The sequence below is a fragment of the Streptomyces sp. NBC_00986 genome, from assembly GCF_045162565.1.
In the GTDB taxonomy this organism is placed as follows: domain Bacteria; phylum Actinomycetota; class Actinomycetes; order Streptomycetales; family Streptomycetaceae; genus Streptomyces.
This window is the reverse complement of sequence record NZ_CP108733.1, coordinates 7,574,330-7,631,649: the sequence shown is the minus strand read 5'-3', so window position 1 is coordinate 7,631,649 and position 57,320 is coordinate 7,574,330. Positions and strand designations below refer to the sequence as shown.

51 protein-coding genes, 1 tRNA gene and 1 pseudogene (2 of these 53 running past the window's edge) are annotated in these 57,320 nt (G+C 71.0%); 21 read left to right on the top strand and 32 right to left on the bottom strand.

The genetic code is table 11. The features are described from left to right. Together OG504_RS34145 and OG504_RS34140 are read left to right on the top strand one after the other, a co-directional pair. On the top strand, positions 1–104 hold the final stretch of the coding sequence (locus OG504_RS34145; protein ID WP_405993242.1) for an FtsX-like permease family protein. It extends 2,629 nt beyond the left edge of the window; the window shows 104 of its 2,733 coding nt (coding positions 2,630–2,733); its start codon lies off the left edge, out of view; the stop codon is at positions 102–104. A gap of 82 nt (positions 105–186) precedes the next feature. Further along, positions 187–1,143, top strand: coding sequence for an ABC transporter ATP-binding protein (locus OG504_RS34140; protein ID WP_405993241.1), 957 nt, complete (start codon positions 187–189; stop codon positions 1,141–1,143). Between the two features lie 6 nt (positions 1,144–1,149). Here OG504_RS34140 and OG504_RS34135 read toward each other — a convergent pair whose 3' ends face one another. The 8 genes from OG504_RS34135 to OG504_RS34100 form a co-directional block, all read right to left on the bottom strand. Continuing rightward, positions 1,150–1,818: a hypothetical protein gene (locus OG504_RS34135; RefSeq protein ID WP_405993240.1), complete on the bottom strand. Its 669-nt coding sequence runs from the start codon at positions 1,816–1,818 to the stop codon at positions 1,150–1,152. Further along, complete coding sequence (locus OG504_RS34130) at positions 1,815–2,228, bottom strand: acyl-CoA thioesterase (RefSeq protein ID WP_405993239.1); 414 nt, start codon at positions 2,226–2,228, stop codon at positions 1,815–1,817. The genes OG504_RS34135 and OG504_RS34130 overlap by 4 nt, the downstream gene beginning before the upstream one ends. Positions 2,229–2,233: 5 nt before the next feature. Beyond that, positions 2,234–3,898: an energy-dependent translational throttle protein EttA gene (ettA, locus tag OG504_RS34125; RefSeq protein ID WP_405993238.1), complete on the bottom strand. Its 1,665-nt coding sequence runs from the start codon at positions 3,896–3,898 to the stop codon at positions 2,234–2,236. A gap of 126 nt (positions 3,899–4,024) precedes the next feature. Continuing rightward, the gene (locus OG504_RS34120; protein WP_405993237.1) at positions 4,025–4,636 is read right to left on the bottom strand and encodes a hypothetical protein; all 612 of its coding nucleotides are present in this window, start codon (positions 4,634–4,636) and stop codon (positions 4,025–4,027) included. 74 nt (positions 4,637–4,710) lie between these two features. Next, the gene (locus OG504_RS34115) at positions 4,711–6,126 is read right to left on the bottom strand and encodes a Cys-Gln thioester bond-forming surface protein (protein ID WP_405993236.1); all 1,416 of its coding nucleotides are present in this window, start codon (positions 6,124–6,126) and stop codon (positions 4,711–4,713) included. A gap of 270 nt (positions 6,127–6,396) precedes the next feature. Then, positions 6,397–6,912 (bottom strand): single-stranded DNA-binding protein, encoded by a 516-nt coding sequence (locus OG504_RS34110; protein ID WP_405993235.1) that lies wholly within the window; start codon positions 6,910–6,912, stop codon positions 6,397–6,399. A gap of 225 nt (positions 6,913–7,137) precedes the next feature. Further along, complete coding sequence (locus OG504_RS34105) at positions 7,138–9,156, bottom strand: GTPase (protein WP_405993234.1); 2,019 nt, start codon at positions 9,154–9,156, stop codon at positions 7,138–7,140. 3 nt (positions 9,157–9,159) lie between these two features. After that, positions 9,160–10,767 (bottom strand): dynamin family protein, encoded by a 1,608-nt coding sequence (locus OG504_RS34100; RefSeq protein ID WP_405993233.1) that lies wholly within the window; start codon positions 10,765–10,767, stop codon positions 9,160–9,162. A 322-nt stretch (positions 10,768–11,089) separates the two neighbouring features. On the opposite strand from OG504_RS34100, the gene OG504_RS34095 reads away from it, so the two are divergent. Beyond that, positions 11,090–11,162, top strand: a tRNA-Arg gene (locus OG504_RS34095). 121 nt (positions 11,163–11,283) lie between these two features. Next, positions 11,284–12,964 (top strand): annotated as a pseudogene (locus OG504_RS34090) (exonuclease domain-containing protein); the annotation flags it as partial. 125 nt (positions 12,965–13,089) lie between these two features. On the opposite strand, the gene OG504_RS34085 reads toward OG504_RS34090, so the two are convergent. Beyond that, positions 13,090–13,542, bottom strand: coding sequence for a nuclear transport factor 2 family protein (locus OG504_RS34085; RefSeq protein ID WP_405993232.1), 453 nt, complete (start codon positions 13,540–13,542; stop codon positions 13,090–13,092). 115 nt (positions 13,543–13,657) lie between these two features. Further along, positions 13,658–14,104: an Rrf2 family transcriptional regulator gene (locus OG504_RS34080; protein WP_405993231.1), complete on the bottom strand. Its 447-nt coding sequence runs from the start codon at positions 14,102–14,104 to the stop codon at positions 13,658–13,660. A 300-nt stretch (positions 14,105–14,404) separates the two neighbouring features. On the opposite strand from OG504_RS34080, the gene OG504_RS34075 reads away from it, so the two are divergent. Both OG504_RS34075 and OG504_RS34070 read left to right on the top strand, forming a co-directional pair. Continuing rightward, complete coding sequence (locus tag OG504_RS34075) at positions 14,405–15,949, top strand: APC family permease (RefSeq protein WP_405993230.1); 1,545 nt, start codon at positions 14,405–14,407, stop codon at positions 15,947–15,949. Between the two features lie 297 nt (positions 15,950–16,246). Next, complete coding sequence (locus tag OG504_RS34070) at positions 16,247–17,206, top strand: D-2-hydroxyacid dehydrogenase family protein (RefSeq protein WP_405993229.1); 960 nt, start codon at positions 16,247–16,249, stop codon at positions 17,204–17,206. Positions 17,207–17,246: 40 nt separating this feature from the next. Here the strand turns inward: OG504_RS34070 and OG504_RS34065 are convergent, their stop codons facing one another. After that, the gene (locus OG504_RS34065; RefSeq protein ID WP_405993228.1) at positions 17,247–17,792 is read right to left on the bottom strand and encodes a DUF2087 domain-containing protein; all 546 of its coding nucleotides are present in this window, start codon (positions 17,790–17,792) and stop codon (positions 17,247–17,249) included. Between the two features lie 197 nt (positions 17,793–17,989). Between OG504_RS34065 and OG504_RS34060 the strand changes: the two genes are divergently transcribed. Then, positions 17,990–18,289, top strand: a complete 300-nt coding sequence (locus tag OG504_RS34060; RefSeq protein ID WP_033284549.1) for a chaplin — start codon at positions 17,990–17,992, stop codon at positions 18,287–18,289. A gap of 117 nt (positions 18,290–18,406) precedes the next feature. On the opposite strand, the gene OG504_RS34055 is transcribed toward OG504_RS34060, so the two are convergent. The 7 genes from OG504_RS34055 to chpG form a co-directional block, all read right to left on the bottom strand. Beyond that, positions 18,407–19,273, bottom strand: a complete 867-nt coding sequence (locus OG504_RS34055; RefSeq protein WP_405993227.1) for a tyrosinase family protein — start codon at positions 19,271–19,273, stop codon at positions 18,407–18,409. Then, the gene (locus tag OG504_RS34050) at positions 19,257–19,691 is read right to left on the bottom strand and encodes a tyrosinase family oxidase copper chaperone (RefSeq protein ID WP_405993226.1); all 435 of its coding nucleotides are present in this window, start codon (positions 19,689–19,691) and stop codon (positions 19,257–19,259) included. Before OG504_RS34050 ends, OG504_RS34055 begins: the two co-directional genes overlap by 17 nt. A gap of 166 nt (positions 19,692–19,857) precedes the next feature. Continuing rightward, complete coding sequence (locus tag OG504_RS34045; RefSeq protein WP_405993225.1) at positions 19,858–20,376, bottom strand: hypothetical protein; 519 nt, start codon at positions 20,374–20,376, stop codon at positions 19,858–19,860. 189 nt (positions 20,377–20,565) lie between these two features. Beyond that, on the bottom strand, positions 20,566–21,063 hold the full coding sequence (locus OG504_RS34040) for a DUF5949 family protein (RefSeq protein ID WP_328683267.1): 498 nt from the start codon (positions 21,061–21,063) through the stop codon (positions 20,566–20,568). Positions 21,064–21,190: 127 nt separating this feature from the next. After that, entirely contained in the window at positions 21,191–21,481 is a 291-nt protein-coding gene (locus tag OG504_RS34035; protein WP_033284544.1) for a hypothetical protein, read from the bottom strand. A gap of 267 nt (positions 21,482–21,748) precedes the next feature. Beyond that, positions 21,749–22,447 carry a hypothetical protein gene (locus OG504_RS34030; RefSeq protein WP_405993224.1) on the bottom strand — a complete coding sequence of 233 codons (699 nt, stop codon included), beginning with the start codon at positions 22,445–22,447 and terminating at the stop codon, positions 21,749–21,751. Positions 22,448–22,706: 259 nt separating this feature from the next. Then, positions 22,707–22,946, bottom strand: a complete 240-nt coding sequence (gene chpG / locus OG504_RS34025; protein ID WP_019065678.1) for a chaplin ChpG — start codon at positions 22,944–22,946, stop codon at positions 22,707–22,709. A gap of 253 nt (positions 22,947–23,199) precedes the next feature. Between chpG and OG504_RS34020 the strand changes: the two genes are divergently transcribed. From OG504_RS34020 to OG504_RS33980, 9 genes are all read left to right on the top strand, one after another. Continuing rightward, positions 23,200–24,285 (top strand): DUF3344 domain-containing protein, encoded by a 1,086-nt coding sequence (locus tag OG504_RS34020; RefSeq protein ID WP_405993223.1) that lies wholly within the window; start codon positions 23,200–23,202, stop codon positions 24,283–24,285. 54 nt (positions 24,286–24,339) lie between these two features. Further along, positions 24,340–25,515 carry a glycosyltransferase gene (locus OG504_RS34015; RefSeq protein ID WP_405993222.1) on the top strand — a complete coding sequence of 392 codons (1,176 nt, stop codon included), beginning with the start codon at positions 24,340–24,342 and terminating at the stop codon, positions 25,513–25,515. Next, positions 25,512–26,933 carry a sugar transferase gene (locus tag OG504_RS34010; RefSeq protein ID WP_405993221.1) on the top strand — a complete coding sequence of 474 codons (1,422 nt, stop codon included), beginning with the start codon at positions 25,512–25,514 and terminating at the stop codon, positions 26,931–26,933. Before OG504_RS34015 ends, OG504_RS34010 begins: the two co-directional genes overlap by 4 nt. A gap of 66 nt (positions 26,934–26,999) precedes the next feature. Further along, positions 27,000–28,334, top strand: coding sequence for an O-antigen ligase family protein (locus tag OG504_RS34005; RefSeq protein WP_405993220.1), 1,335 nt, complete (start codon positions 27,000–27,002; stop codon positions 28,332–28,334). Continuing rightward, on the top strand, positions 28,331–30,046 hold the full coding sequence (gene murJ, locus OG504_RS34000; protein WP_405993219.1) for a murein biosynthesis integral membrane protein MurJ: 1,716 nt from the start codon (positions 28,331–28,333) through the stop codon (positions 30,044–30,046). Before OG504_RS34005 ends, murJ begins: the two co-directional genes overlap by 4 nt. After that, entirely contained in the window at positions 30,030–30,788 is a 759-nt protein-coding gene (locus OG504_RS33995) for a polysaccharide deacetylase family protein (protein WP_405993218.1), read from the top strand. The genes murJ and OG504_RS33995 overlap by 17 nt, the downstream gene beginning before the upstream one ends. Then, positions 30,785–31,939 (top strand): glycosyltransferase, encoded by a 1,155-nt coding sequence (locus tag OG504_RS33990; protein WP_405993217.1) that lies wholly within the window; start codon positions 30,785–30,787, stop codon positions 31,937–31,939. The genes OG504_RS33995 and OG504_RS33990 overlap by 4 nt, the downstream gene beginning before the upstream one ends. Beyond that, complete coding sequence (locus tag OG504_RS33985; RefSeq protein ID WP_405993216.1) at positions 31,936–32,568, top strand: lipopolysaccharide biosynthesis protein; 633 nt, start codon at positions 31,936–31,938, stop codon at positions 32,566–32,568. Before OG504_RS33990 ends, OG504_RS33985 begins: the two co-directional genes overlap by 4 nt. Before the next feature lie 5 nt (positions 32,569–32,573). Further along, positions 32,574–33,668, top strand: a complete 1,095-nt coding sequence (locus OG504_RS33980; protein WP_405993215.1) for a GNAT family N-acetyltransferase — start codon at positions 32,574–32,576, stop codon at positions 33,666–33,668. 22 nt (positions 33,669–33,690) lie between these two features. Here the strand turns inward: OG504_RS33980 and OG504_RS33975 are convergent, their stop codons facing one another. Beyond that, positions 33,691–34,968: a glycoside hydrolase family 26 protein gene (locus OG504_RS33975; RefSeq protein ID WP_405993214.1), complete on the bottom strand. Its 1,278-nt coding sequence runs from the start codon at positions 34,966–34,968 to the stop codon at positions 33,691–33,693. Positions 34,969–35,121: 153 nt separating this feature from the next. On the opposite strand from OG504_RS33975, the gene OG504_RS33970 reads away from it, so the two are divergent. Together OG504_RS33970 and OG504_RS33965 are read left to right on the top strand one after the other, a co-directional pair. After that, entirely contained in the window at positions 35,122–36,432 is a 1,311-nt protein-coding gene (locus OG504_RS33970) for an ATP-grasp domain-containing protein (RefSeq protein ID WP_405993213.1), read from the top strand. Then, positions 36,432–37,688, top strand: a complete 1,257-nt coding sequence (locus OG504_RS33965) for an NAD(P)-binding domain-containing protein (protein ID WP_405993212.1) — start codon at positions 36,432–36,434, stop codon at positions 37,686–37,688. The genes OG504_RS33970 and OG504_RS33965 overlap by 1 nt, the downstream gene beginning before the upstream one ends. A 44-nt stretch (positions 37,689–37,732) precedes the next feature. Here OG504_RS33965 and OG504_RS33960 read toward each other — a convergent pair whose 3' ends face one another. The 3 genes from OG504_RS33960 to OG504_RS33950 form a co-directional block, all read right to left on the bottom strand. Continuing rightward, positions 37,733–38,767, bottom strand: a complete 1,035-nt coding sequence (locus tag OG504_RS33960; protein WP_405993211.1) for a chaplin — start codon at positions 38,765–38,767, stop codon at positions 37,733–37,735. Positions 38,768–38,863: 96 nt separating this feature from the next. Further along, positions 38,864–39,091 (bottom strand): chaplin ChpD, encoded by a 228-nt coding sequence (gene chpD, locus OG504_RS33955; RefSeq protein WP_033284615.1) that lies wholly within the window; start codon positions 39,089–39,091, stop codon positions 38,864–38,866. A 248-nt stretch (positions 39,092–39,339) separates the two neighbouring features. After that, complete coding sequence (locus tag OG504_RS33950; protein WP_019056497.1) at positions 39,340–39,756, bottom strand: rodlin; 417 nt, start codon at positions 39,754–39,756, stop codon at positions 39,340–39,342. A gap of 191 nt (positions 39,757–39,947) precedes the next feature. Between OG504_RS33950 and OG504_RS33945 the strand changes: the two genes are divergently transcribed. Further along, entirely contained in the window at positions 39,948–40,361 is a 414-nt protein-coding gene (locus OG504_RS33945; protein ID WP_033284531.1) for a rodlin, read from the top strand. 315 nt (positions 40,362–40,676) lie between these two features. After that, entirely contained in the window at positions 40,677–41,087 is a 411-nt protein-coding gene (locus OG504_RS33940; RefSeq protein WP_200711930.1) for a rodlin, read from the top strand. Between the two features lie 60 nt (positions 41,088–41,147). Here OG504_RS33940 and OG504_RS33935 read toward each other — a convergent pair whose 3' ends face one another. The 10 genes from OG504_RS33935 to iolC form a co-directional block, all read right to left on the bottom strand. Further along, positions 41,148–43,079 (bottom strand): AMP-dependent synthetase/ligase, encoded by a 1,932-nt coding sequence (locus tag OG504_RS33935; RefSeq protein WP_405993210.1) that lies wholly within the window; start codon positions 43,077–43,079, stop codon positions 41,148–41,150. Positions 43,080–43,164: 85 nt separating this feature from the next. After that, the gene (locus OG504_RS33930) at positions 43,165–44,754 is read right to left on the bottom strand and encodes a von Willebrand factor type A domain-containing protein (protein WP_405993209.1); all 1,590 of its coding nucleotides are present in this window, start codon (positions 44,752–44,754) and stop codon (positions 43,165–43,167) included. A 148-nt stretch (positions 44,755–44,902) separates the two neighbouring features. Continuing rightward, positions 44,903–45,766, bottom strand: a complete 864-nt coding sequence (locus OG504_RS33925) for an ABC transporter permease (RefSeq protein ID WP_405993208.1) — start codon at positions 45,764–45,766, stop codon at positions 44,903–44,905. Continuing rightward, positions 45,763–48,600 (bottom strand): CocE/NonD family hydrolase, encoded by a 2,838-nt coding sequence (locus OG504_RS33920; protein ID WP_405993207.1) that lies wholly within the window; start codon positions 48,598–48,600, stop codon positions 45,763–45,765. Before OG504_RS33920 ends, OG504_RS33925 begins: the two co-directional genes overlap by 4 nt. A gap of 159 nt (positions 48,601–48,759) precedes the next feature. After that, positions 48,760–50,193 (bottom strand): APC family permease, encoded by a 1,434-nt coding sequence (locus OG504_RS33915; protein ID WP_405993206.1) that lies wholly within the window; start codon positions 50,191–50,193, stop codon positions 48,760–48,762. A 208-nt stretch (positions 50,194–50,401) separates the two neighbouring features. Continuing rightward, positions 50,402–51,904 (bottom strand): CoA-acylating methylmalonate-semialdehyde dehydrogenase, encoded by a 1,503-nt coding sequence (gene mmsA / locus OG504_RS33910; RefSeq protein WP_329250120.1) that lies wholly within the window; start codon positions 51,902–51,904, stop codon positions 50,402–50,404. A gap of 14 nt (positions 51,905–51,918) precedes the next feature. Continuing rightward, the gene (gene iolD / locus OG504_RS33905; protein WP_405993205.1) at positions 51,919–53,826 is read right to left on the bottom strand and encodes a 3D-(3,5/4)-trihydroxycyclohexane-1,2-dione acylhydrolase (decyclizing); all 1,908 of its coding nucleotides are present in this window, start codon (positions 53,824–53,826) and stop codon (positions 51,919–51,921) included. Next, positions 53,823–54,662: a 5-deoxy-glucuronate isomerase gene (gene iolB, locus OG504_RS33900; protein WP_405993204.1), complete on the bottom strand. Its 840-nt coding sequence runs from the start codon at positions 54,660–54,662 to the stop codon at positions 53,823–53,825. Before iolB ends, iolD begins: the two co-directional genes overlap by 4 nt. 10 nt (positions 54,663–54,672) lie before the next feature. Further along, positions 54,673–55,677: a deoxyribose-phosphate aldolase gene (locus OG504_RS33895; protein WP_405993203.1), complete on the bottom strand. Its 1,005-nt coding sequence runs from the start codon at positions 55,675–55,677 to the stop codon at positions 54,673–54,675. Next, positions 55,674–56,624: a 5-dehydro-2-deoxygluconokinase gene (gene iolC, locus OG504_RS33890; RefSeq protein ID WP_405993202.1), complete on the bottom strand. Its 951-nt coding sequence runs from the start codon at positions 56,622–56,624 to the stop codon at positions 55,674–55,676. Before iolC ends, OG504_RS33895 begins: the two co-directional genes overlap by 4 nt. A 509-nt stretch (positions 56,625–57,133) precedes the next feature. Here iolC and OG504_RS33885 point away from each other — a divergent pair. Beyond that, positions 57,134–57,320, top strand: the 5' portion of a protein-coding gene (locus tag OG504_RS33885; protein WP_019065707.1) for an AlpA family transcriptional regulator. The gene runs 14 nt beyond the window's last position; 187 of the gene's 201 nt are visible here — the first part of the coding sequence; the start codon lies at positions 57,134–57,136; its stop codon lies beyond the right edge, outside the window.

Below are 57,320 nucleotides of genomic sequence, written 5' to 3'. Positions count from 1 at the left end.
CGATCGGGGTGCTGCTGGTGGCGGTGGGGGTCGCGGGGGTGCAGGCGTGGTGGTCCGGACGGCGGGGATCCGTACGGGAGTTGAGAGCGGGGGACGCGCGGTGAGTCGTAGAGAAGACGTTCATGGGCACGGTGTTCGTGAAGCAGGCTTTCGCCGAGCAGTCGGCTGTGACCGAGGAGAGCGTCGATGACCACGAACCCCACCCTCGCCGACCTGGCCACCCGCGCGGCCGAGAGCCGCAACCGGCCCGCCTACGGTCATGACGCGCTGATCACCTGCGACCGGCTGGTCCGTATCTTCACCGCGGACGGGGTCGAGGTGCAGGCGTTGCAGGGGCTCGATCTCCTGGTCCGGGAGGGCGAGTTGATGGCCCTGGTGGGGGCCTCGGGCAGCGGCAAGTCGACGCTCATGAACATCCTGGCCGGGCTGGACACGCCCACCGCCGGTGCGGCCCGGGTGGCCGGCCGGGATCTGCTCACGATGACCGCCAAGGACCGGCTCGCCTACCGTCGTGAGGTCGTCGGGTTCGTCTGGCAGCAGACCTCCCGCAATCTGCTCCCTTATCTGACGGCGGCTCAGAACATCGCCCTGCCCATGCAGTTGTCCGGTGTCCGCTCCGGGCGCCGGGCGAAGGCCGAACGCGCCCTGGAACTGCTGGAGTTGCTGGAGGTCGCCGACTGCCGTGACCGGCGGCCGCGGGAGATGTCGGGTGGTCAGCAGCAGCGGGTGGCGATCGGGGTGGCCCTCGCCAACGCCCCGGCCGTGCTGCTCGCCGACGAACCCACCGGCGAACTCGACTCCCACACCGCCGAACAGGTCTTCGCCGCGTTCCGCACCGTGAACGAGCAGTTGAGCAGCACCATCGTGATCGTCACCCACGACCAGGCCGTGGCGAGCGAGGTCCGCCGCACGGTCGCGATCCGCGACGGCCGCACCTCCACGGAGGTCCTGCGGCGCAGCGAGGTCGACTCGACAACGGGCCACGAGACGGTCGTGGCGCGGGAGTACGCGATGCTGGACCGGGCGGGGCGGCTCCAACTCCCCGCCGAATACACGGAATCGCTGGACATGCGGGACCGGGTGGCCCTGGAGCTGGAGGCGGACCACATCGGCGTGTGGCCCGACGACAGCGAGCAGCGGTGACCGCGCTCAGCGCACGCTGACGCCGAGCGTCCCAAGTCCCGCCCTGCGGACGGCGATCGAGCCGTACGGGGTGCGGAGCCGCAGCCACGCGCCCGACGAGAACAGGCCCGACTCCCCGCCGGGGCGCAGGAATCCGAGCGACTGCGCCGCGTGTACGGCGCGCACCGGGAGCGAGGTCTCGCCGACCGTGCGGGACCAGATCTCCCGTCCTATGCGGTCGAGTTCGGTGCGCGTGCGGGTCTCGGGGGTCAACTCCTGGGTACGGGAGCGGAATTCGGCGACTCCGGCCGCGATCATCCCGCTCAGTGCCTGCGGGCCGGGCAGGCCGGACTCGGGGGTCCAGCCGCGCCGGGGCGGCAGGACGCCGGCCCAGGGCGGGCCGGTCACCGCGGCCGGCACCCCGGCCGTGGCCGCCGACTCGTCGAGCAGTTCCAGGAGTTCACCGGCGGAGACGGTCACGTCGAGGGTGACGTCGAGGCCGTTCTCGTAGGGCTTGGCGAGGCGTACCGCGCGGATGGCGAGGACCTCGAAGGACGGCGGCCGGCCGAAGACGGCGAGTGCCGTGCCGGCCGCCTGGAGGCGGACCGCGGCGCCGCGGTCGTAGTGGAGCAGCCGGGTGAGGAAGGCCGCGAGATCCGCCGCCTCCCCTTCGTCGGCGAGGTGGAGGAGGGTCATGCGGCGACGGCCTCGTCCTCGGCGTCGTCCCGGTATTCCTCCAGGAACTCCCGTTCCGCGTCGGTGATCCGGCGCGGGCGCTGCGCCTCGAAGTCGAACGGGACGACGACCGTGGAGGCCCGGACGTAGACCAGGTCGCCGTCCTTCACCTCGTAGGCGATGGTGAAGGACGCCGCCCTGATCTCCGTGATCCACAGTTCGATGTCCACGGGCGCGTGGCGGTGGACGAGCTGGCGTTTGTAGTCGATCTCGTGGCGCGACACCACCGACCCCTGCTGGAAATCCTTGTCCGGGCGGAACAGGAAGTCGATACGGGCTTCCTCCAGGTAGCGGAGGAAGACCACGTTGTTCACGTGGCCGTACGCGTCCATGTCCGCCCAGCGCAGCGGGCAACGGTAGATGTGGCGCAAGAAGATCAGCCCCGGGTCAGCTTCTTGTAGGTGGCGCGGTGCGGACGCGCCGCGTCCGCACCGAGTCGCTCGACCTTGTTCTTCTCGTACGACTCGAAGTTGCCCTCGAACCAGTACCACTTCGACTCGCCCTCGTACGCGAGGATGTGCGTCGCGACCCGGTCCAGGAACCAGCGGTCGTGGGAGATGACCACGGCCGCACCGGGGAACTCGAGCAGCGCGTTCTCCAGCGACGACAGGGTCTCCACGTCGAGGTCGTTGGTGGGCTCGTCGAGGAGCAGCAGGTTGCCGCCCTCCTTGAGGGTCAGCGCCAGGTTCAGGCGGTTGCGCTCACCACCGGAGAGGACACCGGCCGGCTTCTGCTGGTCCGGGCCCTTGAAGCCGAAGGCGGACACGTAGGCCCGCGACGGCATCTCGACCTGGCCGACGTTGATGTAGTCGAGCTCGTCGGAGACGACGGCCCACAGCGTCTTCTTCGGGTCGATGTTGGCGCGGCTCTGGTCGACGTAGCTGATCTTGACGGTGTCGCCGACCTTGATGGAGCCGGAGTCCGGGGTCTCAAGGCCCTGGATCATCTTGAACAGCGTGGTCTTGCCCGCGCCGTTGGGACCGATGACCCCGACGATGCCGTTGCGCGGGAGCGTGAAGCTCAGGTCGTCGATGAGGACCTTGTCGCCGAACGCCTTGGAAAGGCTCTGGACCTCGACGACGATCGAGCCCAGACGCGGGCCCGGCGGGATCTGGATCTCCTCGAAGTCCAGCTTCCGCATCTTGTCGGCCTCGGCCGCCATCTCCTCGTAACGGGCGAGGCGCGCCTTGGACTTGGTCTGACGGCCCTTGGCGTTGGAGCGAACCCACTCCAACTCCTCCTTGAGCCGCTTCTGGCGCTTCTCGTCCTTGCGGCCCTCGACCTTGAGGCGGGTGGACTTCTTGTCGAGGTACGTGGAGTAGTTGCCCTCGTAGGGAATCGCGCGGCCGCGGTCCAGTTCGAGGATCCACTCGGCGACGTTGTTCAGGAAGTACCGGTCGTGAGTCACGGCGACGACGGCGCCCGCGTACTTCGTGAGGTGCTGCTCCAGCCAGTTCACCGACTCGGCGTCGAGGTGGTTGGTGGGCTCGTCGAGGAGGAGCAGGTCCGGGGCCTCGATCAGCAGCTTGCAGAGCGCGACGCGGCGCTTCTCACCGCCGGAGAGGTTGACGACCGGCCAGTCGCCGGGCGGGCAGCCCAGCGCGTCCATGGCCTGCTCCAGCTGCCCGTCGAGGTCCCAGGCGTTGGCGTGGTCCAGGTCTTCCTGGAGCTTGCCCATCTCGTCCATCAGGGCGTCCGAGTAGTCGGTCGCCATCAGCTCGGCGACCTCGTTGAAGCGGTTGAGCTTGCCCATGATCTCGGCGGCGCCGTCCTGGACGTTCTCCAGGACCGTCTTGGTCTCGTCCAGCTCCGGCTCCTGCATGAGGATGCCGACGCTGAAACCGGGCGTCAGGAACGCGTCGCCGTTCGAGGGCTGCTCGAGCCCCGCCATGATCTTGAGAACGGTGGACTTACCGGCACCGTTAGGCCCGACCACACCGATCTTCGCGCCGGGCAGGAAGCTCAGCGTCACGTCGTCAAGGATGACCTTGTCGCCGTGCGCCTTGCGCGTCTTGCGCATGGTGTAGATGTACTCAGCCAAGAGAAACCGTCCGGCAGCTTGAAATCTGGAGTGGGCAGACGTATCCATCTTGCCTGAGGTCCCGGCTTGGGTGGTAACCCGTTTGGTCGGGAGGCTGTGAGCTGGGGGTTCGGCCGGTGCCCCGTCTCACCATCCGCAGTCGATGTCGGTCATACCTCCTCGGAGCACCGGATCGGTACTCGTACCGCTGATCAGCAGCAGACCGCCGTCCCGCCCCCAGTCCAACTCGTACGTGCCACCGGCGACGGGACGGTACCCGTCGTCGACCACCCAGGCGCCCGCCTCGCCCAGCGCCAGACCGGTGCGCCCCACCGCGTACGCCTCGCCGTTGCCGATCATGAGGAACGACGTCTCCCGTACTACGGCCGTACAGCCGCCGGGGCCCGTGGGGCGCAGCACGTAGTACCGGGCGCCCAGGTCGCCCACCGCTCCCCAGGCGATGCCGAGTGTCCCCACGCCGATCAGCACGGCGCTCACCGGCGACACCCACTTCGCTCGCGTCCCCACGAGCCGCGCGGCCTCCGCCCGTCCGGCGGCCCGGAGGAAGGTCCACCACAGGACGAGGGCGAGCACGAAGAGACCACCGCTCACCTCCCAGCCGGGGACCACGTGCCCCCGCACCAGCAGCAGGAGGTCGCTCCAGCTGGCCCAGGCGGCGAGAGCCAGGCTCCCGACGCCCGCCGCCGCGAAGGCGCCGGGCGACAATCCCTCGCCGTGCCGTATTCCTGTTCCGGTCATGGCGGGTACGACTCCCCGGACGCGGCGACAGTTGCGCCAAGGAGCCGGAACACCGCCGGGCGGCCGGTGCTTCCTCAGCCCTGCCCGGGCTTCCGGTCCCGCAGCAGCATCAGGGTCGTGGCGCCGATGCCGACCAGGCCGAGGGCGAGGACCGTGATCATCGGGGTGATGCCGGAGCCGCCCGTCTCGGCGAGGTTCGTGTCGACGCTGGTGCCGCCGACCGTCGCGGGGCTCGGTTCGCTGAGCGTCTGTGTCACGGCACCGCCCGCGTCGCTCTGCGTCCGGCAGTCGAGGACCCCGGTGAACCGCTTCTCGTAGCCGTTCGGTCCTGTGATCGTGAAGTCGTACGCCTGGTCCTCCTGGAGCGGGACCGTCACCGTCGCGGACTTCCCGGCGTCGATGGCGTGCTCGATGCCCATCAGCTCGAAGGTGAACGTCGCGTCGCCCTGGTTGGTGGCGGTGATGTCCAGGGCGCCCTCGGCACAGTTCTTCTGCGCCGACAGTGCCGGTACGGCACCGGTCTCCGCCCAGTTCGCGCTCGCGGCCGCGGCGACCGTCGACTCGCTGGAACCGGCGAGGATCTGCGTCTGGCTTCTGCTCTCGGAGGTGAAGGCCCGGCCGACGGGCACGGTGGTGGAGGCCTGCACGGTCAGGTCGGCCGACCCGGCCCCCGCGTCCTCGGGCACGTCGAAGAACACCTGGCTGCCGTCCGCCGCGGACGTGACGACCTTGCCGTCCTTGTCGACGATCCGCACGCCGGTCGTGGCCGCGTCGGCGGGCGGTGTCACCGTCACCCCGGTCGCGTTCGTGTGCACGGTCACCGGGCCGAGCCGCTCACCGGGGTGCCCGGAGACCGCGGGCGGGTCGAGGGTCAGCGAGGCCTTCGGCTCCGCCACGTTCCGCGCGCTCTTCTCCAGATAGTCCGCGAGCTTCTCCGCCTGCGGGTCGACCGCGTCGACGTCCGCGTTGTCCGAGTAGCGCCAGATGGCCACCTGGGTGCCGGCCGCCGCGTCGCTCTCGGTCAGGCCCTTGGTGCCGGCCTTCGCGGAGAGCGCCGCGAGGTCGTTCACCTGCGGGTAGGAGTGCTGCAGGATCCAACTGATCCTGCCCGCGCTCTTGTTGGCGCCCAGTGACGTGCCGCTCCACGCGGTCTCGTGGTATTTGGCGTCCCGCTGGGTGGGGTTGCGGAGATCCACGCAGTACGTCTGCAGGGTTCCGCCGCCGTCCACGGACATCTCGAACAGACCCGCGGAGACCTGCACATCGGCGGCGCCGTCCTCGTGGATCACGGCGGACCCGTAGGTCTTGAGCCCGCCTATCGTCGCCGTCGCCCCGCCCTGGGTCTGCGGTGTCTCGTCGGCGACGGCCGGGCCGGCACCGGCCAGCACTCCGGCGGCGACGAGTCCGCACGCCCAGGTCGCGGCGACGAAGCGCACGGCGCCTCGGCCGCGCAGGGACAGCGCGGAGAACACAGACAACGCAGGTGACACGGAATTCCCCTTCGAGCAGGACCCGTCGACGTGGGAGTGCGGTCCCACCAGCAGAATCAAAGCGCCGGGAACTGTGCCCGAGCTATGCCCGGCATCCTAGGGACGCGGGCGCACCGCCTTCTCCAGTCGGGTCATCCGATAACCGATCCGACTCGGAATCGTTATCCCCAAGATCGCCTGCGAGCAGGGCTTATCGACAAATCCACCGGGTCTTTCGGAGCGCATTCATCGATAAGCCGCAGTTCGATCAGCTCGGGGCATTCACTGACATCACGTCATCGCGAGGCTTTCCGCGAGCTGTTGGTCGGAATGCTGCCCGCCAGCGGAAACAGCGCCGTCGGCGGAATCGGCGGTCGAGTCGGCCGAATCCCCCGCCGGTGTCTCCCAGTTGGGCTCGGGCCGGGGTGGAGAGGCCGCCGGCTCCTGCTTGTTGGCCCGGCGGAAGGCCGAGGTACCGCGTGCCAGGTCGTGGCCGATCGCCACCGCGTCGATGTCCGCCGAGGACCAGTTCGGCTGTCCCTCGCGCACTTCCGCCCGCACCTTCAGCCGGCCCTGGACGACGACGGGGTCGCCGACCGACAGCGACGCCGCCACGTTCGTGGCCAGTTGACGGTTGGCCCACACCGTGAAGAAGCTGGTGTGGCCGTCCGTCCACACGCTCTTCTCGCGGTCGAAGTACCGCGCGGTCACCGCCAGCCGGAAGCGGGCCGACGGTCCCGTCGCCAGGTCCCGGTACATCGGCTGGGTCGCCACATTGCCGACCGCGCAGATCGTGGTGTCGTTCATCGCTCGTCCCTCCCTGACCCGGCCCCGCGGGGGCCGGGCGGAAACGCGTACGGGCCCGTCCCGTACGGCTGCAGTCAGACTGCCTCCGCCGAGCCGGGCCCGCCGAGCGCTGTGGACCACCGCCCACCTGTGGAAAACCTCATCACCCGCACGAGGGAATCGCGTCCGGGGTCAACCTGCCGTTCCCGCGACCCCGTTCCCGCGACCCCGTTCACGCAACCCGATTCACCCGACCCCCGCCCCCGTGACCCGCGCGTACTGCTCCCGCACCTCCCGGTACCGCAGCAGCTCCGCGGCCAGCGGATCGAGCACCCGCGCCCGTCCGCATCCCGCCGCGGCCTCCCGCAAGCGGCGTTCCGCGTCGAGGCCGTAGCGCCGAGCGGGCCCGCGGGCCGCCAGGCGGCAGCTCCACTCGACGAGGGGGCCGCCGATGATGCCGGCCACCATCAGCAGCACCGGCACGCCCAGGTTCGGTGCCATGAAGCCGATGATCTGGCCCACCAGCCAGAGCCCGCCGACGACTTGGAGGATCGTCATGGACGCCTGCGCCAGGACGGCAGCGGGCCACCAGCCCGGCCGCGGTGGCCGCCCCACCGGCAGCCCGGCCCGCGCCGCCAGCTCGTCCAGCGCCTCGGGCAGCCCCTGCGACCCGCGTACAGCCGCCTCGCGCACCGCCTGCGCCCACGGCGCCGGGAGCCCCCCGGAGGCCCGGTCGGCGACGGTACGGACCGCCTGCTCGACGCGCTGGCGTGCCGTGGCCTCCTCGTCGGCCTGCGCGCGGATCGGCAGTCGGCCGGTGACGGGTTCGCGCCGGTCGTTGTACCAGCGCCACAGCCGCAGCCAGGGTGTGCCGCAGGCGCGGTTGGCGTTGCGCAGCCAGGCGCGTTCGGCGGCCTCGCCCGCCGCGGTGGCGCCCACCGAGTCCGCGAGCCGCGCGGCGAACTCGTCCCGCGCCTCCTCGCTGAGCCCGGTGCGCCGTCCGGTGGCGTAGACGGGCCGCAGTCGCCACGCGGCGGCGTCCACATCGGCCGAGATTCGCCGTGCCGCCGCTCCACGATCCGCCACGAACTGGCCCAGAACCTCGCGCAGTTCGGGGATGCCGTCCCCGGTGAGCGCGGACAGGGAGAGCACGGTGGCGCCGGGTTCGCCGTACTCCCCGAGGGCGATGCCGTCCTCGTCGAGGAGCCTGCGCAGGTCGTCGAGGACCTGGTCGGCGGCCTCTCCGGGGAGGCGGTCGATCTGGTTGAGGACGACGAACATGACCTCCGCGTGGCCTGCCATCGGCCGCAGATAGCGCTCGTGGAGGATCGCGTCGGCGTACTTCTCCGGGTCGACGACCCAGATGACCGCGTCCACGAGGGCCAGCACCCGATCCACCTGTTCGCGGTGCGCGACGGCCGCCGAGTCGTGGTCGGGCAGGTCCACCAGGACGAGCCCGCGCAACTGGGCCTCCATCTCGGCGCTCTGCAGGGGGCGTCGGCGCAACCGTCCCGGGATGCCGAGCCGGTCGATGAGGGTGGCCGCGCCGTCGCTCCAGCTGCACGCGATGGGCGCGGCGGTGGTGGGCCGTCGTACGCCCGTCTCCGAAATGGCCACTCCGGCCAGCGCGTTGAAGAGCTGCGACTTGCCGCTGCCGGTGGCGCCCGCGATGGCGACGACGGTGTGCTGCCCGGAGAGCCTGCGCCGCGCGGCCGCCTCGTCGAGCACCCGCCCCGCCTCCGCGAGGGTCCCGCTGTCGAGCCGGGTGCGGGAGAGCCCCACGAGTTCGCGCAGCGCGTCGAGACGGGACCGTAGCGGCCCGTCGTACGCCAACGGGGCCGGGACGTGGGCGGCTTGTGCGGCGTGCGCGCTGTGCGCGGCCTGCGCGCGGGACGCCCTGATCTCCACGGCGGCGGCCTGCTGCGCCGCGGTGGTCTCGTTGACCCGCCGCGCGATCAGCCCGTCGTCCCAGGAACCGGTCGATTCCTCGGGGTCCGCCGGGTCCGTCGTGTCCGCGGACGCCTTGGATTCCGTACGACCCGAGGTGTCGGCGTCGGCCCGCACACGCGCGTGGTCGTCGGCGTCCTCCGGGGCGCTCGCCTTCTCCGCGTCCTCCACGGGAAGGCCGTTCGCGGGAGCCGCCTCGGAATCGCCCTCTACGGAGGCGGTGTTCTCGGGGTGCTCGTCCTGGGCGGCGACCGCGTCCCCGGTGTGCGTGGCGTGGTCCATCTCGTCCGTGTGGTCCTGGTCAGTGACGGCAGTCACCGGTCACCTCTCCTTCTGCAGTACGGACAGCGCGGCGATGAGTTCGGCCTGGGGTTCGGGGTGCACGTCGAGGGCGTCGAGCGGGGCGAGCCGCCGTTCGCGCTCGGTGTGCACGACCCGGTCCAGATGTTCGTTGAGGAGCCGCCCGGCCCGGTCGCGCAGCCGCAACGCGCCGTGGGCGCCGATCCGTTCGGCGAGCCCCTCGCCCGCGGACCGCGCCCTGCGGCCGCCCAGGAGCGCGGTGGCGACCAGGGCGGCGACCACCTCGGGATCGGGCGCGATGCTCCGGTCGAGGTCGGCCACCTCCTCCTCGGCGTACTCCTCCAGCTCGCGCCGCCACCGCCGTACGGCCATCCCGATGCGGTGCTCGGCGCTCTCCAGCGACGGATCGCGCTCGGTGAGCTCTGGGGCGCCCGCGGCCGGTTCGCGGCGCCAGGCGTCGTCGACGCGCTCGTCGGCGGCCGTGACGGCGCACAGCAGCAGTGCGGCGAGGCTCTCCGCGAGGGCGTCGAGCAGTTCACCCGCGGAGCAGTCGAGCGGGAAGGCGCGCCAGCGCTTCAGCGCGTCCCCGGCGAGCACGGCCCCGGCCTGCAACCGCCCCCGCACACGCGCGTGCTCGCTGTCGTAGGCCCCGTCGACGGCGGCCGTGAGCCGGAGCGCGGCCGCGTACTGGGCGGCGGCGGCACTGGCCAGTTCGGGCATCCGCGACTTGAGCGAGTCGAGGACGCCGTAGGCCGTGCGGGCCATGGACTGGTGCCGGGCGCCCGGGTCCTGGGCCTGCTGGACTAGCCAACTCCGCAGTGTCGCCACGGCGCTGGCCGGGAGCAGCCCGCCGCCCCAGGCGGATTCGGGGAGTTCGGGCACCGTGAAGCGGGGGACGTCGCCGAGGCCGGCCTTGGCGAGCAGGGCGCCGTACTGCCGCGACACCTCGGACACCACCTGGTGGGGCACCCGGTCGAGGACGGTGACCAGGGTCGCGTTGTGCTCCTTGGCCGTGCGCAGCAGATGCCAGGGCACGGCGTCGGCGTAGCGGGCGGCGGTGGTGACCATGACCCAGATGTCGGCCGCGCAGATCAGTTCGGCGGCCAGCACCCGGTTGTCGGCCACCAGGGAGTCGATGTCGGGCGCGTCCAGGAGGGCGACCCCGCGCGGGAGGGTGTCGGCGGTCTCGATCCGCAGCACACGCATACCGTCCTCACCGGGGAGGAGCAACTCGTCCCCCGGGTCCTGATGAGGCACCCACACGCGCGTGAGGTCGGGCAGCACCCGCATGCCGCTGAACCAGTGATGGTCCTCCGGGTGGCAGACGAGCACCGGTGTACGGGTCGTCGGCCGCAGCACGCCGGCCTCGCTGACCCGGCGCCCGACAAGGGAGTTGACGAGCGTCGACTTCCCCGCACCGGTGGAACCGCCGACCACAGCCAGCAGGGGTGCTTCGGGTTCTTTCAGGCGGGGCACCAGATAGTCGTCGAGCTGGGCGAGCAGTTCATCGCGATTGGCACGCGCGCGTGGAGCCCCCGCCAGGGGCAGCGGGAAGCGTGCGGCGGCGACACGGTCGCGCAGGGCGGAGAGTGCGTCGAGCAGCTGAGGCCGTACGTCCAAGGTCACCACATGTGAAGAATGCCCAATTTTGGGGGAATTCTGAAGCATATGAGCATGTCTGCGCGCCGACGGAACACAACGGACGGAAGGGATGACTGGGGCATGGGCACAGTCCAGGCATAACGAGTGCACAACACCCGTGGCCCGGGGCACCAAAAGCGATGCACGATTCGTACCTGCCTGCGATTATCAGGACCGCTTCACTGAACCTCCACATCGAGCCACGGAGGTGAAGCAACAGGGACAAGGACCCGGGAGCCCTATCCTTGTCCCCGGCAACGTCACGGACCGGCCCACACCCGGGCACACCACGACCGAGGCCACACACCCGGCCCCCGTAGCTCAGTGGATAGAGCAGGCGCCTTCTAAGCGCTTGGCCGCAGGTTCGAGTCCTGCCGGGGGCGCTTCGCGTACATCCCGTGTCCGCCCTCCCTCCGGGAGGGCGTTTTTGCTGGTCAGGCGCATGATAGCGAGCGCGGGGTAGCGGTGACGTAAGGCCGGACCGACGCCCTGGTGACGAGGTCGGCAGTCCTGACGATCGGGCCCGACCGCGAGCGGACCGGGGAGTTCTCCACCCTGCTCGCCCCGGGATACGACCCGGGACCCGTGGAGGTGCACGGGCCGACCGCCGAGCGGTTGCGGGGCGCTCCGACCCTCGGCCAGGTCGCCGGGCGGATCGGGGCGACGCTCCAGGACCGGATCCTCGTCGCCCACAACGCCCAGTTCGACTACGACTTCCTGGCCCACGCGTTCGCCCGTGCGCGGATGCGGCCGCCGGTGCCCCGGCGGCTCTGCACATTGGCTTTAAATCGTCAGGCGGACCCGCCCACGGACGACATGAAACCGGGCACACCGGCCGACCGCTACGGCGTACCGCAACAGCACGCCCACGACGCCCTGGACGACACCCGGGTGCTCGCCGGCATCCCGCGGGCCTCACTGCGCGAGGCGGCACGGCTCGATCTGCCGTTACCGCTGGCGAGTTGCCCGCCACGCGCGGAATCGCCGTTCACGCCGAAGCCGCCCAAGACACCGTGCGCGTACCGCAATCCGGGGCGGATGCCCCCGGCGGCCCGCTGCTGCAGGGCATGAAGATCGCGATCATCGGTGAACCCACTTACGCCCGGGCGGAGTTGGCCGGACGGGCCGTCGCCGCCGGACTCAACATGATGACCTCCGTCAGCCGTCACACCAGCGTGCTCGTCACCAACGAGCCGACGTCCGGGTCCACGAAGCCGCGACGCGCGGCCGCCGAGGGCGTACCGGTCATCGACGAGCCCACGTTTCTACGGCTGTTGACCGACGTACGGGGCGGGACGGCGCATGAAGCGACAACCGCTTCCGCCTCAACCGCGCCGCCGACGACAGGAGTTCAGGCCACCGAGCCCGAACCATCCACCCCGGCACCCGTCCCGTCACCGCCCTCCCCCGACACGACGACCGCCCCCGCACCCCGCCAACTCGGCGCTCCAGCCCGCGACTTGGCCAAACCTCTGACCGGCCGCCGCGTGCTGATACCTGGCGGCGACCACACCGACGCCGCCGCGCCCCGTACCCGCGTCGTGGAACTGGGCGGTTCCGCGGCGGTCAACCTGTCCGCCGGCGTCACCGACGTCGTCGTCCTGGCCGACGGCGAGCAGAACCGCCGTAGGAGCCGCGTCGTCGCCCTCGAACTCCCCCTGCACGAAGCGAGTTGGCCCACTTCCCCGACCGCGACCGCTGCGGACGCGGCGGACACGACAGCCGTCCCGGCCGAAGGAACCACATGTGATGCCGAGGGGCGGCGTCATCGACCGCCCATGCCGTCCGGCACACCCGCACCAAGGCCCGCGCCCGAGTGGCACCTCACCGTCAGCTGGGCTCCGCGGTCCGCCTGCGAGATCGACATCGTCGCGTTCATCCTCGACGAGGACGAACAGGTCACCTTCGACGAGCACTTCATCTTCTACGGCGCCCCGGAGAGCCCGGCCCGGCGCGGTGCGGCTCCTCACCGGCGGGCCCGCCGAACAGACCATCGCCCTCGACCTCGCGGCCCTGCCGCCCGCGACCCGCGACCCGCGACCCGCGACCCGCAAGGTCGTAGTCGCCGCGGCCGTCGACAGCCCGGCCACCTTCGGAACGGTCGACCCACGGCCCGCGCCAGATCAACGCGGCTCCCGGCACCAGCGGTCCGCCCCTCACCCGGGCCACCCCGGACGCCGCGACGGCACACGGGCCGCAAGACCGAGCGGGCCAAGAAATCCTCTCCAGTCACTTGCTTGCCGGAGCAATGAAAAGCTCAATAAATTGCCCCGGCAAGCAACAAACACAACCGGCCGGGCGAACGAACCCTCAGAACCCGCCCCCGCCGAGCGCCTCCAGGAAGACCTTCGGGTTCCAGTACTCCCGATAGTTGACGACAAGGCCGTCGCGGAAGGTCACGAAGGTCGCGTAACTCATGTTGTAGGGATTGCCGTTGGAGACCACGCTGCCGACCACGTTCCACTCCGCGATCGCCACGTTCTCGTCGGCGGTCGCGTAGACGCTCACCGAGGGGATCTCCCGTACGTCGATGACGTCAGGGTAGCCGCGCAGGTACTCGTACAGCGCCTCGCGCCCCTCGATCCGGGCCGGTGCCCCCTCCGGGGCGAACGGGAATTCGGCGACGACGTCGTCGGCGCACAGGTCCGTCCAGGCCTTCATGTCCTTGGCGAGAAAGACGTCGAGGCTGCGTCGCAGCAGGTCGACGGCCGAGGGGGTGCCGCCGCCGAGGTCGCCGGCGATGCCGCTGGGGATGTCGCTCATCTTGCGCTCCTGTCGTGGGTGATGCCCGAACGAGCGGACGTCCCGACACTAGCACTGTGTAAGCGACACAGCGACACTTAATCCAGAGAGGCGTCACGGACCACCCCTCGGACGGTCACCATTCGAGCGGCATCGTGAACTTCCCGAGGCGGGCGACCTCGTCGGCGATCTCCGCGATCGTGGTGTGGTCCAGCTCCGCCTCGAACGCCTCGCGCGCACGGATCAACGCGGGCTGGAGGGCGTCCACGAGGTTGCTGCCGACCGCGCAGTCGGGCGGCGGCGGGGTGCGGTGCAGGGTGAACAGCTTGGTGTCCTCCACCGCCCGGTACACCTCCAGCAGCCGTACCCCTTCAGCCGGCCTGGCAAGCAACGCGCCGCCACCCGCCCCGAGTTGGGACCTGGTCAGCCCCGCGGCGCTCAGCCGGGACAGCAGGCCGCGGATCACGACGGGGCTCGTGTTGGCCGAGTGGGCGAGGTCCTCGGAGCGCAGGGGTTTGTCACCACTGACCGCGAGGGCGACCAGGGCATGGACGGCGACGACGAAGCGACTGCTGGTGGGCATTGCGGTCCCGGAGTGCGAAGGGTGCGTAAGAGTGACGGTTACACGTCCCACTATGCCGCAGCCGCCACCCGTACGACCTGCGCCGCTCACCACGCCCGGACGCACACCGGCCGCCGACCGCCGACCGCCGAACCGCCCCCGTGTTTCGGCACGGTTTCCGCTACGTCCGGATGGATACGTAATGGTGAAGAATTAGCCCCGAACGCTTGTGGGATTTCGCGAGGACGGCGGATCATTGGCCGAATCCCGCCCCCGTCCCCGTTAGTGTCCCCTCCTCCCCCCGAACCCGCAGGAGCCCCGGTGGCCGCTGGTCAGATCGCCTCAGAGCCGGCCGGCGCGCCGGCCGCAGCGCAGGTGGAGCGGCAGAAGCTGCGCAAGCACTTCGGCCGTTTCGACATCCTCTTCTTCCTCCTCTGCACGATCGTCGGCGTGGACACGATCGGCACGGTCGCCTCGTCCGGCGCCGAGGCGTTCACCTGGCTCATCGTGCTGGCCGCGGTGTTCTTCATCCCCTCCGCCCTGCTGATCGCGGAGCTCGGCGCCGCGTTCCCCGAGGAGGGCGGCCCCTACATCTGGACCAGCCGGGCCTTCGGCCGCCTCGCGGGCGCCGTCAACAACTTCCTGTACTGGATCACCAACCCGGTCTGGCTCGGCGGCACCCTCGCCGTCTCCGCCGTCACGGCGTACACCACCTTCTTCAACGACGGCAAAGACCTGAGCACCCCCGCCTTCTACGTCTTCGCCCTCGTCTTCATCTGGGTCGGCGTCCTCGCCGCGATCCTCTCCTTCGACGTCGGCAAGTGGATCCCCACCATCGGCGCCTGGAGCCGTTTCGTCCTCCTGGGCCTGTTCACGATCACGGTCGTCATCTACGGCATCCAGCATGGCCTGCACGGTTTCGGCCCCGGCGACTTCTCCCCGACGTACGCGGGCTTCGTCGGCCTGGTCCCCGTCCTGATGTTCAACTACGTCGGCTTCGAACTGCCCAACACCGCCGGCGACGAGATGACCGACGCCCAGAAGGACGTCCCCTTCGCGATCTTCCGCAGCGCAGGACTCGCCGTACTCCTCTACGCCCTCCCCATCCTCGGCATCCTGCTCGTCCTCCCGGTCAAGGCCATCACCGGCCTCGGCGGCTTCCTCGACGCGATCCGCCAGGTCTTCACCGTCTACGGCGGTGACGTGGCCGCCGACGGCACCGTCACCAGCAGCGGGGCGGGCACGGTCCTCGGGGACATCGCCGCGGTCCTGTTCATCCTCACGGTGCTGTCCTCCGGCGTCACCTGGGTCATGGGCTCCGACCGCGCCCTCGCCGTCTCCGGCTACGACGGCGCCGCGCCGCGCTTCCTCGGCGTCATCTCCAGCCGCTTCGGCACCCCGGTCCGGGTCAACATCCTCAGCGGCCTGGTCTCCACCCTGGTCCTGGTCCTGGCCCACCAGCTCACGAACGGCAGCGCGGCGAAACTCTTCGGCGCCGTCCTCGGTCTCGCCGTGTCCACCACGCTGGTCAGCTACCTGGGCATCTTCCCTGCCCTCGCGGTACTGCGCTACAAGGCCCCGGACGTCCCCCGCCCCTACAAGGCGCCCGTCCCCATCGTGCTCAGCGTGGTGCTCACCGCGCTCATCGTGTTCGCGAGTGTGCAGTTGGTCGCGCCCGGTGCGGGCGACCACTGGTTCGGCGCCGACTACGCCCCGGACGGCTGGACCCAGGGCGAGCGTGGGCAGTACCTGCTGACGGAGCTCGTCCCGCTCCTCGGCTTCATGCTCCTCGGCGTCCTCTTCTGGGCCCTGGGCAAGCCGACCCGCACGGCGGCCGCGGACGGCCCGTCCCTCGCCGAGAAGTAACCCGCCCGAGAGGCACCCTCACAGGTCGACCGGCGGGCCGTCCCCACCGTCCGCCGGTCGCACCCGGGTCAGCGACCGCTCCTCCAGAACCGTCGCGTAGATCTCGGCACGGGTGGCGGCGGGATGGCCCGGCGGCCAGATGCCGCTTCATCGTGACGGGACCGGAGCATCCCCCCTGCCGCCCGATAGGGGGCATGACAAACCATCGGCACCGGGCGGCGTGTCACGACGTAAGGTCGATCCCCTCCGCCGGGCAGGGCCAGGCAAGCCCCCCGGCAGACACCGGAAGGAACTCCCGTGCCCCTGCGCTGCGTTGTCCTCGACGACTACCAGAACGCGGCGACCGCCCTCGCCGACTGGTCACCGCTCAAGGACACCGTGGAGGTCGTCAGCCTGCGCGAACACCTCGACGACGAGGCCGAGTTGGCCGCCGCCCTCGCCACCGCCGACATCGTCGTCACCCTCCGCGAACGCGTCCCCTTCCCCGCCTCGCTCCTCGCCCGGCTCCCCCGCCTGAAGCTGCTCATCGCCTCCGGCATGCGCAACACGGTCATCGACTACGCCGCCGCGAAGGCCCACGGCGTCACCGTGTGCGGTACGGCCAGCTCCTCGACCCCGCCCGTCGAACTGACCTGGGCGCTGCTGCTGGGCCTGGCCCGCGGGATCGTCGAGGAGGCCAACTCCCTGCGCGGCGGCGGGCCTTGGCAGCAGACGGTCGGCGCCGACCTGCACGGCCGTACCCTCGGGCTGCTCGGGCTCGGCAAGATCGGCAGCCGTGTCGCGCAGGTGGGCCTGGCCTTCGGCATGCGCGTCACGGCGTGGAGCCAGCACCTCACCGAGGAGCGCGCGGACGAGGTCGGCGTACAACGCGCCGCGTCCAAGGAGGAGTTGCTCGCGGAGAGCGACTTCGTCTCGGTCCATCTCGCCCTCGGCGACCGCACCCGCGGTCTCCTCGGCCCCGCCGAACTCGCCCTGCTCAAGCCCACCGCGTACCTGATCAACACCTCACGCGCGGCGATCGTCGACCAGGACGCCCTGCTCGCCGCGCTGCGCGAGGGCCGGATCGCCGGCGCCGGGATCGACGTCTTCGACAGCGAGCCCCTCCCCGCCGACCACCCGATGCGCACGGCCCCGCGCCTGCTCGCGACACCCCACCTCGGCTATGTGTCGCGGGCCAACTACACGACGTACTACGGCCAGGCGGTCGAGAACATCCAGGCCTACCTGGCGGGTTCGCCCGTACGACAACTGCCGTAGAACCCGAGGCCCGTACGACAGTTGACGCCGAACCCACGCGTCACGCTGCCGCTGCCGGCCGCCGGTAGACGCCCTCGCTCCGGCGCAGGTGGTGGAGGTCCACCAGGTAGCGCCGGAGCGTCACATGGTCGACCTCGCCCTCGTCGCACCAGGCGCGCAGCTTCTCGTTGACCGTGCGCTCGGGGTACTCGACGCCGGGCGTGAAGGTCTGCTCGGCGATGTACTGGAGCACCACCTGCTTGCGGGTCCACTGGGCGGGGAGGCGGATGAGCGTGCCGCGCCGGACGAAGGTCCGCAGGATCATGTCGGTGTGCTCGTCGCCGGTGACCGGGCCGGCCTCGACCGGCTCGGCGTCCTCGCGGGCCAGCTTCTTGAACAGGTCGTAGTCGACGCGGAGTTCACCGTCGTCCATGGTCTTCACCACGCCCTGTTCGCGCAGCCGCAGCAGGGCGACGGCCGTGCCCCTCGGGGTCAGCCCCGCCACCTCGGCGACCTGCTCGGAGGTCTCGGCCCCCAGGGCCACCGCCGCGAAGGCGCGCACACGGTTCTGCTCGGCGAACAGACGGAACAGTTGGTCGGTTGCCATGTCCGGAGGCTAATGGACACCCACCCGTCGGGGGCACCGAATTTCCGCCCGTCGAACATCCGCGCCCGGCGCTCGAAGTCGTGTTCAAAAAGAGTGATCCCCGCGTCCGCGCCGTTACCAGCCATGCGCCGCCGCGTTGAACTCCAAGTGCGGTGGCGAGTCGTGCCGTCGCACTCATCGAACCAAAGGAGAACGTGATGTCTCGCATCGCGAAGGTGGCCGTTGTCGCCCTCGGCACGGGTGCCGTGGCGCTCGGTGGCGCCGGCCTGGCCATGGCGGACGCGGGCGCGCAGGGTGCGGCCGTCGGTTCGCCCGGCGTCCTGTCGGGCAACGTCGTGCAGGTCCCGGTCCACATCCCGGTCAACGTCTGCGGCAACACCATCAGCGTGATCGGCCTGCTGAACCCGGCCTTCGGCAACACCTGCGCCAACGTGAGCGGCCACGGCCACCCCGGCCACCCCGGCCCGGGCTACGGCGGCAACGGCTACGGCCACTGATTCGACCGCGCGCTTTCGACCGCACGCGCGGACGGACGTACGCGAAGAGCCCCGGCACCTCAGGCGCCGGGGCTCTCCCCATGTCCGCGACCGGTCAGCCGTAGCGGCGGACCGGCGTCACGCGTACCGATAGATACGGCTGACGTCCTCCAGCTGCTCCGGCGTCACGTCCCACGGCGGCATCCGCTCCTGCCGTGCCACGACCCGCCCCTCCTGGTCGTCACCCGCGCCCGGCGGCTTCGCGGGCAGATAGCGGGCGCCCCGGTGTCTGCTCTGCCAGCGCGACCACTGCAGGTCGATGAAGGCGTGGTGCAGCCAGAACACCGGGTCGTTGACGGAGGCGCCGCCGAGCATCACGCCCCCGACCCACTTGTGGACCCGGTTGTGGTTGCGCCAGGACGCGCTGCCGGAGCCGGTGCCCCACCCTTCGAGCCGGTTGCGGAAGCCCGTGCGGCAGGTCGAGTCCCAGGGCGAGACGTCGTAGACCGGGTCGGCGAGCGCCCCGTCCAGGTCGCTCTTCGTCGGCAGCGCGATCGGGGCGCCGGCGCGGCCCAAGTCCCTTGTGAGGTACGGCTCGTCGGTGATGTTCTCCGTGATCTTCCACTTGCCCGCCGAGTACGCGAACGGCCCGGTCGTCACCTGGTGGTCGGAGCGCCGCCCGGTGCCGCCGAGCAGGTCCTTGGTCCAGGGCGTGGAGGTCGCGGAGCGCTCGCGCGTCCAGTCCCAATAGGGCACCGTCACCGAGGAGTCGACCCGGCGCAGCGCCCGCTCCAGGTCCAACAGGAACTGCCGGTGCCAGGGCAGGAAGGAGGGCGCCATGTGCGCCGAGCGCAGTCCGTACTCCCCGTCGGGCACGAAGAACTCGATGTGCGTGCGCACGAACTCGTCGTACTCGCCCCGCCGTTTGACCTCCAGCAGCGCCGCCACGAACCGCCGCTTCTCGGCGCTCGTGAGTGTGCTGACATCCTTACGCGTGTACGCCATGGTCTCCCCCCATGTGCATCGGCCCCTTTGCCTCGCTCAACTCCCGGCCCGGGCTCAGCTGGTCGACCGCCGCGCGGGTCGCCTCCAGGGCGGTGGGATACGAGCGGTAGTGGTCGACCATGCTCAGCCAGGTGCCGTCCGCGCGCCGCATCAGATGCAGCGGCCTGCCGTCCACAGTGACCTGCCACCCGTCCTTCAGCACACCGTGGATACGACGGCCCCGGTACGTCTCGTCGAAGGCGGTGTCCCCGGGGTCCTCGCCGGAGCGCGTGGGCCGCGAGGCCGCGACGACGGGCACGAGAGCCACGGCGAGCACGGCACCGAACGCCCCGCGCAGCGCCTCCCGCCGCGTCCTGCGCACCGGCCCGGGTCTGACCGACTCCCGGCCCACGGGTACTCCACCGACGCTCACGCTCATGGCCCAACTCCCTCGTCCGGTACGGCTTGTTCGAGGGGCTAACCGTCCGGCGGCCCGTGCGGTCACCCTCCGCAGGGCTCGGGCAGACAGAAGGGCCCGGGTCGCACCACCCGGGCCCTCGTCCGCTCCGGCCCTGCGGCCGCCTTCGTTCTTCCCGCGCTACGGCCTAGAGGCCGGCGCCCGTGACCAGGTCCGCGCCCGGCACGGTCTGCAGCACCGGGGCCAGGACGCCCAGCTGGGGCGCCTTCAGGTCCGGGAGGCCGAAGTTGTCGGGGTTGGGCGGGGTCAGCGGCACGTCCAGCGCCAGGCCCGGGGCCATCGTGCGCAGGTCGGAGGCCGGCGTGCTGACGCCGACGTGGTCGAAGCCGTCGCCGAGCACGTGCGGCAGCGGAGCGCGCAGGCCGAGGCCGGGCAGCCCGCCGTGGACCGGGAGTTGGGGCACGGCCCGCTCCGGGATGAGCCGGCCCTCGACGTACCGCGGGCCCTCGGGCGAGCCCGGCATGGGCACCGGAATTTCCCCGCCCAGCTTGGGGAGTTCCATGCCGAGGGCGTTCTCCGCGCCCTCGAGCGGCACGGGCACGGGGACCGCGCCGATCGCGGCGGCGGGGGTCGCGACGGCGGCGCCGGTCGCGGCCGCCACGGCCGTGATGACGGCGGCGATGGTTCCTCGGGTGGTCGACTTCATCTCGAGTACGGTCCCTTTCGGAATTCGGAGGCTCTGCGTGCTGACCGGGTAACGAGGCCGGGCAGGGCATCAGTTCAAGATTCCCCCGGGTGCCGTAGTAATCAGCTTTCCGGAATTCCCGTGAGCGGGCCGGAAGTTGCTTCCCGCCAGCGGGCCGGAACCGGCGATTCCCGCCCGCTGTCCGGTCGTTCAGCCGCGCAGGCTGCGGGCGGGCAGGATGATGTGCGCGGCGGCGTTCAGGGTGTCCTCGGAGCCGGCGAACTCGGCCAGCGCCTCGGGGGTGACGGGCTTGCCCGGCTCGGCCTCGGGCCAGGGGCGGGTGGTGAACACGAGGTAGGCGAAGCCGCGTTCGCCGACCGCCGCGAGCCACTCGGGCGGCGGCACGCACTGGGCGTTGAGCTGCGGCATGTTGAGGACGGCCTGCCCCGACTCGACGAGCATCGTGATCGGCAGGCTGGGCTTGGTGGCGCCGTCGACGACGTTGCCGCCGACCGGGAGCCCGTTGTCGGTCAGCAGCCGTTCCACGGCGGCGGTGGCGGCCTCGGGGCCGTCCGCGGCGTCGCCCAGGGTGTAGGCGAGGAGGTAGGGCATGTCCCCGTCGGGGGCCTCGCCGCTCCACGCCAGGACGACGAGGGTGCCGAGGTCGGCGACGCGGAAGGGGCGCGTTTCGCTTGAGGTTGAGGTCACCGCGCGACCTTATCGACGGGCCGGAAGGCCACCGGACGCGTTCTCACCCGTCCGGCCGATGGCGCGGGCGCCCCGCCACACGAACGAGGGACGCCTCGCGACGCCCCTCGAACACCACCGGAGAGACTCAGCTCTGCAGCGGCAGACCACCGAGCAGCGGGTTGTGCTGGTTCAGCGCGGCGGTCGCACCCTTGAGGGTGTTGAGCGCGGAGCCCTTGTTCTCGGTGTCGAGCGCGTCCGACTGGTGCTGCAGCGGCATCACGTCGGCGGGCTGGAGCTGACCACTGGTGAGGGTGTTGACGGCGCCGGTGAGGCTGGTGGGCGTCACGTCGGCGGGGCTGTAGGCGAACGCGGGCGCGGCGGCACCGGCGATGGCGAGGGACCCGGCAACGACAGCGGCAGCCTTCAGGGACTTCATCGTGTTCCTTTCTTCGGCAACTCATGTCACCAGAGCGAATTCTGTCGCCGTGTGTAACGAGTTCCGGTCGGGGCGGAAACCCCGTGCGCAGAAACTTTCTGCTGCCCACCCGAATGCGGCGTGTGTCTCATCGGCGTTTCCCATCCTCATATGAAAAGGCCGTGAAACCGGAAAGACCGCCGGGCCGACCCCCGTAAAGGGACCGACCCGACGGCCGTTCTACGACTGCTCTACTACTGCTCTACGACTGCCTTGCGGCTGCTCGCGTCAGACGCCCGGAACCGCCGGTACCGCGGGCACCGCCGGGAGCGAGGACGTCGACGGCAGCGACGGCAGCGCGGGCAGACCGGGCAGGCTCGGTGCGGGCAGACCGCCGCCGAGCAGCGTGGCCGCGACCACGTTGACGAGGCCCGTCACCACACCGGTGACCGCCGGGACGACGCCGGCGACATCGCCGGAGGTGACCGCCGCGAGCAGCGTGGTGACCGCCTTCTGCAGCGAGGCGAGCGCGTCACCGGCGAGGTCGGCGGGCGCCTTGGCCTTGGAGTCGTCGGCGCTCTTGAGCGAGGGCAGCGCGGGCACGGCGGGAACCGCGGGCACGGCAGGCGCCGCGGGGACCGCCGGAACCGCCGGAGCGGCCGGCGCCGCCGCGGTGATCTTGGCGACGGCCGCGGTGACCGCGTCGCCCAGCGTCTTCGCCTGGTCGGCGGAGAGCTGACCGTTGTCGGCCTTGAGCGCCTGGGTCAGCAGGTCGGTGACGGGGGTGAGCACGCTGCCGAGGCCGCCGAGGCTCTTGACCGGGGCGAGCAGCGTGTCGGCGTTGGGAACCGGCGCGCTCGACGCGGCGTGGACGTGCTTCCGCGCCGAGTCGTTGTCGGCCGCGACGGCCGCGGGGCCGGCGATTCCGATCAGGACAGTGGCACAGAGCACGGAGGACGCGACGCGCCGTGCGGGCAGACCACGCATGGGTGTTTCCTTTCGGTGGTGCTTCGGATCTTGAGCCCACCGTGAAAGCGCTCACCACCATCTGCAACCGGTCGGACGCGCCGGGTGACCGTCCGTCAGCCGTACGGTCGACGTCGTGCCTGGTGAGGGCCATGTCAAGACCGAAGCGCCGGACCGGGACCGCTACCGCCCATTCGGGGCAACACCCCCGAACGCCGACCGGCCGTCCCCCGTGGAGAGCCCACGGGAGAACGGCCGGACGAAGTGATGCGCGCGGACGTCAGTCGTTGACGCAGGTGTTGCCGAAGGCCGGGTTCAGCAGGCCGATGACGTTGACGGTGTTGCCGCAGACGTTGACCGGGATGTGGACCGGAACCTGGACGACGTTGCCGGACAGCACGCCCGGGGAGTGGGCGGCCGCGCCGTGCGCGTCGCTGTCGGCGGCGGCGATGCCGGCGGTGCCCGCCATGGCGGCGGCGGCAACGGAGGTCAGGACCAGGCCCTTCGCGATACGCGACATGGAGAGGTGCTCCTTGGGGTTGAAACAAACAGACGGGCGGGGATGCCCGGCGCTGTGTCAACGCGCGGCACCCAAAGGGGTTGTGCCGCCAATGGGGTGATCTCCCAGAGGCCGAACTTCACCATTCCGACACACTTGTCGGGTTTCGCCGGATTAATACGGATAGCCACTAGAGTTGCGCACCTCCCGAAGTACCCCTATAGCCATCAGATCGCACATAGGGGCCGTACTTCCCGAAAGGGCATCTCCGGTCATGCGCAATTCCCTGGGTCCGCTGCTGCGCCGGGCGTCGACGGGCGCGCTCGCCCTCGTCTCGATCTGGGCCCCCGCCGCCTCCGGAGCATCCGCCCCGCCCACCGAGGCCGAGCGCGTCCCGTTCGCCCAGCGCTATCACGCCCTCCAGCACGGCGGCATCGTGCGCGCGGCCAACACCTCCATCAGCTGCCGCGCGAACTCGGCCGCCTGCCCGGCCGTACGAGAAGGACAGACCGCGAACGCTGCCAACGGCGACTTCGACATGTTCTACGTAGACGTCGACCGCGACCCCAACACCTACAACTCCTCCCGCGCGGAGGTCCGGCTGCCCGAGGGCGCCCGGGCCACGTACGCCCGCCTGTACTGGGGCGGCAACCTCCGCGTCGGCGAGCAGAAGCCGCCCAAGGACAACGGGCGGGTGCTGATCGCGGAGCCCGGCGGCGAGTACAAGGCGGTGCTCGCGGACACGGTCGTCGGGCACCGGGTGGCGGGCGGCGCGGACGCGTTCCAGGCCTCGGCCGACGTCACCAAGCTGGTCCGGGAGAGCGGTTCGGGCCTCTACACCGTGGCCCAGATCAACACGGCGATGGGGAAGTCGGCGGCCGGGGCGTGGGGCGGCTGGACGCTCGTCGTCGCGTACGAGAAGCCGCAGGAGCCGCTGCGCCGGCTGGAGTTGTGGGACGGCTTCGGCGCACTGGACTCCCGTACCGGCGCGGAGATCCGGATGCGCGGGGTGCGTGTGCCCGCGCACGCCGGGGGACGCGCGGGCGTGGTGGCGTACAACGGGGATCGCGGCCGCACCGGGGATTCGCTCACGTTCTCGACCGGTCGTACGAACGCCACCGCGCTCGGTGACGGTGCCAACCCCCGTGACGACGTGCTGAATTCCACGATCAGCGACCCGGCGGCGGCGCCTTCGGAGCGTGCGCCCGCGTATGCGAACACCCTCGGCTACGACTCCGATGTGTTCGATCTCGGCAAGGCGCTGCGTCCCGGCGGTGACCAGCTGGCCTTCCGGCTCGTTTCCCACCGGGACGCGGCGTGGTTCGGGGCGCTCTTCGTCGCCGTCGACGCCCAGCAGTGAGGCGCGTTCCCGCCCGCAGTCCCGAGCGCCACCCGTGAGCGAGGAAACCGCGCAATGCACCAGCCAGCAACCGACCCTCGGCCACGGGTCCTGCACCTCGCCCAGCCCGTGGACGCCGGGGTCGCCCGTGTCGTCCTGGATCTGACGCGGGCCCAGCTCGCGTCCGGCCTGCACGTCACGGTCGCCTGCCCCGCCGGCGGCAGCCTCGCGGACGGGGCCCGGGCGCTCGGCGCCGACGTACGACGGTGGGAGGCGACCCGCTCCCCGGGTCCGAGGCTCGTCTCCGAGGTACGGCGGCTCGCCCGGGTGGTCGCGGAGGTGCGGCCCGATCTGGTGCACGCGCACAGCGCGAAGGCCGGACTCGCGGGACGTCTTGCCGTGCGGGGCCGGATCCCGACCGTGTTCCAGCCGCACGCCTGGTCGTTCGAGGCGGTCGGCGGGGTCACCGCCACCCTCGCGACCGGCTGGGAGCGGTGGGGTGCGCGCTGGGCCACCCGGACGGTGTGCGTGAGCGAGGCGGAGCGGACGACCGGGCTGCGGGCCGGGGTCCGGAGCCGCTGGAGCGTGATCCCCAACGGCATCGACACCGAGCGTTTCCACCCCGCGGCCGTGGACACCGTACGGGCCGGGATCGAGCAGCTCGCCGGGGTCGGTCCGGCCGCGCCGCTGGTGGTGTGCGTGGGGCGGCTGTGCCGGCAGAAGGGCCAGGACGTCCTGCTGAACGCGTGGGACGAGGTGGTCCGGCGGGTACCGAAGGCGCGGCTCGTGCTCGTCGGCGACGGGCCCGACCGGGCCGCACTGCGCCAACTCGCCCCGGATTCCGTGCTGTTCGCGGGTGCCGTCGACGATGCCGTGCCCTGGTACCAGGCCGCCGACCTGGTGGTCCTGCCCTCGCGCTGGGAGGGCATGGCGCTCGCCCCGCTGGAGGCGATGGCCTGCGGACGGCCCGTCGTCGTCACGGATGTCGCGGGCGCCCGCGAGAGCCTGCCCCCCGGACTCGCACCCCGCTGTCTGGTCCCGGCACAGAACCCCGCGGTGCTGTCCGGGGCGATCGCCGAGCTGCTGCTCGACCCGCTGCTGCGCGAGTCCCTCGGCCACCAGGGACGCCGGTACGTCCAGTCCACGCACGACGTGCGGCACTCCGCCGAGGCGGTCGCGGAGGTCTATCGCGATCTCCTCGGCGGCAAACCCGTCGTGCCCACCGAGTGCAGGGAGTCCATCCACTCGTGACTGCGGAAAGCACCGTCCCCTCCCCCGGCGGACAGCCACGGGACCACGGATTCTCTAACGTCTCGGTCATCCCCCGCCGCACCGGCGGCGGTTTCCGGTTCCCGGTCCGCCGCCCGCCCGCGCGACCGGCCTCGCCGCTGCCGCTGCTCGGCGCGGACCTCACCGCCGCGCTGGTCGGCGCCCTCGCGCTCACCGGCAGCCAGCGCAGACCGCTCCTGGTGGCCCTGTTGATCGCCGGGTCGATACTGCTGCGCCCGAACCTTCCCGGGGCCGTACCGCGCGTCCTCGACGAACTCCCCGCCGTCTGCGGCCGGATCGCCGTCGCCTGGCTCGCCCTCGGCACGCTCACGGCGGCCTACGCCCCCGACCGCGCCCTCTCCCCGCGCACCCTGCTCCTGGGCTTCGCCCTTCAATCGGCGGCGAGTTGCGTGGCCCGCGGAGCGGTGCACCGACGCCGCCGCAAGGCCCTCCTCAACCGCCCCCGCGCCGCCCTCGTGATCGGCCCGGCGACGACCGCGCAACGCGTTGCGGCAGCGGTGCTACGACACCCGAAGTGCGGGATCGAGCCCATCGGCATCGTCGCCGAACACCCGGACGGCGCCGAGGGGTTGCCGGTCCTGACCACCGGCGAGGAGGTCGAACGCGCCCTCATCCAGAACGGCGTCCGGGCCGTCCTCACCGTGCACCCCTCCGTACGGTCCGAACGCGGGCCGCTGTTGCGGGCGTTGGCGGAGTCGGGCTGCGTGGTCTGGGAGGTCGACGCCGACTCACCGTCGTACGAGATGCGTGACCAGCTCGCCGGATTCGCCTGCCGCAGACTGGAGTTGGGGTCGCGCCACCCCGGCAGCTTCGGCAAGCGGGCACTCGACGTACTGGCGTCCGGCACCCTGCTCCTCCTGGTCAGCCCCTTGCTGCTGCTGTGCGCGGTGGTCCTCCGTCTCACCGACGGACGCGGTGTCGTCTTCCGCCAGGAGCGCATCGGCAAGGACGGGCGCCCCTTCACCCTGCTGAAGTTCCGCACGCACCGCCCGGTCGACGAGCACGAGGCGGCGACCCGCTGGAACATCGCGCGCGAGCCGCAGATGAGCCGCTTCTGCCGCTTCCTGCGCCAGACCTCTCTGGACGAACTGCTCCAGCTCTGGAACGTCTTCCGGGGCGACATGAGCCTGGTCGGCCCGCGCCCCGAACGCCCGTACTTCGTCGCCCAGTTCAGCCAGACCTACCCCGGCTACGCGGCCCGCCACCGGATGCAGACCGGCATCACCGGCCTCGCCCAGATCCACGGGCTGCGCGGCGACACCTCGATCGAGGACCGCTGCCGGTTCGACAACGCGTACATCGACAACTGGTCGCTGTGGCAGGACATCTGCATCCTGGCCCGCACGGTGACCGCGCTCGTACGTCCGACCGGGAGCTGAGCCGTGAACCACCGAGCCCGCATGAACGCCCCTGTCCCGCCTGTTCGTCCGACGGGGAGCTGAACCGTGCTGCGCCGCGTCCACACGTTCGCCCCCGTCCTCCCGGTCATCGCCGTGATCGCTCTGCTCGGCCTGCCGCTCACTCCGGGCGAGGGCGGCGCGGGCCCGGCTGACGCGGTCTCCGGCCTGGTGGTGCTGTACTGCGGGATCCGGCTGCTCCGCGACCGCAGCCGCCCCCTGACCCCAACTGCCGTGGCGGTCATGGGACTTCCGGTCCTGGGCCTGTCGATCGCCGCGATGGGCGCGTCCTCACCGGGCGCGGGTCTGAGCGGCCTGGGCCGCTACCTCCAGATCTTCGTACTGGTCCCCGCGGCAGTCGTCCTCCTGATCCGCGACCGCCGCGACTTCCGCCTCCTGGCCTGGTCGTTCGTCGCCCTCGCGCTGTGGCAGGGGGCGATCGGCGTCAAGCAGTACGTCACCGCGACCGGCGCCTCGTACCAGGGCGAGGACATCCGCGCGGTGGGCACCTTCGGCCCGACCGACGTGATGGGCATGGCGACGGTGGTGTCGTTCGGCCTGATCTGCGCGCTGTCCTTGGCCCTGGGCCGAAACGACGTACGACAGCGGTCAGTTGCGGCGGGTTGTGCGTTCGCCCTGTTGGTGCCCCTCGCCCTCTCCTTCAGCCGAGGCGCCTGGATCGCGACGGCCGCGACCTGCGCGGTGCTCCTGGCACTGGCGGGCCTGCGCCGCGCCCTGAAGGTGGCCGCGGCGGTGACGGCGGCGGGCATCGTCCTGGTGGGCGGCTTCGGCGTCGGTACGGCGATGCTCCAGGAGCGGATCGACAGCATCACCCAAGTCACCGATGCCCCCGACCAGTCGGTGATCGACCGCTACACGATGTGGGCGGCGGCCACCGCGATGTGGCGCGAACACCCGTTGACCGGCGTCGGTCTGAAGGGCTTCCCCGAACACCGGGACGGCAACGCCTCGTTGGCACTGTCCTCAGGCAGCGACACGGAGGGCGCAGGCGCGGCCTTCCTCAAACAACCCCTGCTCTCCCCCCACAACATGTACCTCCTGGTCCTCAGCGAACAGGGCCTGCTCGGCCTCATCACCCTGGCAGGCAGCTGGCTGGCCCTCCTGGTCTGCGCCCTGCGCGGCCTGTTCCGAGTCCACCGCACCAAACTCCCCGGCCTGGACTGCGCGTTGGTCTCCACCGGCCTCCTGACCTGGCAGTTGATCGACTTCGTCTACGCAGACATCGGCGGCCCGTCAACAGTCCTCACGGCGGTGGTCTTCGGCTTGGCGGCGTGGTGGTCCTTGGTGGGCGCAAACGCGGAGGGGCAGCCACGTGTGGCGACTCCGGTACGCGCAACCCCCGAAGGGGCCATGTCCCAATGACGGTGACGGGCAACACCGAGCAGGGCAACCCGCTAAAGGGGCGCGGGGAACTGCGCGCCCAGCCCCCACGGCGCAGCACCCAAACACCAACCGACACCACCCCACTCCTGCCACCGGCCCGCACCCCCGAAGACACCCCCACCCCAGAACCCCGCGGCTTCCTGGCCAAAGCCGCCCTGATCACCGCCGTCCTCTCCATCACCGGCTCCCTCCTAGGCCTCGCACGAGACCAGGCCCTGGCCCGCCTCTTCGGCGCCGGCAGCGAAACAGACGCCTTCCTCATCGCCTGGACGATCCCGGAATTCGCAGCCACCCTCCTGATCGAGGACGGCCTCGCCTTCGCCCTGATCCCGGCGTTCAGCATGGCCCTGGCCCGCAGAGCCCAAGGCACCCCAGGCGACCCGGTCCGCACCCTCGTGGCAACCACCCTCCCCCGCCTGACCCTGGCCTTCATCGCGGTATCGGCGCTACTCATCGGCACAGCCCCCTACCTGGTAGAAGCCCTGGCCCCCGGCCTCCCCAACCCCGCCCTGGCCATCAGCTGCACCCGCCTAACCGCAACCTGCGTCCTCAGCTTCGGCCTCGCCGGCTACTGCAGCGCGGCCCTCCGGGCCCACCGCCGCTTCGTAGCCCCGGCGGCGATCTACGTGGCGTACAACATCGGCATCATCGCCGGGATGTACGCCTTCGGCGCCCACTGGGGCGTACGCTCGGCGGCCCTCGGCGTCGCAGCCGGCGGCGTCCTGATGGTGCTGACGCAACTCCCCGCGCTGTGGCGCCAGTTGACGAGCCACAAGCCCACCACCCTGGACGCGGACACCGGCCCCGCCGAACCCCGCCGGATGAACCTCGCCCTGATGGCCACCGTGCTGCTCTTCGCACTGTGCCGTCAGTCCCAGGTCCTCATCGAGCGCTTCCTCGCCTCGCACCTCCCCGCCGGCGCCATCTCGCATCTGAACTACGCGCAGAAGGTCGCCCAGATGCCGATGGTGCTCTCGCTGATGCTGTGCACGGTCACCTTCCCGGTGGTCGCGCGGGCGCTGGCCGAAGGCGATACGGAAAAGGCCCGCAACCGAGTGGAGCGGGACCTCGCCCTCGCCGCCTGCCTCGTACTGCTCGGCGCCGCCACGGTGATCGCCTGCGCCCCGCAGATCATCCAACTCCTGTTCCAGCGTGGCGCGTTCACCGCCCACGACACCGCCGCCACGGCCGGCGTGATGCGCGTCTACGCCCTCGGACTGCTCGGCCAGACGCTGGTCGGTGTCCTGGTCCGCTCCTACTTCTCGGCGGGCCGCCCCACTTGGTACCCGGTCGGCGCGATGGCCGCCGGCATCGTCGTGACCACCTGGATCGGCGCCTGGACGGTCGGCCCCTGGGGCGTCATCGGCATCGCCGTCGCCAACGCCACCGGCATCACCTTCACCGCCCTGCTCCTGCTCTACGGATCGGGCCCGCGCAGTGTCCCGCTCCACACCCGGCAGGTCCTGATCGAGCTGAGCCGGCCGGTGCGCGCGGCCGTGGTCGCGACGATCGCGGGGGCGTTCGTGGCCCACGCGCTGCCCTCGCCGCTGCTCGGTCTCACGGTCGGCTGCACGACCGTCACCGTCGTCTTCGTCCTGCTCGGCTGGGCCCTGGGCGCCCAGGGCTTCGCACCCGCACTGGAAACCGTACGCTCCGTCACACGAAGGCTCATCCATGGCCGCTCCCGTTGATTCCCCGACCACCGGCAGACGCGCCACGGGCCCGGTCCCGTGGGTGGCGATGTACCACTCCGTAGGCGACTGCTCCGACGACCCCTACCGCATCACGGTCACCCCCGACCGCCTTGAACAGCAGCTGAGTTGGCTGCGTCGGCGCGGTCTGCGGGGCGTGTCCATGGCCGACCTGCTCGCCGCCCGCGCCCGGGGCGAGGGCCACGGTCTGGTCGGTCTCACCTTCGACGACGGCTACGCCGACTTCCTCACCAATGCCCTTCCCCTGCTGGATCGTTGGAACTGCGGCGCCACGCTCTTCGTCCTCCCCGGCCGCCTCGGCGGCGACAACGCCTGGGACCCGCTGGGCCCCCGCAAGCCTCTCCTCACCGCAGACGGCATCCGCCAAGCGGCCGCCGAGGGCGTGGAGATCGGCTCGCACGGCCTGACCCACGTGGACCTCACGAAGGCGGACGACCCCACCCTGCGCGCCGAGGTCGCCGAAAGCCGTTCCCGGCTCCAGGAGTTGCTCAACTCCCCCGTCAACGGCTTCTGTTACCCCTACGGCACGATCGACGCCCGCGCGATGGACGCCGTGCGCGGGGCCGGTTACACCTACGCGTGCGCCATCGACCCCGGCGACCTCAACGGCCCGCACGCGCTCCCCCGCGTCCACATCGGCCAGAACGACACCGCCGTACGCCTCTTCCTCAAGTACCGGCTGCACCGCCTGCGCCGGCGTCCGGTGGAGGGGCTCGCATGAGGGCCCTGCACATCATCACCGGCCTCGGCGTCGGCGGCGCCGAGCAGCAACTCCGGTTGCTGATCCGCCACTTGCCGGTCCACTGCGACGTCGTGACACTCACCAACCCGGGCGCGGTCGCCGACGGCCTGACCGCCGACGGGGTGCGCGTCTTCCACCTCGGCATGACCGGCAACCGCGACCTCGCCGCCCTCCCCCGCCTGGTCCGCCTCATCCGCACCGGCGGCTACGACCTCGTCCACACCCACCTCTACCGCGCCTGCGTCTACGGCCGGCTCGCCGCCCGGATCGCGGGCGTGAAGGCGGTCGTCGCCACCGAACACTCCCTGGGCGACTCGCAGATGGAGGGCCGCGGCCTCAGCACCGGGGTCCGCGCCCTGTACCTCGCCAGCGAGCGCCTGGGCCGTTCCACGGTCGCCGTGTCCCCCACGGTCGCCGAACGCCTCAAGCGCTGGGGCGTGCCCGGCCCGCGCATCGAAGTCGTCCCGAACGGCATCGACTTGGCCCGCTTCCGCTTCGACCCGGTACAGCGCCTGCGCACCCGCCAGCGCCTCGGCCTGCCCGAGGGCGCGTACGTCGTCGGCGGCATCGGCCGCCTCGCGGCAGGCAAACGCTTCGACGTCCTGGTCCGCGCGCTGGCCCAACTCCCTGATGACTACTGGCTGTTGCTGGTGGGCGGCGGCACCGAGGAGAACCTCCTGCGCCGTACGGCCCACGACTACGGGGTAGCGGACCGGGTGCTGTTCACCGGCGAACGCCCCTACACACCCGACGGCACCCCGGGCCCCGACCTGCCGTCCCTGACCGCCGCCATGGACCTGCTCGCCTCGCCGTCCCCCGAGGAGGCCTTCGGCCTGGCGGTCGTAGAGGGACTGGCGTCCGGGCTGCCCGTGCTCTACGCCTCCTGCCCCGCCATCGAGGACCTCCCCCCGCAGGCCGCGGCCGCCGCCCGGCGTGTGCAGGGCGGCCCCGAGGTCTTCGCCCGCGCGCTGGCGGCGGCCCGCGCGCAGGGCCCGCGGCCGCGCACCGCACCGGACGCCGCCCACCACTACTGCATCACCCGCAGCGCCGCCCAACTCATGGACGTGTACGCGGCCGCGGTCTCCACCTCGTCGCCGTCCCCCGCACCCCAGGGAGCCAGTTCCTCATGACCGAGATCCGACAGCACCTCCCCCTCAGCCGCGCGAAAGCCTTCCCGGCCTGGTCCCTCCTCGCGGCCGGCGTCGTGACCGGCGGCCTGCTCGGCGGCGCGTACGGCGTCGTCAAGACCCCGACGTACACGGCCACCAGTTACGTCATCGCCGTCCCCACCGACAAGGCCGACTCCTCGACCGCCCTCGGTTTCGCGCAGGCCTACGGCCGGGTCGCCACGCAGCTCGCGGTGCTCGGGGACGCGCAGGTGTGGGCGGGCGTGCCGGTGAAGACGCTGCAGTCGAGCGTGCAGACGGCGACCTCGCCGGACGCGCCGATGGTCGCCGTCACGGCCACCTCCTCGCGCGCCGACCTCGCCGCCGACATGGCCAACGCCGTGTCCCGCTCGCTGACCGTGCACGCGAACGACGCGAAGGCCTCGACGCACGTCGAACTCCAGACCTTCGCCCGCGCCATCAAGCCGGCCGCGCCCACCTCGGCCTCGGCCGCGGTGACCGGCCTGGTCGGCGCGAGCGCCGGCGGTCTCCTCGGCGGCCTGCTGCTGCTCGTCCGTCCCCGCCGTACGACCGACGAGACCGGCCGCCCCGCCTCCGTCCCCAGCCCGGCCACCGCGGCCGACGTCCTGTGACACCGGTGTACTCGACCGAACTCGTCACCGACGCCCAGCAGTTCGCCGAACTCGCCCCGGCCTGGGGCCGGTTGTACCAGAGGTGCGGTGCGGCGACCCCGTTCCAGTCCCACGCCTGGCTGCACTCCTGGTGGCTGTCGTACGGCCGAACGGGCCGCCTGCGCCTGCTCGTTGTCCGCGACGGCCGCGAACTCGTCGCCGCGGCACCCCTGATGCTCGTACGGAGTCCGGTTCCCTCGCTGGTCCCGCTCGGCGGGGCGATCTCCGACTACGGGGACGTCCTGCTGGACGACGACCACGGCGACCCGGCTGTCGCCGCGCTGACCGAGGGCCTCGCGTCCGCCGCCCGCACCGCGCTGATCGACTTCCGCGAGGTGCGCCCCGGCGGCGCGGTCGAGCGCGTCTACGACCGCTGGCGCGGCCCCCGCCGCCGCGTCCACGACTCGCTGTGCCTGGAGCTGCCCGCCGTCCCGATGGCCGACCTGGTCGCCCGTCTCCCCTCCTCCAAGGCCCAGCGCGTCCGCGCCAAACTCCGCAAGCTGACCGCACTCGGCGTCGAGCGTCACGTCGTACAGCCGGACGGGGTGGACTCGGCGCTACGGCGGCTGCTGGAACTGCACGAACTCCAGTGGCAGGGGCGGAAGGTGACGTCCGAGCATCTCCAGACCCGGTTCTGCGAACACCTGGTCCGCTCGGTCGGGCCGATGGTGCGCTCCGGGGACGCCGTCGTCACCGAGTTCCGGCTGGACGAGGACGTGGTCGCCGTAGATCTGACGCTGTTGTCGCGGCGGCTCGCGGGAGGTTATCTCTACGGCGCGCATCCGCGGCTGCGGGAGCGGAAGGCGGATGTGGCGGTGATGCTGCTCGACGCGTGTGCCGAGCACACCGGCGCCGACGAGCCGCGCACGCTCAGCCTGTTGCGCGGGGACGAGCCGTACAAGCATCACTGGCGGCCCGAACCGGTCGTCAACCAGCGGCTGTTGCTGGCCCGGCGGCGCACGGCGCCGCTGATGTCGGCGGTCGCCTGCGATGTGGCCGCGCGCCGGCGGGGCAAGGTGCTCCTGCGGAAGTGGAGGGAACGCGGTGGCGACGGACCGTGAGCGGCCCGCCGCCACCTCTGGTTCAGCGGTCGCGCTGCCACCAGTCGAACTTCACGCACAGCTTCCCGCCGAGCCAGTACTCCACCCAGTCGCCCAGCTCGACCGGCGAGCAGTTGGCCGGGTGCGTCGGAGTGGGCGGTGTGGTGGGTGCGGTCGGCTTGGGCGGCTCCGGGGTGACCGGGGTCGTGGGCGTGGTCGGGGTCGCGGTCGCGGTCGGGTCCTCGGTGCGGCCGAACAGGGCCGAGCGGTAGATCTTGGACGACTTCGGGTTCTGGGAGCACTGCCACACACCGTGCGGGCAGTAGTCGGTGACCGTGTTGTACAGCGGCTTGTGCTCGTCCATCCAGGCGAGCATGCGCGTCATGTACTCCGCGTTGTCGCCGTTTCGGAAGAGTCCCCATTCAGGATAGGAAATGGGCTTGCCGTGGGATTTGGCGAAGTCCACATGTGCCTGAAGTCCGTAGGGCTCTTTCACCTGTTCGTCGAACGTCAGCCCGGAAGGCTGGTCGTAGGAGTCCATTCCTACGATGTCGACCGTGTCGTCCCCCGGATAGCACTGCGTCCAGGGAACGGCGTCCCGGCCGCGGCTCGGATCGAAGTCGAACCGGAATTTCTGGCCCGGCACCGAGCGCATCGTGGTGACGATCCTGTTCCAGTACTTCTTCCAGGCCTCCGGGTCCGGCCCGCAGCGAGAGGTGTACGTGGTGCCGTTCATCTCCCAGCCGAGCACGATCACCGTGTCCGGCACCTTCAGGTCGACCAGCCGCTCGGCGAGGGCCTTGAAGTGCTGATCGAACTGACCGGCCGCGCCCTGCTGGAGCAGCTGCCGCACCTGCCAGTCGGAGACGCCGTCCTCGTTGCGCTCCTGCATCGGCACGTTGAGGACGAGCATCCGGTCGGACTTCTCGGTACGCCAGTCCGCCCACACGTCGAGGAGACCGGGGGCGCCCTCGATGTCGCTCCAGTGATTGCCCGGCAGGTAGGTGTGGCCGACGCGCAGTTCGGCCCCGCCCAGCCAGCTGCTCAGCGCGGCCATGCGGGCCACGCCCCGGGCACCGGAGTCGAGGAAGGCACCGAAGGCCGGGCTCGCGGGTGCGGTGGGCGTGGATGCGGTGGGCGTGGGTGTGGCGGTCGGGGATGCGGTGGTCGTGGGTGCGGTGGTTACGGGAGCAGGCGGATCGGTGACCCGCGTCACCCCCGCCGCGAACCCGGGACCCGACGCGAAAGCCGCCGACGCGGCGACCGTGGCCGCGATGAAGGCGAGTCGTCCGGTCCGGGACCGTCGCTGCTGTGGGGCCATGCCTGCTCCTCTCTCCACTCTCGTGTGCTGTTCCGACTTTGCTTTTCCTTCTACTGACACTCAGTCATATGAATATGAATTACGCCACCGCCATTACGGCTTCCGAGTTCCCCTATCGCCCGCACGGGTGAAACGAACCGAAGGAAACAGTCCGTGTCGCTGCTTGACATCCGTGTTCCCGCAGTTCTGTTGCGGATCGACCGGAATCCCTTTCACCACGGAACGCTGGGGGCCGTGCGTTCACTGGGCCGGGCGGGAGTGGAGGTGCATGTGGTCGCCGATTCCGCCGGAAGTCCCGTACGCAGCTCCCGCTTTGTCTGCCAGATGCATCCCCCGCCGCCGCCCGGCGCGTCCCCCGGCGAGATCGCGGTCACGCTCCGGCGGGTCGCGGCGCGGATCGCGCGTCCCGCCGTACTGATCCCGATGGACGACGCGAGCGCCGTCGCGGTCGGCCGCCTCGGCGACGAACTCGCGCCCTCCTACTTGCTGCCGCAGCAGCCCGGCGCACTGTCCGAACGGGTCGCGGACAAGGCCGAACTGGCCGCCGTGTGCGCGGGAGCGGACATCCCGCACCCGGTGACACTGATCCCGGAGAGCCCGGCGCAGGCGGCAAGCTTCGCGTGGCAACTGGGGCTGCCGGTGGTCGCGAAGTGGAGCCGGCCCTGGCTGGTGCCGGCCGGGACCGGGCTGCGCAGCACGGTGGTGGTGCACAGCGCGCAGGAGGCACGCGAGTTGTTCCTGCGCGCCGACGAGGCGGGCAGCCAACTGCTGTTGCAGGCGTTCCTGCCGTCCGGGCCCGACCGCGACTGGTTCTTCCACGGGTACGCCGACCGGTCCGGTGCCGTGCGCGGCGGCGGCACCGGCCGCAAGCAACGCGCCTGGCCGCGCGGTGCGGGGCTGACGGCGGTGGGCCGCTGGACGCCCAACCCGCAGGTGCAGGCACTGGCCGAGCGGCTCATCGCCTCGCTCGGCTACCGGGGCATCCTCGACCTGGACTTCCGCCGCTGCGGCTCGACCGGCCGCTATCACCTGCTCGACTTCAACCCGCGGCCCGGCGCCCAGTTCCGGCTCTTCGCCGACTCCGCGGGCCTGGACGTCGTACGCGCGCTGCACCTCGACCTGACCCACCGTCCGCTGCCGGACGGGGCGCCGCGACCAGGGCGTTCGTTCGTGGTGGAGAACTACGCGCCGCTCAGCGCGTTGCGGCCGGCGCTCGGCGGACGTGAGCTGGCCTGGCATGCGCCGGACGACCCGGGGCCCGGCCGCGCGATGTGGGGCCTGTGGGGCCTGCATGTGCTGCGCAAGGTGCGGGACCGGCTGGGCGGGACGGCCCCGGCGGCGCGCACGGCAGAGGTGCGGGTGGTCCGGCAGGCGGGCGAGAGCCACCCCAACAGACCTGTCGAACCAGCCGAGTTGACGAAAGTGACCGAGTTGAGCGATGACGAGAAAGCGAGCAGCTGCTGATGCACGACCTGCTGGTGGTGGGCGCGGGCCCGTACGGCCTGTCCATCGCGTCCCACGCCGCGGCCGCCGGGCTGAACCTGCGCGTCTTCGGCCGGCCGATGGCGTCCTGGCGCGACCACATGCCCCGGGGCATGTTCCTCAAGTCGGAGCCCTGGGCCTCCAACCTGTCGGACCCTGAGGGCCGTTGGCCGCTCGACGTGTACTGCGCGGGCCAGGGTGTGGAGGCCCGGCACGGGGAGCCGATCCCGGTCGAGATGTTCGCCTCGTACGGCCTGTGGTTCGCGCGGAACGCCGTGCCGGAGGTGGACGAGCGGACGGTCGAGCGGATCGCGCCGGTGCCGGGCGGCTTCGAGGCGGTCACCGATGACGGCACGGTGCTGCACGCCCGGACCGTCGCGCTCGCGGTCGGTGTCATGCCGTTCGTCGAAATCCCCTCCGCGCTACGGGGGTTGGGCCGGTCCCTCGTCTCGCACAGCAGCCACCACAGTGCGCTGGACGAGTTCCGCGGCAAGGACGTCACGGTGATCGGCGGCGGCCAGGCGGCACTGGAGACGGCGGCCCTGCTCGCCGAACAGGGCACGCGGGTAAGGGTGTTGGCACGCGCCGACGAACTCTTCTGGAACGACGTGCCGCCCGCGTGGGAGCGCCCGTGGTGGCAGTCGGCCCGCTCCCCGCACAGCGGCCTGGGCCCCGGCTGGCGCAACTGGTTCTACTCGGAGCGCCCCGACCTCTTCCGCCGTCTCCCGGAGTCGACCCGGGCCAGGATCGCCGCCAACGCCCTTGGTCCTGCGGGCGCCTGGTGGGTACGGGACCGGTTCGAACCGGCAGTGGAGGTGCTCCTCGGCCACGAGATCGCGGCGGCCGATGTGGTGCCGGGCGGGGTACGCCTGGAGACGGTGAGCCGGGAGGGCGGAACACGTTCCCTGGACACCGAACACGTCATCGCGGCAACGGGGTTCAAGGCGACGACCCACCGACTCGGGCTGCTTTCCAGCGAGTTGAGGGGTTCCCTGACCTCGGTCGCCGACGGTTCCCCGGAAATCGGCCGGGACTTCGAGTCCTCGCACCCGGGCCTCTTCATGGCGGGCCTGGTGACGGCCTCGGGCTTCGGCCCGGCGATGCGCTTCGTGCACGGCGCCACGTACACGGCGGGCGCGCTGGTGCGGGGAGTCGAGCGCCGGCTGCACTCGGAGCCGCGCGGCGGCATGATCCCGGCACCGGGCCGACGGAGCACGCCGGCCTTCGTACGACGCTGACGGCGCGGGTGTGCCGGGCGGTGACGTCCGGCACCCCGTGCGTCTTACCTACGGGACGCGGCTCGGCCTCGTCGGTAGAGGATCGTGCCACCCGCGATCAGCGCGGCACTGACACCGGACGTGGCCAGCATGGCCTCACTGCCGGTGTGCGCCAGAACGGGCGGCGGGGTGTGCTCCCCACCGGTGGGCGGAGGCGTTTGGTGCCCACCGGTGGGAGGGGGCGGGGTGTGGTTGCCGCCGGTAGGAGGCGGCGGCGTGTGGTGCCCGCCGGTGGGGGGCGGCGGGGTGTGGTGCCCACCGGTCGGAGGCGGGGTGTGGTGCCCGCCGGTGGGAGGCGGAGTGTGATGCCCACCGGTCGGAGGCGGGGTGTGGTGCCCACCGGTGGGAGGCGGGGTGTGATGAGGGGGCGGCGTGTGATGCCCACCCGTGGGGGGAGGCGGGGTGTGGTGAGGCGGCGGGGTGTGATGGGGCGGAGTGTGATGCCCACCCGTGGGGGGAGGCGGGGTGTGGTGAGGCGGCGGGGTGTGATGGGGCGGAGTGTGCGGAGGGGGCGGCGTGTGGTGGTGCCCGCCCGTGGGAGGCGGCGGTGTCTCCTCGCAGTCCTCCGGGGTGCCGTAGCCCGGGTGGTGCCCGTGGCCGTACCCGGTGTGATCCCCGTGGCCGTAGCCCGTGTGATCCCCGTGCCCGTAACCCGAGTCACCGCCGGAGCCGTAGCCCGAGTCGTCTCCGTAGCCGGAGCCGTGGTCGTGGCCGTAGCCGCCGTAACCCGAATCGTCGTCGGAGTCCCCGTACGACGGCTCGGCCCACCGGTGGTGCTCGCTGTGCCGGTGCTCGTCCTTGCCGCCGGCACAGGAGTTGCCGAACGTCGGGTTGAGTCCGGACACCCCGTCGGCGGTGTTGCCACACGCGTTGACCGGTGCGTCGATCGGGACGTCGATGCTGTTGCCGGACAGGACGCCCGGCGAATCCTTGGCAGCGCCGCCGGTGTACGAATCGGCCAGGGCGGGGCTGCCGCACAGGGACAGAATGCTCGTCGCGGCGGCCGCCGCGACCATTCCCTTACCCAGGGTCTGTCGCAATCTCGTTGTCTTCCTGCTTGAAGTGGGAAAAGCCGGCCTTGGAAACCTGTCCAAGGCCGGCCATGACACAGCCGGAACGGCTGGTGCGTTACGTCGTCAGTCGTTGACGCACGTGTTGCCGAACGCCGGGTTCAGCAGGCCGATCACGTCGATCGAGTTGCCGCACACGTTGACGGGGATGTGCACGGGAACCTGGACCACGTTGCCCGAGAGGACACCCGGCGAACCGACGGCCGCGCCCTCGGCACCGGCGTCGGCGAAGGCCGGGGCGGCCATACCGAGAGCCATGATCGCACCAGCGACAACAGCAGCGCTCTTCTTCATGAACGTTCCCTTCTCTGCGGTCATGCCCACCATGACCTGCAGCCTGTAAAACGAGGGATAGACGCAGGAAGAAACTCAAGAACGCGTGTCACCTGACAATTCACTCGATCGTCCGCACCGAATTGACAGGATGGACGCAGCCGAGCAGAAACGCTTCTCTTCAAGGGAAGACAGCTTTATTCAGCAGTCCGGGCGACCCGCACGGAAAATCCGGCGGGCCGCCCGGGTCACTCTCAGGCGTACGGTCGTCAGCTGCCGATGGCGCCGTTGCCCGACAGCACCGGGATGTTGTCCGCGATGTGCGACAGCGGCTCGTCGCCCTTCGCCTGGGTCGAGTTCTCGGCGCACTGCTGGTTCTGCGGGGCCGAGAGGACCGGGACGTCCTGGAGGACGGTGACCGGCACCAGTACGCCCACGATCGAGGCCGCGTTGACCTTGGCCGGCAGGCCGACACAGAGCTTGTTCAGGTCGCCCTGGGCGAGCCCGAGCTGGGGGCTCATGTCGCCGGCCGTCTTGGCGTTGCCATAGGCCTGCTCGGCACCGTTCCCGTTGACCGTGGTGACGCCGTTGTCGTTGCCGATGGCCAGCGCCTGCGGGGCGGCCGTCGCCGAGACGCCGACGACGGAAGCCGCGACAGCCGTCGCAGCCATTGCCTTCTTGAGCATTTCTGCGGTCCTTTCCTGGCAGAGACACAATTCCTGCTCCCCCATCAACAGAGGTCGGCCGGATTGGTTGCGTGGCTTCACCCGGTTGGATTCATCTGGGCCATTGGAGTGAATCGGAGCAACCATGCGGCCCGGTGCCAGTTGTTCAGGTCGCTCCGGTGGACGGGGTTACTCCAGAAGGGACCACGCAAGTGATCAAGAAGGTTATGGCTGCTGCGGCTGTCGCCGCTTCCGTCGTCGGAGCCTCGGCTGCCGTCGCCGCCCCGGCGATGGCGATCGGTAACGACAACGGCGTCACCACGGCGAACGGCAACGGCGCCGAGCAGGTCTACGGCAACCAGGCCACGTACGGCAACATGAGCCCCCAGATGGCGCTCATCCAGGGCTCGCTGAACAAGCCCTGCATCGGCCTGCCCGCCAAGGCGAACCTGGCCTCGCTGGTCGGCCTCGTGCCGGTCACCGTCGCGCAGGACGTGCCGATCCTCTCCGCGCCGCAGAACCAGCAGTGCACCGAGAACTCGACCCAGGCGAAGGGCGACGAGCCGCTGTCGCACATCCTGGACAACATCCCGGTCCTGTCGGGCAACGGCGCCTCGGGCAGCTGACCTCGCGGACGCGCACAGCGGGCCGCCGATCTCTCGGCGGCCCGTTGGCCTGCCTCGCCGGGACGCGCGGAAGGCGGCCGAGGAGTTCGGGAAGCTGCGCGCGGCCCGTCCGCTGGTCCCCCCGCGGACAGCAGCCCCTGCCGAGCGACCCGCCGCGGATCACCCGCCGCGTCCCCGCGCGAGGAAGCCAACTTGCTTACACGCGAGCCGACTTATTGCTCCATTCAGGGCAAAGGCCGCAACCAAACCGGCCATCGCCCAGTTGATCATCGCGCGGCTCCGCAACGGGAGTCCGTCCTCCGAAAGGGTTTGAACATGAAGAAGCTGTGGGCGACCGCGGCTGTTGCCGCCTCCCTCGCCGGTGCCACCGCCGCTGTCGCCACCCCGGCGATGGCGATCGGCAACGACGACGGCGTCACCACCACCCAGGGCAACGGCGCCGTGCAGAAGTACGGCAACCAGGAGACCAAGGGCGACATGAGCCCCCAGCTCTCCCTCGTCCAGGGCACCCTGAACAAGCCCTGTGTCGGCCTGCCGGTCAAGGCGAACCTCGCCTCGATCGTCGGCGTCGTGCCGGTCACCGTCCTGCAGGACGTGCCGATCCTCTCGGCCCCGCAGAACCAGCAGTGCACCGAGAACTCGACCCAGGCGAAGGGCGACGAGCCGCTGTCGCACATCCTGGACAACATCCCGGTCCTGTCGGGCAACGGCGCCGTGGGCAGCTGACGTCAGCACCACGCACCACAAGAGCGGGCCGCCGAGCACTTCGGCGGCCCGCTTTTCGTGTTACGGCCGTTTCGACTTCGCATACAGGGCCTCGATGTCCTCCGCGTAGGCCGCCGTCACCACATGCCGTTTGAGTTTCAGGGACGGGGTGAGCAGGCCGTTGTCCTCGGTGAACTCGCCCTCGATCAGGGCGAAGGCGCGGATGGACTCGGCGCGGGAGACGGCTTCGTTGGCGTGGTCGACGGCCTTCTGGACATCGGCGCGCAGGCGCGGGTCCTCGACGAGGTCGGCGAGCGGGGTGTCCGCGGGGAGTTTGCGGACCGCGAGCCAGTGGGCGAGGGCCTCGGGGTCGAGAGTGATCAGGGCGGCGACGAAGGGGCGGTTGTCGCCGACGACCAGGCACTGGCCGACCGGGGCGCGGCTGCGCAGGCGGTCCTCCAGGACGGCCGGGGAGACGTTCTTGCCGCCGTTGGTGACGAGGATGTCCTTCTTGCGGCCGGTGATGGTGAGATAGCCGTCCTCGTCGAGGGCGCCGAGGTCCCCGGTCGCGAACCAGTCGTCCCGCAGTACGGCGTCGGTGGCCGCCGGGTCGTTCCAGTACGCGCCGAAGACCACCCCGCCCTTGATGAGCACCTCGCCGTCGTCGGCGATGCGGATCGTGGTGCCGGGCACCGGGAGGCCGACCGTGCCGGGGCGGGGCCGCAGGGGCGGGACGACGGTGGCGGCGGCGGTCGTCTCGGTGAGGCCGTAGCCCTCGTAGACGATGATTCCGGCGGCGGAGAAGAAGAGGTTGAGGTCGCGGTCGAGCGGGGAGCCGCCGCTGATCGCGTAGCGCAGACGGCCGCCGAGTTCCTTGCGGATACGGCGGTAGACCAGCAGGTCGTAGAGGGCCCACGCGGCGTAGAGGGCGGGGGTGGGGCCCTTGCCGGTGCCGAGGAACTTGTTCAGGTAGGCCTCGCCGAAGCGGACCGCGATGCGGTCGGCGCGGTCGAAGGAGGCGGCGCGGCCCATCTTCTCGGCGGTCGCGCGGCCGGCGTCGTGGATCTTCTCGAAGAGGTACGGCACGCCGACGAGGAACGTGGGCCTGAACTCCCGTAGTGCCGGGCGGAGTTCGTCGGGCTTGATGCTCGGGCAGTGGCCGATCTCGATGCGGGCCATCAGGCAGGCGATCTGGAGGGTGCGGCCCATGATGTGCGCGAGCGGGAGGAACAGAAGCGTCGAGGCGACCTGGCCGGTGACCTCCGTGAAGAGGGGGTGCAGCAGCTCGACCATGTTGGCGGCCTCGGCGTGCAGGTTGGCGTGGGTGAGGACGCAGCCCTTGGGGCGGCCGGTGGTGCCGGAGGTGTAGCAGATCGTCGCGATCGTGTCCGGGGTGAGGGAGGCGCGGCGCTTGGTGATCTCGTCGTCGGGCAACTCCTCGCCCAGGGTTACGAGTTCGGCCATGGCGCCCGCGTCCAGCTGCCAGACGCGCGGGGGTTGGGGGTGGCGGGCCGTGCCGGTGGTGACCGTGGCTGTGTTCTCGGCGGTCTCCGTGACGACGAAGCGGGTGCCCGAGTCCCTGACGATCCACTCCACTTGGTCCGCCGACGAGGTGGCGTAGATCGGTACCGTCTGGCCGCCGGCCGCCCAGATCGCGAAGTCGAGGACCGTCCACTCGTAGCGGGTGCGGGACATGACGGCGACCCGGCCGCCCGGTTCGAGGCCTGCGGCGATCAACCCCTTTGCGGTGGCGGTGACTTCGCGGGCGAAGGCGGTCGCGGTGACGGGGTGCCAGGTGCCGGCCTGTTCGCGGCGGAGGACCACGGTGTCGGGGGCCTCCGCCGCGTTGGTGAACGGGAGGTCGGCGGTGCTGCCGGTCGTCGGGCGCGGGGCGAGGGGCAGCGTGGCCGCCTCCCGTACGACGCCCCGCTCGTCCCGGGTGAGTTGGACCCGGGTGCGGGCCGCCAGGTCGGTGCGTTGCCGCGCCCGCTTCAGGTCCTTGCGTACGCCCATGACGACTCCCGGTCGACGGTGACTGGGACGTCAACCTACTCGCAAGTAGGGGAAGGTCAATGGGGTCTGTGCGGTTCCGGTGGGTTCAGTTCATTCGGCGTGCCTCGTCGATCGCTTCGGCGAGTTGTCGTACGTCCGCGTCTTCCGTTTTCTTCGCCAACGTGTGGGCTCGGGAGGCGAGTTCGGCGAGGCCGGGGTTGCCGGGCAGGGTGCCCGCGCTGTCCTCGGGTGAGCGGAGGGTGTCGGCGAAGTAGGCGGCCACGGCGGTGACTTGGAAGGTGTTCGGGGCGCTGGTCAGGGAGTGGTGCAGGGCGTCGGTCTCCAGTTGGCCCGAATCCTCGTGCGGAGCGCGGGTGTCGGGGTCGAGCCAGCGGACGCTCGCGGTGGCGAGGTGGCCGTCGGCGCCGGGCCTGGTGCGGACGGCGTAGAGGGCGGTGACCGTGTGGCCGGGGCCGATCTCGCCGCCGTCCACGTTGTCGTTGCGGAAGTCGTCGTCGGCGACCTTGCGGTCCTCATAGCCGATGAGGCGGAACTGGGCGACCGTCTCGGGGTCGAAGGCGACCTGGGCCTTGGCGTCGCGGGCGGTGAGGTCGATGTTCTGCGGGAGTTGGTCGACGAAGACCTTGCGGGCGTCGGCGTCGTCCGAGACGTACGCGGTGTGGCCGTCGCCCTTGTCGGCGAGTTTCTCCATCAGGGCGTCGCCGTAGTCGCTGCCCACACCGACGCCGAAGAGGGTGATGCCGTGGTCGCGGCGTTCGTGCGCGATGCGGTCGAGGATCGAATCGGCGCTGGTGTCACCGGTGTTGGCGAGGCCGTCGGAGATGAGGACGACGCGGTTGGTGGCGCCCTTGCGCAGGCCCTCGGTGGCGGTGGCGTAGCCGGTCTCGACGCCCGCGCCGAGGTTGGTCGAGGACTGGGTCTCCAACTCGTCGATGGCTTCGTGGACTTGGCCGCGGTGGCCGTCGAGGCGGGTCATCGGGAGGACGGTCTCGGCCTCGTCGCTGAAGGTCACGAGTGCGACCGAGTCGTCGTCGCGGAGGCGGTCCGTCATCTCGTCGAGGGACTTCTTGGCGAGGTCCAGGCGGCCCGTCTCGCTCATCGAGCCGGAGACGTCGATCACGAACGTCAGGGCGGCGGGCGGGCGTTCGTCGGTGGAGTCGGCGGTGCGGGTGGCGAGGCCCACGCGGACGAGGGACCAGTTGGAGCTGTCGGTGCGGGCGCCGTCGACGGTGACCGTGAAGCCGTTGCCGTCGGGGCGGTCGTAGTCCTGGCGGAAGCTGTTGACGAACTCCTCGGGGCGGATCGTCGACGGGTCGGGGCGCTGGCCGTCGGCGAGGACGCGGCGGGCGTAGCCGTAGGAGGCGGTGTCGACGTCGAGGGCGAAGGTGGAGAGGTAGTCGGGGGATGGGGCGATCTTGTCGGCGGGGGTGCCGGTCTGTTCGCCGTCCTGTTCGCTGCTGTTGTCACCACCGGTGGCGACGGGCGGGGCCGGGGCCGGGAAACCGGTGCGGTTCGCCGCGTTCGAGTTGCCGGAGTTGCTGCCGCCCGCGCCGCAGCCGGTGAGGAGCAGGCCGCTCGCGGCGGTGAGGGCGAGCAGGGCCGTGCGCAGTCGCCGGGGGCGGTGGTGCGCGTGCTCCTGCCTCGGTCGTGTTCGGTGGGTCTGGTGGGTCTTCATCTCCCGTGCCCCCTCGGTCCGTTGACGTCGGCTTCTTGCGACTGTGACGGCGGAGGGGGCGGGAATGTGCGTTACGGGGAGTTGCGGAAGCGTCTCGAAGGGGTCGCGATCATGGCCCGTCGAGACCGGTGGGAGATCCTCCGGTGACCTAGGACACGATGTCCTTGCGGGCGAAACCCCGGAAGGCCAGGGCGAACAGCACGATGGCGTACGTAACGGAGACCGCCGTGCCCTGGATCATGCCGGACCACTCGGGATGGGGCTGTACGGCGTCCGCCCACGCGAACTGCCAGTGCGCGGGCAGGAAGTCGCGCCAGTGGCCGAGGGCCGTGACGGCGTCCAGGACGTTGCCGACGATGGTCAGGCCGACCGCGCCGCCGACCGCGCCGAGGGGTGCGTCGGTCTTGGTCGAGAGCCAGAACGCGAGCCCGGCGGTGACCAGTTGGGACACGAAGATGAACGCCACGACCACCAGCAGGCGTTCGGCCGCCGTGCCCGCGCCGATCGCGCCGCCGGTGGGCAGCTCCAGGGGGCCCCAGCCGTAGGCGGCGGTGCCGACTGCGAGTGCGACCAGCGGGAGCAGGATCATCGCGGCGAGGCTGAGGCTCAGGCCGACGACCAGCTTGGACCACAGGAGGCGGGCCCTCGGCACGGGTGCCGCGAGCAGATAGCGCAGGGAGGACCAGCTGGCCTCCGAGGCGACCGTGTCCCCGCAGAACAGGGCGACCGGGACGACCAGGAGGAAGCCCGCCGACACGAACAGGTTCACCGCGGCGAAGTTGGCGCCGGACGAGGTGGCCGTGTCCATCAGCGTCAGCTGGGAGCCGCGGTCGCCCGGGGTGCCGCCGATCGCGAAGGCGGCGACCAGGATGAAGGGCAGCGCGGCGAGGATGCCGCCCATGACCAGCGTGCGGCGCCGCTTCAACTGCCGGACCAGCTCCACCCGTAGGGGCAGGGTGCGGCCGGCCCGGTAGCCGGAGGCCACCTCGACGGGCTCGGCGAGCGTGCTCATGCGGAACCTCCGATCAGGGTGAGGAAGGCGTCTTCGAGCCGGCGGTGGGGGCCGACGGAGGAGACGGGGACTTCCAGTCGTACGAGTTCTACGAGGAGACGGGCTGCGGTGCCCGAACCTCGGGCGGGAAGTGGGGACACCGTGCCCTCGGCGGCGGTACCGGCCGGGGTGACTGCCCCACCCGCTGTGGCTGCGGCAGCCGCGCCGGCGGCCGTACTCGCCCCGTTCGTCGGGGAGTTGGCGGACACCAGCTCATCACCCGGTGTCGACTCTTCACCCGGCACCGGTTCGTCACCCGGCGCCAGCCGCAGCAGCAGGCCGCCCTCCGCGCGTGCCACCGACTCCACGTCCGGGAGGGCCGCGATCTTTTCCACCAAGGGATCGGGGATGTCCGCCGCGAGGCCGACCAGGAGCGTGTCTCCGGAGCCGATGATCTCGGCGACCGGGCCCGCCTGGACGAGGCGGCCGCGGTCCATGACCACCAGGTGGGTGCAGGACTGCTCGACCTCCGCGAGGAGGTGGCTGGAGACGATGACCGTACGGCCGGCTTCCGCGTAGCGGATCATCACCTCGCGCATCTCGCGGATCTGGGGCGGGTCGAGGCCGTTGGTCGGTTCGTCGAGGATGAGGAGGTCGGGGAGGCCGAGCATGGCCTGGGCGATGGCGAGGCGCTGACGCATGCCCTGGGAGTAGGTGCGGACCGCGCGGGCGAGCGCGTCGCCGAGGCCCGCGATCTCCAGGGCCTCCTCCAAGTGGGCGTCCTCCTGCGGACGTCCGGTCGCCTGCCAGTACAGCTCCAGGTTCTCGCGGCCGGAGAGGTGCGGGAGGAAGCCCGCGCCCTCGACGAACGCGCCCACGCGGGACAACACCGGTGCGCCCGGGCGGATCGCGTGCCCGAAGACCCTGATCTCGCCGGCGTCCGGCTTGATCAGGCCCATCAGCATGCGCAGGGTGGTCGTCTTGCCCGCGCCGTTCGGACCCAGGAGGCCGAGCACCTGGCCCTTCTCGACGCGGAAGGACAGGTCCCGTACCGCGTACCGGTCCGCCGACTTCGCGTACCGCTTGCTCAAGTCGGTGATCTGGAGCGGGACTTCGGACAGTTCGGGTGCGGGGGGTGCCGTCGCGGTGCGTCGGCGGCCGGTCAGGAGCAGGGCCAGGGCGATCGCCGCGCCCGCGAGCGGGAGCCACCACACCCAGGACGGCAGGGTCGCCGCCGCGGTCGTGACGCCGGGGGCCGTCGGCACCTTGAGGTCGCTCTTCAGGGTGACGGTGTACGTCGCCGGGGCCGCCGGGGAGGCGTAGCCGAGGTCCGTCGAGGCGAGGACCAGGCGCAGGTGGTGGCCGCTCTGGACGTCGTAGTCGATGGCCGGGAGGGTGATCGTGACGTCCTTGCCGGACTTGGTGCCGTCGACCCTGAGGGGGGTCACCAGCTGGGAGGGGAGCACCTGTTGGGTGCCGCCGGGGCCCACGTCGTAGACCTTGCCGAAGAGGACGGTGTCGTCGCTGGTCGACTTGACGTGGACGGTGACCGTGGGCGAACCGGTGATGCGGAGGCCGGTGGTGAGGGGGGCCGAGTCGAACGCGGCGTACTGGCCGGGGAAGTCGAGGGAGACCCCGATGCCCAGGGAGGACAGTTGCGAGAGGCCGCCGGTGCTGCCGAGGCCTGGCAGGGCCGAGATGGCTGGCGGGCTGGCGCCGGCCGGGTTGGTGAAGGACTGCTCGCGGCGGCCGGTCAGGTCGATCGTGCGCGGGTCGCTCTCCAGGCCGGGGTACGCGCTGCCGCTCGCGCCGCGCAGCAGGGCCGCGCCGTCCGTGGAGTCGACGCCTCCGGTGCGGGTGACGCGGAACGCGGGGCCGGTGTCGGTGTTCTTGTCGTCCTTCAGGTACCGGTCGAACCAGGACGTCACGCGTGCCTGGACGCGGCTCGTCTCCATGTCTCCGCCGTCATGGCCGCCGGCGATCCAGTCGACGTCCACGGGGGCGCCGTTCGCGCGGATCGCCTTCTCGGCGGCGTCGGCCTGGCCGAGCGGGAAGAGGGAGTCCGTCTGGCCCTGGAGCAGGAGTGTCGGCACGTTGATGTGCGTGGCCACGGCGGACGGTGAACGGGCTTCGAGGAGTGCGCGGGCCTGGGCGTCCGGTGTGCCGGACTCGGCGACGCGGTCGTACATCTGGCACAGCGCGGGCTCGAACTTGGCGCAGCCGCCACCGGAGTTGATGAAGATGCCGGCCCAGAGCTTCTTGAAGACGCCGTTCGGGAACAGGGCGTCCGCGAGGTTCCAGTACGTGATCGCCGGGGCGATCGCGTCGACCCTGTCGTCGTAGCCGGCGGCCAGGAGGGAGATCGCGCCTCCGTAGGAACCGCCTGCCATGCCCACGCGCGGGTCGCCCGGTTTGTCGAGCTGGACGTCCGGTTGTCTCGCCAGCCAGTCGATCAGCTTCGATACGTCCTTGACCTCGCCGGACGGGTCGTTCAGGCCGATCTTGCCGGTGGACTTGCCGAAGCCGCGGGCGGACCAGGTCAGTACCGCGTAGCCGTCCCTGGCCAGGTCTTGGGCTTCTTTTCGTACGTCGGTCTTGCTGCCGCCGAAGCCGTGGGCAAGGAGTACTGCTGGGCGGCGGGTTGATCCGCCTGTCGTGAAGTACGAGGTGTCCAGCTTTACGCCGTCGATCGCCATGGTCCGGTCTGTCTGGTGGACCGGGGGTGCGGTGTCCGAGGCTGCGGCCGTCCAGGTGCCGGCGGCGGCGAGCACGACGACGGCTGCGGTGGCTGCCAGCCAGCGCCGGGGGTGTCGTAGTCGTCGTAGGCCTTGCAGCCCGGGCAGTCGAAGATCCATGCGTTCAACGGTACGGGGCGTCTCTGACAGTTGGGGCAGACCCTGGGGTGAACCGGGGATGGCTGTGTACCGCGCTTGGTGTACGGCCTCGGGGGTGGGGGCTTCTGTGGATTGCCGGGTGCGGGCTCGTCGTGGCTGGTCGCGCAGTTCCCCGCGCCCCTAGAGGACTTGCCCCTTCGGGGCTTCGTCCTCCTCAGGGAGGGAGATCAGCCAGCGGGTTTCTCTGCGCGGGCGCAAGTACAGGGCCCAGTAGAGAGTTGCTGCCGTGACTATGCCGCCTGTCCACAGCAAGTAGGTCGTTTCCTGCTGGGTGAGGATGTAGGCCAGGACCGCGATCAGCAGGATCGGCATTGCGGGCCATAGCGGCATGCGCCACGCGTGCGTGTGGCGGTGTGAACCTCGTCGGGAGAGTAGGGCGGCTACCGCGACCAGGAGGTACATGCCGGTTACCGAGACGCCTGTCACGCCGTACAGGGTGTCCAGGTTGACGAAGCAGAGGATCGCGCCGGGGATGCCCACGGCGAGCGTGGCCACCCAAGGGGAGCCGAAGCGGCCGAGTTTCGAGAAGACCGTGTTGACCGGGTCAGGCCAGGCCTTGTCGCGGGCCGAGGCGAAGAGGACCCGGGAGTTCTGGATGACCATGACGATGCCGGCGTTGATGATCGCTAGGGCTACGCAGAGGCTGACGAAGGTGCCCACCGCGGAGTTGGACCACGCCGTCACCATGGTGCTGATGTCTCCGCCGGTCAGGGTCGAGAGGTCGCTCGCGCCCATCGTGATCGCCACCACCGGGACCAGGATGATCACCGTCGAGATCGCGAGGGTGGCGAGGACCGTGCGGGCCACGTTGCGGCGCGGGTTCTCCAGTTCTTCGGAGAGGTAGACCGCCGTCGAGAAGCCTTGCGTGACGAACAGGGCTATCGCCAGGCCGGATACCACCAGCATCGCCGTCACCGTGTCCGTGTGGCCGCCCGTGCCCGCTACCTGCATCGAGGTCAGGCTGCCGAGGCCGCGCTGACTGTGCGTGAAGCCGAGGAGCGCTACGACTCCCGCCGCTATGACCTCCAGGACCAGGAAGATGCCCGTGATCCACGCGTTGGCGCGCAGGTCCAACAGGCCTGCCAGCGTGGCCAGGAGCATCACGCCAGCGCCGGTCATGGACGGGTTCAGGTGGGCTGTCGGGGCCAAGTAGTCCGCCGTGCCCATCGCTATCACCGGCGGGACGATCATCACGACCAGGAGCGAGAGGACGAAGACCAGCCAGCCTGCCAGGCGGCCCGCCAGTGTCGACACCATCGCGTACTCGCCGCCTGCGCTGGGGATGAGGGTGCCCAGTTCCGAGTAGCAGAACGCCACGGCGATGCAGAGGACCGAGCCGATCGCGATCGTGAGGGCGGTCGCGGTGCCGAGCGAGCCGAACAGGTCGGGGACGACCACGAAGAGCGTGGACGCCGGTGTCACACAGGAGAGCGTGAGGAGCGTGCCGCCGACGATGCCGATGGAACGCTTCAGCTGCTGCGGGCGCTGACTCTGGGAGCTGTCCGACGTCGCCTCGGAAACGGCGGCCTCGGCAGTGGGGAGGGTGTCGGTCACGCGCTGATGGAACATTGACGGAAACCATCACGTCAATGGGTGTTCACCTACGGAATCCGTTGATCCAGAGCGGCTGGAGTGGCTAATTCGACACTCGGACGCAGTGCCGGTCCCGGTTCGGGTCGGTACGGGAACCGCAGCCGTCGTAGGCGAAAAAATGGGGCCGTCCGCGATACGGACGGCCCCACTCGGTGCTGCTCGGTGTTGATCAGTGGTTGCGCGGGAAGCCCAGGTCCACGCCCGACGGGCCGTCGGCCGGGTCCGGCCAGCGGGTCGTGACGACCTTGCCTCGGGTGTAGAAGTGGGTGCCGTCGTTGCCGTAGATGTGGTGGTCCCCGAAGAGGGAGTCCTTCCAGCCGCCGAACGAGTGGTAGCCCACCGGGACCGGGATCGGGACGTTGACGCCGACCATGCCGGCCTCGATCTCCAGCTGGAAGCGACGGGCGGCGCCGCCGTCGCGGGTGAAGATCGCGGTGCCGTTGCCGAAGGGGGAGCTGTTGATCAGCGCCACGCCCTCGTCGTACGTGTCGACGCGCAGGACGCAGAGGACCGGGCCGAAGATCTCGTCCTGGTACGCCTTCGCCGTCGTCGGCACCTTGTCGAGCAGGGAGATGCCGATCCAGTGGCCGTCCTCGAAGCCCTCGACCGTGTAGCCGGTGCCGTCGAGGACGACCTCGGCGCCCTCGGCCGCCGCGCCGGTGACGTAGGACGCCACCTTGTCGCGGTGGACGGCCGTGATGAGCGGACCCATCTCGGAGGTCGGGTCGTTGCCGGGGCCGATCTTGATCTTCTCGGCGCGCTCGCGGATCTTCTCGACCAGCTCGTCGCCGATCGAACCGACCGCGACGACGGCCGAGATGGCCATGCAGCGCTCGCCGGCCGAGCCGTAGGCCGCGCTCACGGCCGCGTCCGCCGCCGCGTCGAGGTCGGCGTCCGGGAGGACCAGCATGTGGTTCTTGGCGCCGCCCAGGGCCTGGACGCGCTTGTGGTTCGCGGCGGCCGTGGTGTGGATGTAGCGGGCGATCGGCGTCGAGCCGACGAACGACACCGCCTTCACGTCCGGGTGCTCCAGGAGGCGGTCCACGGCCACCTTGTCGCCGTTGACGACGTTGAAGACGCCGTCCGGGAGGCCTGCCTCCGCGAGCAGTTCGGCGATCTTCAGGGACGCCGACGGGTCCTTCTCGGACGGCTTGAGGACGAAGGTGTTGCCGGTCGCGATGGCGATCGGGAACATCCACATCGGCACCATGGCCGGGAAGTTGAACGGCGTGATGCCCGCGACCACGCCCAGCGGCTGGCGGATCGAGGAGACGTCCACGCGGCTGGCGACCTCCGTCGACAGCTCACCCTTCAGCTGCACGGTGATCCCGCACGCCAGATCGACGATCTCCAGGCCGCGCGCGACCTCGCCCAGCGCGTCGCTGTGCACCTTGCCGTGCTCGGCGGTGATCAGCTCGGCGATCGCGTCCCGGTTGGCGTCCAGCAGCGCGCGGAACTTGAACAGGATCGTGGTGCGCTTGGCGAGCGACGAGGTGCCCCAGGTCGCGTACGCGTCCTTGGCGGCGGCGACGGCCGCGTCGACCTCGTCGACGGTCGCGAAGGCGACCTTGGTGGTGACCGCGCCGGTCGCCGGGTCGGTGACCGGCCCGTAGTTGCCCGAGGCGCCTTCGACGGTCTTGCCGCCGATCCAGTGGTTGACGATCTTCGTCATGCCCAGTTGCTCCTTCACAGATGGCGGCGTCGGGTGGAGACGTGCCGTTCGTACAGCTCACGCGCCTTGACCGCGGACGATCGGGTCGCGGTCGCGGCCACAGGTACATCCCACCAGGCCTGCGCGGGAGGCGCGCCCGACACTGTGTCTGCGGTTTCGGTCTCCACGTAGACACATGTGGGAGTGTCGGCCGCCCGCGCCACGGCGAGTGCCTCGCGCAGGTCGCTGACGGTCTTCGCGCGCAGCACGCGCATGCCGAGGCTGGCCGCGTTGGCGGCGAGGTCGACGGGCAGCGGGGCGCCGGTGTAGGTGCCGTCGTCCGCCTGGTGGCGGTAGGCCGTACCGAAGCGCTCACCGCCCACCGACTCCGACAGGCCGCCTATCGACGCGTACCCGTGGTTCTGTATCAGCAGGACCTTGATCGCGATGCCCTCTTGTACGGCGGTCACGATCTCCGTCGGCATCATCAGATACGTGCCGTCGCCGACCAGCGCCCACACCGGCCGGTCCGGGGCGGCCAGCTTCACGCCGATCGCGGCCGGGATCTCGTAGCCCATGCAGGAGTAGCCGTACTCCAGGTGGTACTGGTCGAACGACCGCGTCCGCCACAGCTTGTGCAGATCGCCGGGGAGCGAACCGGCCGCGTTGATCAGGATGTCGGACTCGTCGACGATCTCGTCCAGCGCTCCCAGGACTTGGGGCTGTGTGGGGCGTACGTCGGGTTCCTCGGCCTCGTAGCAGGCATCGACGCGTTGTTCCCAACGCTCTTTGTCCTCGCGGTACTCGGCGATGTACGACGGGGAGACCCGGTACGCGTCCTGGCCCAACTCCCCCGCCAGCGCGGCCAGTCCGCTCCGCGCGTCCGCGATCAGCGGCTGTCCGGCGAGCTTGTGGCCGTCGTAGGCGCCGATGTTGAGGTTGAGGAAGCGGACGCCGGGGCGTTCGAAAAGGGTGTGGGAGCCGGTGGTGAAGTCGGTGTAGCGGGTGCCGATGCCGATCACCAGGTCGGCCAGGCGGGCGAGTTCGTCGGCGGTCGCGGTACCGGTGTGGCCGATGCCGCCGACGTCCTGGGGGTGGTCGTGGTTCAGGGAGCCCTTGCCGGCCTGGGTGGAGGCGACCGGGATGCCGGTGGCCGACGCGAACTCCGCGAGGACCTCTTCGGCGCGGCTGTGGTGGACTCCGCCGCCCGCGATGATGAGCGGCCTCTTGGCCGCGCGAACTGCCCTTGCCGCTTCGACGAGTTCGGCCGGGTCGGCGGCCGGTCGCCTTACGTGCCAGGTGCGTTCGGCGAAGAACTCGTCCGGCCAGTCGTAGGCCTCGGCCTGAACGTCCTGCGGGAGAGCGAGAGTTACGGCTCCGGTCTCGACCGGGTCGGCCAGTACCCGCATGGCGTTCAGGGCGGCGGGGACGAGCGCTTCCGGCCGGGAGATGCGGTCGAAGTACTTCGACACCGGGCGCAGACAGTCGTTGACCGACACGTCGCCCGCGTACGGGACTTCGAGCTGCTGGAGCACCGGGTCGGCGACGCGGGTGGCGAAGGTGTCGCCGGGGAGGAGCAGGACCGGGAGGTGGTTGACGGTGGCGAGGGCGGCGCCGGTGACGAGGTTGGTGGCGCCGGGGCCGATGGACGTCGTAACGGCGTGTGCGGACAGGCGATTCGACTGACGCGCGTAGCCGACTGCCGCGTGGACCATGGACTGTTCGTTGCGGCCCTGGTGGAACGGCATGGCGGGGAGCGTCTGTTCATCGGGCGCCGTGGCGTACTCGATGAGGGCCTGGCCGAGGCCGGCCACGTTGCCGTGGCCGAAGATGCCCCAGGTCGCGTCGATCAACCTCCGCCGTACGCCGTCGCGTTCGGTGTACTGGACGGACAGGAACCGTACGAGTGCCTGTGCGACCGTCAGCCTCGTCGTCGAGGTCATCGGTAACCACCTGTGCTTTCAACGTGGTCCGGGTGGAAGCAGATCCGCCACTCCCTCGTTCCACCCGGCCCCGCCATGACGTTCAGGTAGTACATGTCGTGACCCGGCTGGGCGATCGACGGGCCGTGCCAGCCATCGGGCACGAGCACGGCGTCGCCGGAGCGGACCTCCGCGAGGACGTCGGATCCGCCCTCACGGGAGGGGAATACGCGCTGATAGCCGAACCCGTTCGGGCCGTCGATCTCGAAGTAGTAGATCTCCTCCAACTCGGCTTCCTCGCCCGCCCGTTGTTCGTCGTGCTTGTGGGGCGGGTACGAGGACCAGTTGCCGCCGGGAGTGATCACCTCGACGGCGATCAGCTTGTCGCAGGTGAAGGCGTCGGCCGAGGCGAAGTTGCGGACGCGGCGCAGGCAGGTGCCGTCGCCGCGTCGTTCCACCGGAACCTCCGGCGCGGGGCCGTAGCGAGCGGGGAGTCGTCGCTCGCACTTCGCTCCTGCCAGGGCGAAGCGGCCTCCCGCGCCGGAGGCGATCTTGACCTGGGCGTCACGGGGCACGTACGCGAAGTCGGTGACTCCGGCGAACACGCTTTCCCTGCCCAGGAGTTGGAACTCTTCGTCCGCAATTCGCACGGTACATCCACCGCTGAGCGGAAGCACGATCCACTCGCTGTCACCGGTGGTGAAGTGGTGTGTCCCGCCCGGTTCCAGCTCGACGACCCGCAGACTGCTGTGGGTCCAGCCGGCCCGCTTGGGGTCGATGTCCACGGCGTACTGCGCGTTGGCGGCCGAGCCCTTGGGGACGTACAGCTCGGGGACGTACGGCTCGGCGGTCGTCATAACGCGCCCCTCACAGCAGTCCTACGGCAGTGTCCACGGCGGCTGCGACGTCTCCGTCCGCCGGGTAGAGCAGCGAGCGGCCGACCACCAGGCCGCGCACGGTGGGGAGTTGGAGGGCGCCGCGCCACTTCTCGTAGGCGCCGTCCTGGTCGTCGCCGACCTCGCCGCCGAGGAGGACGGCGGGGAGGGTGGACGTCTCCATGACCTGAGCCATGTCGTCCGGGTTCTCGGTGACGGGGAGCTTGAGCCAGGTGTAGGCCGAAGTGCCGCCCAGGCCCGAGGAGATGGCGATGGACTTGATGACGGCCTCGGCGCTCAGGTCGTTCTTCAGCTTGCCCTCGTCGGTGCGGCGGCTGATGAACGGCTCGACGAACAGCGGGAGTCGACGCGCGGCCATGTCGTCGATGGCGCGGGCGGTGGACTCCAGGGTGGTGAGGGAGCCCGGGTCGTCGTAGTCGATGCGCAGGAGCAGCTTGCCCGCGTCGAAGTTGAGGCGCTCGATGTCCTCGGCGCGGTGGCCGGTGAAGCGGTCGTCGAGTTCGAAGCTCGCGCCTTGCAGCCCACCGCGGTTCATCGAGCCCATGACGACCTTGCCGTCGAGGGCGCCGAGGAGGAGCAGGTCGTCGAGGATGTCGGCGGTCGCGAGGACGCCGTCGACGCCGGGCCGGGAGAGCGCGAGGCAGAGGCGTTCGAGCAGTTCGGCGCGGTTGGCCATGGCGAACTTGTGGTCGCCGACGCCGAGCGCGCCGCGGGCCGGGTGGTCGGCGGCGACGATCATCAGCCGGCCCGCGTCGTTGAGCAGCGGGCGCCGGACACGGCGTGCGGCGGCCTCGGCGATCGCCTCGGGGTGCCGGGCGCGGACGCGGACGAGTTCGGAGATGTCGACGCGGGGGCCGGGGCCGCCCTCGTGACCGGAGGGGCGTGAGGGATCGGTGGGGCTCGACGGGCCGGTGAGACCGTCGCCGCCCTCGTGTTCGTGCTCGTGCTCGGCGCCCGCCACGCGGCCGGCCCTCACAGGACCGCTCCGGCGGCGATCGCGCCCTCGACCTCGGCGACGGTGGGCATCGCGGAGGAGCACTCCAGGCGGGAGGCGACGATCGCGCCGGCCGCGTTCGCGTGCCGCATGATCTTCTCCAGGTCCCAGCCGGACAGCAGGCCGTGGCAGAGCGAGCCGCCGAAGGCGTCACCGGCGCCGAGCCCGTTGAGGACGGTCACGGGCAGCGGGGGCACCTCGGCGGTCGTGCCGTCGCGGTGCACGGCCAGGACGCCCTTGGGGCCCTGCTTGACGACGGCGAGTTCGACACCGGCGTCCAGCAGCGCGCGGGCGGCGGCGTGCGGTTCGCGTACGCCGGTGGCGACCTCCACCTCGTCGAGGTTGCCGACGGCGACGGTGGTGTGGCGCAGGGCCTCTTCGTAGAAGGGGCGGGCCGCGCTCGGGTCGGACCAGAACATGGGCCGCCAGTCGAGGTCGAAGACCGTCGTACCGGACTTGGCGCGATGGGCGAGGGCCGCGAGCGTGGCCGTACGGCTGGGCTCCTCGCTCAGGCCGGTGCCGGTGATCCAGAAGATGCCGGCCTCGTGGATCGCGTCCAGATCCAGGTCGTGGGCGTCGATCTCCAGGTCCGGGGCCTTGGGCTGCCGGTAGAAGTACAGCGGGAAGTCGTCCGGCGGGAAGATCTCGCAGAACGTGACCGGGGTCGGGTAGTCCGCGACGGGCGTGACCCAGCGGTCGTCGACGCGGAAGTCGCGCAGCGCCTCGTGCAGGTAGGTGCCGAAGGGGTCGTCGCCGGTGCGCGAGACCAGGGCGACCTCGCGGCCCAGCCGGGCGGCGGCGACCGCGACGTTCGCCGCCGAGCCGCCGAGGAACTTCCCGAAGGTCGTCACCTGGGGCAGCGGCACGCCCGTCTGCAGCGGATAGAGGTCCACCCCTAGCCGCCCCATGGTGATCAGGTCGTACGCCATCGACTTCCCTTCGCGCCCGCGCGAGCGGTCCCCCTGAGGACCGGATGCGGAGCGGCTTCGTTTCGGCTCTCCACGGTTTGTAGTCCCGGTGGCCGAGCCCTGTCAATGTTTTGTCCAGACATTCGGACGAGAGATGGGCGGGTTGAGGGTAAGGGCTTGCACTGTGAGTGCCATGACAGCGTTTGTCGGGTGCGGGTCCATCGTGGTTGCTCGCGCCCACGCGGCGGAGCCGCACATCGATACAGCCCCGCGCCCCTACGGGCGCCGTAGTCAACGCGCCGCGCCCTTGCGCCCGCGTGCGCCTTTGCGTCACCTGTGTCACAAAAGCCCCCCTCGTGTCACACATATCGCGTGTACGCGGGTTTTGCGTCACACCCGGTCGACAGGCGCTTCCCGTCCCTCACTGTGTGTCGTTCACCCGGCACAGGCTTGTGATCGCCAGCGCAGCGCACGGCTCCCCCGACGGCCGCCCCCGGCCGCCGCCGCGGCGCGCGCAGGGAGGTGCACTCATGACCGACCGACGGCTCTGGTCGTACAAGGAAATCGCGGCCCACATCCGCGTCCAGCCCGACACCGTCCGCTCGTACCGCAAGCACGGCCTGCTGCCCCCGCCCGACCACGTGGAGAGCGGCAAGCCGTACTGGTACGCGGACACGGTCCGGGCGTGGGTGGCCTCCCGGCCCGGCAACCGGGGTC

Bases quoted from the DNA above. Each gene is read 5' to 3' on its own strand.
- OG504_RS34140 (WP_405993241.1), top strand. From the start codon at position 187: ATGACCACGAACCCCACCCTCGCCGACCTGGCCACCCGCGCGGCCGAG.
- OG504_RS34135 (WP_405993240.1), bottom strand. From the start codon at position 1,818: ATGACCCTCCTCCACCTCGCCGACGAAGGGGAGGCGGCGGATCTCGCG.
- OG504_RS34120 (WP_405993237.1), bottom strand. From the start codon at position 4,636: ATGACCGGAACAGGAATACGGCACGGCGAGGGATTGTCGCCCGGCGCC.
- OG504_RS34110 (WP_405993235.1), bottom strand. From the start codon at position 6,912: ATGAACGACACCACGATCTGCGCGGTCGGCAATGTGGCGACCCAGCCG.
- OG504_RS34085 (WP_405993232.1), bottom strand. From the start codon at position 13,542: ATGAGCGACATCCCCAGCGGCATCGCCGGCGACCTCGGCGGCGGCACC.
- OG504_RS34080 (WP_405993231.1), bottom strand. From the start codon at position 14,104: ATGCCCACCAGCAGTCGCTTCGTCGTCGCCGTCCATGCCCTGGTCGCC.
- OG504_RS34065 (WP_405993228.1), bottom strand. From the start codon at position 17,792: ATGGCAACCGACCAACTGTTCCGTCTGTTCGCCGAGCAGAACCGTGTG.
- OG504_RS34060 (WP_033284549.1), top strand. From the start codon at position 17,990: ATGTCTCGCATCGCGAAGGTGGCCGTTGTCGCCCTCGGCACGGGTGCC.
- OG504_RS34055 (WP_405993227.1), bottom strand. From the start codon at position 19,273: ATGGCGTACACGCGTAAGGATGTCAGCACACTCACGAGCGCCGAGAAG.
- OG504_RS34050 (WP_405993226.1), bottom strand. From the start codon at position 19,691: ATGAGCGTGAGCGTCGGTGGAGTACCCGTGGGCCGGGAGTCGGTCAGA.
- OG504_RS34045 (WP_405993225.1), bottom strand. From the start codon at position 20,376: ATGAAGTCGACCACCCGAGGAACCATCGCCGCCGTCATCACGGCCGTG.
- OG504_RS34035 (WP_033284544.1), bottom strand. From the start codon at position 21,481: ATGAAGTCCCTGAAGGCTGCCGCTGTCGTTGCCGGGTCCCTCGCCATC.
- OG504_RS34030 (WP_405993224.1), bottom strand. From the start codon at position 22,447: ATGCGTGGTCTGCCCGCACGGCGCGTCGCGTCCTCCGTGCTCTGTGCC.
- chpG (WP_019065678.1), bottom strand. From the start codon at position 22,946: ATGTCGCGTATCGCGAAGGGCCTGGTCCTGACCTCCGTTGCCGCCGCC.
- OG504_RS34020 (WP_405993223.1), top strand. From the start codon at position 23,200: ATGCGCAATTCCCTGGGTCCGCTGCTGCGCCGGGCGTCGACGGGCGCG.
- OG504_RS34015 (WP_405993222.1), top strand. From the start codon at position 24,340: ATGCACCAGCCAGCAACCGACCCTCGGCCACGGGTCCTGCACCTCGCC.
- murJ (WP_405993219.1), top strand. From the start codon at position 28,331: ATGACGGTGACGGGCAACACCGAGCAGGGCAACCCGCTAAAGGGGCGC.
- OG504_RS33995 (WP_405993218.1), top strand. From the start codon at position 30,030: ATGGCCGCTCCCGTTGATTCCCCGACCACCGGCAGACGCGCCACGGGC.
- OG504_RS33990 (WP_405993217.1), top strand. From the start codon at position 30,785: ATGAGGGCCCTGCACATCATCACCGGCCTCGGCGTCGGCGGCGCCGAG.
- OG504_RS33985 (WP_405993216.1), top strand. From the start codon at position 31,936: ATGACCGAGATCCGACAGCACCTCCCCCTCAGCCGCGCGAAAGCCTTC.
- OG504_RS33975 (WP_405993214.1), bottom strand. From the start codon at position 34,968: ATGGCCCCACAGCAGCGACGGTCCCGGACCGGACGACTCGCCTTCATC.
- OG504_RS33965 (WP_405993212.1), top strand. From the start codon at position 36,432: ATGCACGACCTGCTGGTGGTGGGCGCGGGCCCGTACGGCCTGTCCATC.
- chpD (WP_033284615.1), bottom strand. From the start codon at position 39,091: ATGAAGAAGAGCGCTGCTGTTGTCGCTGGTGCGATCATGGCTCTCGGT.
- OG504_RS33950 (WP_019056497.1), bottom strand. From the start codon at position 39,756: ATGCTCAAGAAGGCAATGGCTGCGACGGCTGTCGCGGCTTCCGTCGTC.
- OG504_RS33940 (WP_200711930.1), top strand. From the start codon at position 40,677: ATGAAGAAGCTGTGGGCGACCGCGGCTGTTGCCGCCTCCCTCGCCGGT.
- OG504_RS33935 (WP_405993210.1), bottom strand. From the start codon at position 43,079: ATGGGCGTACGCAAGGACCTGAAGCGGGCGCGGCAACGCACCGACCTG.
- OG504_RS33930 (WP_405993209.1), bottom strand. From the start codon at position 44,754: ATGAAGACCCACCAGACCCACCGAACACGACCGAGGCAGGAGCACGCG.
- OG504_RS33925 (WP_405993208.1), bottom strand. From the start codon at position 45,766: ATGAGCACGCTCGCCGAGCCCGTCGAGGTGGCCTCCGGCTACCGGGCC.
- OG504_RS33920 (WP_405993207.1), bottom strand. From the start codon at position 48,600: ATGGATCTTCGACTGCCCGGGCTGCAAGGCCTACGACGACTACGACAC.
- mmsA (WP_329250120.1), bottom strand. From the start codon at position 51,904: ATGACGAAGATCGTCAACCACTGGATCGGCGGCAAGACCGTCGAAGGC.
- iolD (WP_405993205.1), bottom strand. From the start codon at position 53,826: ATGACCTCGACGACGAGGCTGACGGTCGCACAGGCACTCGTACGGTTC.
- iolB (WP_405993204.1), bottom strand. From the start codon at position 54,662: ATGACGACCGCCGAGCCGTACGTCCCCGAGCTGTACGTCCCCAAGGGC.
- iolC (WP_405993202.1), bottom strand. From the start codon at position 56,624: ATGGCGTACGACCTGATCACCATGGGGCGGCTAGGGGTGGACCTCTAT.